Here is a 56,733-nt window from a genome sequence, read left to right as displayed (position 1 = left end):
CGGTGCAGTGCATGGTGCTGACGCAGTCATAGAAGTGCTCCGCACCGTGAACGCTGGCGGCTTTGCCCGTTCGGACCACCAGGCCAGGTGCAGTCGTACCCACCAATTCTTCTGAGAGGTTGACACCAAGGCGGTGAGCCACGGGCATGACATTCAGATGAGGCCAGATGTTTGGTGTGACACCAATCAGCACCCCCGACGCATCAGTCAAAATGGCCGAACAGTTTGTCGACCCCAAGGCTGAGCCAATGCCGGGTAGCTCGTTGAGCCAGGCCTCATGCAATTCCCTGTTCTTTTGCAGTGCCAGCTGACTGCGGCTAACCGAGACAGGCTGAAACTCAATCGAACTCTGCGGCTCATGGTGGGCGCGATGGCAACGGTTCCATGACTGAAAAACGACGTCGCTGACCACGCCTGTCGGCAAAACGCCTTCTTCAAAGTAACGTCGCCGTGCCGCCAGCACTCGATCTGCATGCGACAGGAAATTGGGGGAAGTCAATGGCATGGCCGTTTTTCAATCATCTCTGGCAAGTCAATTCAACTGCCATCACTTGGATTGATTCCAGTCGTTCGATGGGCAAGCGTTGGAGCTGTTGAGCCGCACCAAGTTAGGAGGCATGGGGCCTTGAACCGGCAAACGACCGCCTCCGTGACTGGTGCAAGCATCCGCTCAGGTTCATAAGGCCAGCCACTCAATGGCCTGGTGACAAGTCAATAGGCAAGGCCGCCGAGGGGTGATGACTCACTGCCTCTCGCTGAAGCAAAGGAAAGCACCCACAACTGCCCCGCTTACCCTTCGGAGCCAGAACACCATTCAGGCTGAGTACTACTACCAGCCCCTCAACCGCAAGCACTATTTTGAGCGCCCCTGCGGACCCAGTCTATGCAATGTGCCTGATAGGTCACATCACGCCGATGAATACGGGCTGCGGCACAGGTCACCAGGGATGGGCTATGCGGCATCACTCGGGTCCCGGCAACGCCCCGTGCAGCCAACCACTACCACCGGGGTTGGATGCCGTCGAACCACCAGGCTTGCCCCGCTCCCGGTCGATCTACAGACGCTTCAATGAAAACCACTGATCACACTGCCCTCGCCTCCAAACAACTCGAACACCATGCCGCGCAGCCACTGATTGACGGGTTCGCGATGAACTTTCGCGTGCCAGAACAGGCTGATTGGGGCCTCAGGTAACTTCACTGGATGGGTGCGTGACACCAAACCGAAGGGTTCGACCAACTTGAGGGCCAGACGCTCAGGCACAGTGGCGACCAAGGCCGTGCTTTGCAAAATGTGCCCCACGCTGACAAAGTGCGGCACGCTCAGGCGCACCATTCGATCGATGCCCGCCTTTTGTATCAGTTCATCCACTGTTCCATGCCCCGTGCCGGCGGACACGATCACCAGGTGTTCGGCCGCTTTGTAGTCTGAAAGCAGCAGTTTCGGCCGGTCCAGTGTGTGCCCTTGGCGAAACAGGCAAACATAGCGTTGACGAAACAGCCGCCGCTGGAAAAACCCGGCCTTCAACTGAGGCAGCAGACCAATGGCCAGGTCGACCTTGCCAGCCTCCATGTCTTCGCGCAGGTTGGTTGCGTTGTTGCGCACCGTGTTGAGCATCACGCCGGGGGCCTCCCGGCCCAAACGCTCCAGCAAGGCCGGCAAAAAAACAATCTCACCAATGTCAGTCATGCCGATGGTGAGGGTGCGTTTGAGCGTGGCTGGTGCGAACTGTGTCCGCTGGTTCAGGCCACTGTGAATCATGCCCAGCGCGTAGCCGACCGACTCGCTGAGTTGCTCGGCAAAGGGCGTGGGCACCATACCGCCGGAGGTGCGCAAGAACAACTCATCGTCAAAGAGACGGCGCAACTTGGCCAGCGCATTGCTGACGGCAGGCTGTGTGAGGCCCATGTTGTCAGCGACTTTGGAGACACGCCGCTCGACCATGAGTTGCTGAAAAAGAACCAGCAGGTTCAGATCGATATCCGATAGCTCCATCGCCACTCCATCAGCCCAGGTGATATTAATCGACTATGGTATTGCAGCTTGTGATTTCTGGGCACAATGACCCCCATGACGTTGATCGCAAGCTGCCATGGACATCCTTGTTCAGCCTCTTAACCGCGTGATCCGCGCGACACCAGGCGTGAATCTGCTTGAAGCCCTCCGCGCGGCGCAGGTTCCCATGTCCTACTCTTGCCTTTCCGGACGCTGTGGCATCTGCCGTTGCAGGGTCATTGATGGCGAAGTGCTTGACGGTGGACGGGAGCAACAACGCCCCTTGGATGGCGTGGATGGCGGCGTGCTCGCCTGCCAGACCTATGTGACTGAACCCTGCACGATCGAAGTGCCAGCGCCGGAGGAGGCAGTGGTGCACCAAGCCCGGGTGGCCAAGGGGGTCGTCACGGCCATTGAGCCGCTCGCTGCCGACATCCGACGCCTGTTGATCAAGGTCAGCAAACCGATTGCTTTCTCACCGGGGCAATACGTGCAGATCGCCTTCACCCCGGCCCACATTCGTCCCTATTCGATGGCGAACTTGCCAGGGCAACAGGTGCTGGAGTTCCACGTTCAGTTGATGCCCAAGGGGCGGGTCAGCCACTACATCGCCACACAGTTGAAAGTGGGCGACAGCGTCAAGATCAGCGGGCCGCTCGGCGCCGCCTACCTGCGCCATCAACCTGTCGGTCCCCTGCTGTGCGTCGCGGGTGGGACGGGGCTGGCATCCGTGCTCTCAGTGGTCCGGGGGGCCGTGGCCGCAGGCATGAGCAACCCCATTCACCTGTACCTGGGGGTGCGCTCACCCCGTGAGATGTACGGCCTGGCTTGGCTTGATCAGCTGCGCAGCACGCATCCGTCCTTGCAAGTACACGTCGTGATGGCTTCGGGAGCCGACGTCCACCAGCAACGGCGTGGGCTGGTCACCCAAGCCATTGAACAAGACCACCCCAGTCTGCAGGGCTGGCAAGCCTATGTCTGCGGATCCCCACCGATGGTGGAGAGCACCACCCTGCTGGCCCTCAGAAAGGGCATGGAGGCCGTCCACCTCCATGCCGAGGCTTTCTACATGCAAGCCGACTGACGCTCAGTGGGCGTCTGGCTGGGCACTGGGCGCCGCCCTGCGGAAAGCGTCCAGTTGAGCGCAGGCGGCGTCGATGGCCTGCACGCGCGGCCAGCGGGCCAAGTCGACCTTGAAACGGCGAGCGCTCTCGACCTGAGGAATCAAATACACATCCGCCAGTGTCGGGGCGTGACCAAAGCAGTAGTCACCACGCCGAGGCTCACTAGCCAGCAGCGACTCAATGGCATCAAAGCCGGCGCTGATCCAGGTGCCACACCAGTCGTTGATCGCGGCATCGTCGGCGCCGAATCGGTGGCGCAATGCCTCCAGAATGCGGCGGTTGTTGATGGGGTGCACATCGCAGCCCACAATCGCCGCCAGCGCTCGCACCTGTGCACGGTCTTGCGTGGCGGCCGGCAGCAGGGGGGGATGGGGATACCGTTCCTCCAGCCACTCTATGATCGCGGGCGACTGGATCATCCGATGCGAGTCGGCCTCCAGGACGGGCACGAACTGCTGCGGGTTGATCGCCTTGAACGCTGGGTCAAGGTGCTCCTCGCGCCGCAGATCGACAGCGACCTGCTCGCAGTCCAGGCCCTTCAGGTTCAAAGCAATGCGCAAGCGGTGCGAGGTTCCGCTGCGAAAAAAGGTGTAGAGCTTCATCATCAATCCAGGCTGATCTTGGCGCGCTTGACGACATCGCCGAAGGTACGGGAATCGCGCTCGATGGCCTTGGTGAGCTCACTGGGCGGTCCGATGTAGGGCTCGAAGCCAAAGGTGGCCAGACGCTCCTTGACCTCCGGGGTGGACAGCACTTTGCCAACATCGGCATTGATCTTGTCAATGGCGGCCTTCGGTGTACCGGTCGGCGCGAACATGCCGACCCAGGTCTTCACTTCGAAACCAGCCGGTCCACCCGCCTCGCCGACAGTCGGAACCTCCGTGAAGCCCGCCAGGCGTTTGGGGGCCGCCAGAGCCAAGAACTTCACCTTCTTGGCCTGGAACATGGGCCCTGCGGTCGCCGCCGTGCCAAAAGCCCACTTGATGTCGCCAGAGGCCACAGAGGTGTACACCTGACCCATGTCCTTGAAAGGAACGTGCATCATCCGCGTCTCCGTCGCCGCTTCCAACATCGCTGCGCCGACATGGGCAACGCTGCCGATGCCCCATGATCCGTAGGTGATTTCTCCAGGCGCCGCCTTGGCGGCCTTGACCAAGTCACTCACGTCCTTCCAGGGCGAGTTGGCGGCAACCACCACAAAGAAATGGGTCAAGTACACCGGCGCGACCGGCTCAAAGTCTTTGGCCGGATCGTAGGGCAGTTGCTTGAACACATGCGGCTGCAGGGCCATGTGGGTGTTGTCGACCTGCAGCACTGTGTAGCCGTCCGGTGCGGCGCGCTTTGCGTCACTGATCGCAATGAATCCATTGGCCCCCGGCTTGTTGTCAATGACGAGTTGCTGCCCCCAAGTGCGCGACAACCTGTCACTGAGGATGCGCATCACGGCATCAGGACCGCTGCCTGGTGAATACGGGGCCACAGACCGGACGGGTTTGGCGGGGTAGGTCTGAGCGTGAGCGCTGGAAAAAATCGCAGCGGTCAGCAGGGCCCAGGCGCCGAAGCGCAGGGCATTTGCAGGGTGCTTCGGACGGAAGGCTTTGAGCATGTTGTTGTCTCCTGGTCGTGGGGGCCGTTGACGGCCACTCTCGCAATGGCTGAATGGATGGGGATGGATGCAAGGCGCGGAGGCTGAGGCACACTGAATCAACCGGAGACTTGCGCCCGATGGGCGTGCAAAGACTCGAAGATCGGCGCGTCACTGAAGCGGAACAGGTCCAGCGCACCCGTGGTGGAGGCCTGGGCTGAGAAGGGCTGCCACGACGGGACGACGAACAAGTCCCCCCGGGCGACCTGCCAGGTGCGCTCACCCACGGTCACGCTGCCGCTGCCATCAAACACTTGGAACACCGATGAACCGACTTCACGGTGGACCCGCGTGGCACCGCCAGCGCGCACGCGATGCATCTCGGTGCGCATGGTGGGCAGAACATCGGCCCCGGTGGTCGGATTGGTGAATCGCACGGCGGCGTGCCCCGCACTCAAGGTGCCCGGCTGCCCCGCGTCTTCCAAGGCCAGTTGATCGGTCAGCGCCCGATCGGTGTCCACCCAGCGGTAGGCCAGCAGCGGGGTCGCGGGCTGCGGTGTCGTCATGGACACCGGGCGCAACCCGGGGTGGCCCCACAGTTTTTCGGAGTACGAACGCTCCGCCGTAGTGCGCTCTTCGGGCGATATCTTCTCGCGCCCGACCTCAAAGAACTGACTCTCGGTGTAATACGAGAACGGAATGTCGAGACCATCGATCCAGGCCATGGGCTCGGTGGCGGCGTTGTGGTGGGCGTGCCAGTGCCAGCCAGCCTGTGGGAGGAAATCGCCCCGCGACATGCGCACGGCATCACCGTTGACAACGGTCCAGACGCCCTCGCCCTCCACCACAAAGCGAAACGCATGCTGCGTGTGACGGTGCTCGGGGGCATCTTCGCCGGGCATCAGATACTGAATGGCGGCCCACAAGGTCGGAGTCGCAAACGGACGCCCCCCCAAGGCAGGGTTGGCCAACGCAATCGCACGCCGTTCGCCACCACGGCCCACGGGCACGATGGCGCCAGCCTGTGCGGCGAGCGCCTTCAAGCGGTCCCAGCGCCACAGGTGCGGTACCGCTTTGGACTGCGGTTGTCGGGGCATCAGGTCGCCGATCTCGGTCCAAAGCGGCACCAGCAACTCTTCTTCGAAGCCTCGGTAGAGTTGTTCCAGCTCGGGGGTTGGATCCGGTTGACCGCGCCCGGCAACAGCATGCAGGCGCACAGGGGAAGGGGTGGGCTGGGTCGTCATGTCGGTTTGTCTCCGTGGTTCAAATCGACCTCACTCAGCCGGGCCGACGTGGAGGGCAATGCTGCCCACGCCTTCGATCTGGCCGTCGATACGGTCGCCCGCCTGCACCGGCCCCACACCTTCAGGGGTGCCCGTGAAGATCAGGTCACCGGGCAGCAAGTGGTAGAACTTGGAGAGATCGGCGATCAACTCGGGGATGTTCCAGATCAACTTGGACAAATCAGAGTGCTGCCGCACGGTCCCGTTGACCGACATCGCCAAGGCGCCCTGCTGCAAGACCACCTGCGGCATGGGCACGATTTCCGAGACGACCGAAGACTGTTCGACGTCTTTGCCCAGGTCCCATGGGCGGCCTTTTTCACGCGCCACGAGTTGCAGGTCACGGCGCGTCATGTCCAAGCCGCAGGCGTAGCCGTAGATGAGGCCCGCCGCCTCCGACTCGCTGACCCGAAAACCGGGCGCGCCAATGGCCAACACCAATTCCATCTCATGGTGGTAGTCCTGCGTTCCAGGGGGGTAAGCCACCGTGGCGCCCGACTCGACCAGCGTCGACGGGGCCTTGGTGAAGTAGAACGGCACCTCAACGGACTTGTCGACGGGGCGCCCCATCTCGACCGCGTGGGCGTGGTAGTTGCGGCCGACAAAGAACAAGCGCTGGATGGGCAGGCGCTCGCTGCGCCCCCGCACGGGCAGCGAGTACACGGGCGGTGGGGTCCAGAGGTAGGTCGTGGAGGTCATGGGGTTTTCCTTTTCATGTGGGTAGGGTGTTGTGGCGAGGCTGGCCGTCGGCCCCCGATGAGCTGGCCGGAATGGCCGCTCAACGTGTCCAGCACGGGGTCACAGCTTGGACATCGGGACGCCCGGATCGGCGAGGCGTTCGGTGTCCACGGGCTTGCGTTGCTCGATCAAGCGCCGTGCAAAGCGCAGATCGCGGGCGGCGTTGGGTCCGATGGCGGCTTGAATCACGTCGCCGGCCAGGTAGAACAACATGAAACTGCCGCTGTCCTGGTCGCCCCGCCGCACCACGCGGTGCTCGGGCGTCGGCACGCCGTAGATTTGCAAGTTCATGTCGTACTGGTCGGACCAGAACCACGGCAAGGGCTGATAGTCAACGGCGAGGCCGAGCGCCGAGCGCGCTGCAGCGATGCCCTGCTCTTGGGCGTTCTGCCATGATTCGAGGCGCAAGCGGCGGCCGGCCCATGGGTTCGGCGTCACGGCCACGTCACCCGCCGCAAGGATGTCCGGATCGGAGGTGCGGCACTGGGCATCCACCAGGACCCCACCTTCGCAGGCCAGGCCTGACTCGCGTGCCAGTGCGTCGTTGGGCACCAGGCCAATGCCCAGCACGATGGTGTCGGCTGCGAGAACGCTGCCGTCGGTGAGCTTCACTTGCGAGCGGCCATCCGCCGCTCGGGCCAAGCCCTCGACGCCAAGCCCCAGCAACACCTGAGTGCCATGCGAGCGGTGCAGCGCCAGCAGGTAGTCAGAAATCTCCGGAGGCACGGTGCGTTCGCACAGGCGCGCCTGGGCTTCGACGACGACTACGTCCGCGCCTTGCTGTCGCGCCGTCGCCGCCACTTCCAGACCGATCCAGCCACCGCCAACGACCACCACGCGGCGCCCTGGCCGAAATTCAGGGGCGAGTGCTTGCGCGTCCTCCAGGGTGCGCAGCGTGTACAGCGGCACCTGGTCCGAGCCTGGCGCCACCAGTCGACGCGCCTGGCCTCCGGTGCACAAGATGACCTTGTCGTAGGGCAACACCGCGCCATCAGAAAGCAAGAGCTGCTTGGCGGCCCGATCCATGCGGCGCACCTGGATGCCTGGGCGCCATTCCACCGCCAAGGCGTCGAACGCTTCAGGCTTCATGAGCAGCGTCGTCTCCGGCCCGGCTGAGCCGGACAACACCGCCTTGGACAGGGGAGGCCGCTCATGCGGCGGATGGGGTTCGTCACCGACCAGCACCAGGCGGCCAGTGAAGCCCTCGCGGCGCAGGGTCTGGGCAGCCCAGCCGCCAGCCTGTCCGGCGCCAATGATCACCACGGTGGTGATCTGGGGGGCATCAGCAGCTTCATTCGGCAATGCAGCAGCTGCGACCTCAGGTCGCTCAGCATTCATGGGGGTCTCCTTGAGAGCGTTGCGGCGTTCAGTCGAGGGCCAGCCAGACGCGGCCACCCTCGATCTTCACGGGGTAGCTGCGCAGCGGCTCCGTCACCGGCGCGCAAGTGGGCTGACCGGATCGCACATCAAACTTGCCCTGGTGCAGGGGGCATTCGATCTCATGGCCTTCCAGAAAGCCGTCGCACAAGCGCGCATTGCCGTGGGTGCACAGGTTGTCGGTGGCAAAGACCTCGCCGGCCACGCCGTACAGCGCAATGTCACGCCCTGCGATGAGCAGGCCCACCACGTCGTCCTGAGGCACATCTTCATGCGCGGCGGCATCAATCCAGTTCGTTGTCATGGGGGTTCCTCAGATCGGGTAAATCAGCGAGTTGGGGATCATCTCGCTGTCATAGATGACCAGACGCGATGCGAATTTCAGGCCTTCGGGCGTGCGAACGACCTCGTCAATGGTGCGCCCGACGTTGAACACGGTCGACTCCTTCGACAAGCGGGTGCGCAGCACCGCGTAGTTGGCTTCGCTGTGGATGCGGCCCTCCGCGTCGACCTGATGAACCAGTGGCGCGCCCACCACGTGGCGTTGGTAGTACGGGTCGTGGAACAGCGTCTCGCGGATGCCGTAGACCCGGTCCTTCAACATGCCTTTGCTGTCAAACGCCAGGGTGGCGAGGGGAAAGCCACGTTCGTGGTTCTCCCGAGGCTGCAGCTTGTAGACGCAGTCATCGGTGAAGAACTCAGGCCAAGCCTCCCAATCGGCGGCGTCGAGGGCCCGTGCATACCGTGCATAGAGCTGCGTCAATTCGTAGTACGTCTGAAACTCCATGATCAAGCCTCCATCACCTTGCGCCAGTACTCATACATGCCACGGATCAGCGTCTCCGTGACCATGTGGTCGGTGTCACCGACGTCACGCCCTCCCAACTCCGCCAGCGTGCGGTGTGCCGGTTTGGTCTCGAAGCCTTCTTGCGACCATTCGATGACCTCACCGTCGTCGGCCGAGACAAAGCCGGCCGGGCCAAACAGGTTGGCCTGACGCAGGCGCCGCTGCGTCATCGCTTCACTGTCGTCTTCAAAGCCGAAGTGCGTCCAAACAAAATCGAAAGCGCCTTTTCCGTCAGGCTGGATGTGGCGCGTCGACACACTGTTGACCTGCTGCTGAAAGATGACGCTGGGGAACACCGTCATCATCACGGCCGTCGGTGTGCCCCACCAGGCCTCGTGCTCGATGTCGAGAAAGCGTGCATCGTTCAGGGCCATGCTGGCCTTGAAGCTGGAGACTTGGGTCACATCCGCCGCCTTGCCTGCAGCGCCACGGGTGGACACCATGGCGGCGTGGCGATGCTGCGCGTCCATCAAGAGCTGTGATTTGTTGTCCGCGCGCCAGAGCCCAAAGGTCACAAACCACGTGTGCAGAAGACCAGGGTGATACGGGTCCTTGATGTTCTCCTGCATCAGCTTCCAATTGCCGGGAATGCGCTGGCGGTTGTACCCCAGGATCTTCAGCTGCCGGCCGTTGAACAAGCGATCGAAGTAGCCCAGCATCTCCGGCCCCAGGAAGTCTTCCAGGGGCTCAACACCATGATCGAATGAAGCGAACACCACGCCGCCGCGGGTCGCCACCTTGAGCTTGGTCAAGCCATGGTCGGCCGGGTTGAAGTCCGAAGGCATGCCGCCATTGACCTTGCCATCTTGTTTGACACCGCGCCGGAACGGTACCCCCTGCAAGTCGCCCGAGAGGGTGTAGTTCCACTGGTGGTAGGGGCAGGTCAGGCTGTCGCGGTTGCCATGGCGTTCGCGGCAAAAGGCCATGCCGCGGTGCGCACAGACGTTCTCAACCACGTGGATCGAGGCGTCCTTGTCGCGCACCAACAGGACGGAACGCTCACCGATGACCGTGCGTTTGAAATCACCGGCGTTGGGGATCTCTGCTTCCAGTCCAACGTAGCACCAGTGACCGTTGTAGAACAGGCGATCCAGTTCTTTGCGGTACAGCGCTTCGTCGGTATAGGCCTGAAAAGGGATGCGACTGGTGCCGTCTGTTTCCCAGCTGATCTGCTTCGGAAAGACGGTGACGGGGCATTCATGCATGGGCGTCTCCTTGATTTTGAAAGCCGTTTGGCACCGGTGCGTGTACATCCGGCGCCATGGGGGAGATCATTCGCGCTGCAGCTATATCAGTCAATGGAACGGCTGTGATGTTTAATATCACTGGCTTGAATATCACTTGATTGGCAGCTGATGCGTGATGGGGTGACGGAGCCTCTCGGAACCCCACGCTCAAGCGGCTGCTGGAAGAAGCGCTACTGCGCACGCACGCGGCTCGCCGCGTCCAACGCGTGGCGCCCAGCCCCTGCTTGTCACGTTTGAAGCGGTGGGGCACATGGTGCGCAATCACCCTTGGTCCGGGGGGCCCGGAGGTCAGCGCCCCTCCAAGTCATCCGTCCAACTTGTCTACGCACCCTGAGGATCCAGCCCACCAATCACTCACTTGGGTGGACACATGGACTCTTCTGCAATCAAGCTCCCATCCCCCGGTCGGCGCTGTGGCCGCCACATCAACCTTTTCAAGGCCGAGAGCGGCCCCGCCGACGAGGCGTGCGTGAAGGCGTCACGACCACCGAGGCGCAGCGCTGGGGTTGCGCGGGGTTGCGGGGCTCCCAATTGGCGCCACTCAGGTCCAGCCAGGACGAACGAACAAACGCCTCCATTTGCCATCAGCATCACCGATGGCGTTCAAGACCGGGCGGGCGTTCTATTGGAATCTGACGGCGATAGCTGGTTTCAGGCGTTTGAGACGCTGGCGCGCTCCATGGAAGGCCATGGGTTTCAGGCTCTGGTCGGGGTGGGCGCTCCTGGTTGGCCCTGATGCCACCACAGCAGACCGACCGCCCCTAGAATGGCCGCCTGCAGCACGGCGCCCTGCCCTGCTCGGTTCGCTTCCAGCGCCCTCCCCCAAATCGTCCCGCCCCTCACCTGTCCATGCCCGCCACTGAACTCACCGTGACCCCTTCCGGCCAAGTGGCCGGCAAGCACCTGCTGATCCCGAGCGGCCCCGAAGGCACCTTCTACCCGCACATCCAAGATTGGGTCACTGCGCAACGCAAGGCAGGCAAGGCGGTGCGCGACGTGAGCTCAGGGGTGCTGGTTAAAGGCATCAAGCAGTGGGCCGCCTACGAGCACAAGGTTGGCGGGAAGACGGTGCGGACGGTGTTCAAGATCACTTGAGGGGACGCATGGATTGATGAGCTCGATCTGCTTTGCCTCTGCGATGACTAACACGGCGAGTCTCTGAACACCATGCATGAACTACCTCCAGGTCGTTCGATTTGGAGGATCCCCCAGGACACGCGCCTGTACCTTGACGCCGTCCATGGGAAAGTCACAAGCTGACGCCAAGCACGGCCTCGAAAAAAGTGACTCGGTGGCAACTTGGCTATCGCTCCATCGACAGGTCCATGAACTTTTGAAGAGGCACAGGCTGCCTGCCTGCACAAGACAGAGGACACCTGCTCTGAAAGTCGGCGAAACCTCGGATTCGTCAATGGCTGAGGTTGACCGTGCCGCTCTCTAAAGAGCGCAGATCGTCCTTTGAGATCAGCGGCGCTTCAAGACATGTTCGCCGCAATCTCCAACAATTGCTCGGCGTTCGGCTTGTCCCAACCGTCGCCAATCACCGCCAAGGCATAAAAGCGCACCATCTCATGGCGGACCATGGGATGCCGCCAGCCGCTCATCTGCAAACGCTTCTTCAAGGAAGGGTGGGCATTGCGCGCATCCATATCGGCCAGAAGAGCGGCCTCCATGTCGCCCTGCTCTTCTTCGGAGAGGGCTTCAAGCTGATCCAAAAGCGATTGCTTGCGCAGCCTCAGCCACTCTTCGGTCCAAGCCGCTTGTCTTTGCACGGGGGCCTCTTTGTGAGCGACCTCACTTGCTTGGGCTTCCGCCTTGTCCAATGGAAGCTTCTTGACGACCTTGGTCGCATCCGCGGGCATCAGCGACTTGAGGTAACGCGTCGGATCTCTCAAAGGTTCTGGATACGCCGTGGCAATTCGACGCTCGAGCGACGCCAGACCTTCCTTGAGTGCTTCAGGTCCATAGTCAATCAGCATCTGCTCTGCGCGGTCTTCATCGACCCCAAGCGCTGCCGCACTCACGATCAGTGACAGGTCAACCGGTTTGGGTGCCTTGGTGGGCGGCAGGTTGGCTTGCTTCTTCTTTTTGATAGAGAACTGCAAATCAGCCGTGTACCGCCCTTGTTTGAACTCCACCAGCTCGACTTCCAGGTCACTCATCGCGTTCAACTCAGCGATCGCTGGCTTGAGCACATCTCGCTTGAAGAACCGGTATTCCAGTTCTTTCTGCTTATCTGTCTCCGGCTTGCCAGACAGAACAGGCCGCCACCAACTCCAATGCTGCCGGGAGGTGCGTCCGATGTCTCTGTACCGTCCACAGATCTCGTACAGGGCAATCGCAGCATGACTGCGCAATTGAGAAATGATCTCAATCGAAAGTCTGGCGAAGACGCTCGGCTCCAAAAGCTCATGCTTGAGCTTGACGGAGTAAGACCATTCCAACCAAGTCTGGTTGCGCTCCGTTTTCAGTTCGGCATGTCCGATCAAGCCTGAGATGGCCCAGTTGGCGCCCTCCCCTGTCGTGGGCGACTGCCATTCGACAGCGGTTGTCGCCATGGCTCGAAAGTGTTTTTTGACCAAAGCAGTGTCATGCGAGTCAAAGTCCAAACCAGAGAGCACCTCGGACAAAGGCGCCCGATAGACATCTTTCTCGATGCCCTGCTCCTGAGCCAGAAAAAGCATGACGTTGTACGCCTTGCGGAAAAGCGGGGTGATCTTCTTGGACTGAGGCACGATGGCCAGGGTATTGACGGGTTTACGCAGCTCGTCCGATGCAAATGGCCCCTGAGGCGACGTGACCACGGGTTGAGCAACAAACGCACGGACTCGACGTGGGGAGCGCTTCTTTGCACTCCCCGCTTCAACGACCTGCTGATCTTCTTGCTCACTCATGGCTAGATCATACATCTGACGTGAAGCGGCGTTTCACATCAAATGCAGCCCCACAACACCAGCACACGCCCCCCGAAAACACGCACGTCAGGGGATTCGCCACGGGAAAACGTCTCCTGAAAACACTCACCTGAAAACACAACACCTCCGCAAAGGCACCGTGATGGTGCAAAAACAAGGCGCCCTGGTGGATTCGGAGCCTGGCCTTGCGGCGCTGTGAGCTGAGTGCCCGAAAACTCGCACGTCTAGGCTGGCAAAAACGGCCTTTAAGCGGAAAAAAAGGGCTGTGGATAACAGGAATGGCACTTCCTGATCTCCCTCACGGAGGAACCTGCAAAGTCTCCGGCCGACCCCGAGTCCGCTCCGTCATCCCCTGTTTTTCCTCCGAACACCCCCGGAAACCTTCACGTGGATTGATCTAAGTTGTTGATTTTAAACAAAAAAATCGCACCTAAAGGTATTAAAGTATTTAAAGAAATAGAACTTTCCTAAAGCTATTGCCAGCCAATCTTGTGTAAAACAGTTCCCAAAATGTCTGTTGAAGTAGACCTACAACAAGCACAAGCGAGTTCTCTTAACGAAATCCTGCGCCAGAAGCGAAAATCCGTTAAGTTGCAGATAGACTAATGAAATCCAGGAGCTACGAAGAAATGACCAAACCACTACTTGCATTGTCATCAACCATCTCACTCGGTCAAATCTCTGACCAAGCAACCAAGGCGGTTGAGATGATGGAGATGATCAGAACTGCCATGCTGGCACCCACAGCTAGAAAGGCAGCACCTAACTTCAATCTGTCGCAACTGACAACCCTGCTGGGGATTGAAAAGGGATCGTTTGCCCACCGTCTCAACAAAGGCGACCTGCCCACTGGAACCCTGAACGAATCTGGAAATCGGCGGGAGTTCACGCTTGCTGAATCAAGGACGTGGATCAAGGAGTATCACAAGGATCGGCTGCGACCAGAAGGCGCAGAAGCAGTCACGATCTCTGTTGGTAACTTCAAAGGTGGTGTGGGCAAGACAACAACGGCAATGACCTTGGCTCAAGGCTTGTCGTTGCGTGGTCACAGGGTACTCGTCATCGATACCGATCCACAAGGCTCGTTGACGACCTTGTTTGGGATCTTGCCAGACACCGAAGTGGAAGAGGAAGACACCATTCTTCCTCTTGCGATGGGATCTGAAACATCGATCCGATATGCGATCCGTCCCACTTATTGGGATGGCATCGACTTGGTAGCCGCTGCGCCTGTTCTGTTTGGCGCTGAGTTCGCATTGCCAGCCCGCCAAACAAGCGAAGACGGTTTCGAATTTTGGAACGTGCTTCACTATGGGATCGATGACGTACGAGCTGAATACGACGTCATCGTCATTGATACGCCCCCCTCGCTCTCGTACACCACCATCAATGCTTTCATGGCGTCGAATGGGATCGTGATGCCCTTGCCACCCAATGCGTTGGACTTTGCGTCAGCAGCGCAGTTTTGGTCATTGTTCTCCGATTTGAGCAACGAGCTCATCACAAAAAGAGGACTGACCAAAGAATTTGATTTCATCTCCATTCTCTTGTCGCGCGTCACAACCGATGCGAACTCAGCGATTGTTCGCCAATGGATCCAGTCCACCTATGCCGAAAAAGTGCTGCCTGTGGAAATCCCCAAAACCACGGTCGTGGACACAACAAGCATCGAGTTCGGGACTGTGTACGACGTCAATCGATACGACGGTGCTGCAAAAACCTTCAAACGTGCACGGGACGCCTATGACATGTTTGTGAGCTATGTTGAAGCTTCAATTCATTCCGTTTGGCGCAAACAAGTTGGAGAGGTCACCCCGAAGAAAACAAAGAAAGGCAGTAAGTAATGGGCAAGAAGCTTCTTCAGAAAGCGATCATGATTGGCATCCCCAAGGGACAGCCGCAACCCAGCGTGATCGTGGGCAGGGGGTTGGACAGTCCAACCCCCCTGCCCTCTAGCCTGGCAGACAACAACGCCCAGGCCAATGCCAACACCAGAACGAAAACCGCGCCGGGGCAAATGCTTGGTTTCATGCGCGAGCAATCCAGTGCGATCAAAGAAGTAGAAAGTCTGAAAGAGCGCCTGGCTGAATTCAAGGACGCGCAAGTTGCGAAACTCATCGATCCCAAGTTGATCGTGCCATCGGTGTGGGCCAACAGACATGAAAGCAACTTCGGTGGGCCTGAGTTCGCAGAACTGAAGGCTGAACTGCTCAGCGCTGGTGGCAACATTCAGCCGATCAAGGTTCGACCCTTGCACCAAGAAGCGGGGGTTGGACCGTCCAACCCCCCTGCCGATGGCTCGCCGATGTTCGAGATCATCTTTGGGCATCGCCGTCACCGCGCTTGCCTGGAGCTGGGGCTTCCTGTTTTGGCGATGATTGAGCCCATCGATGCACAAACCTTGTTTGTGCAGATGGAACGCGAAAACAGAAGCCGAAAAAACCTCTCTGCTTGGGAACAGGGAATGATGTATGCAAGAGCCCTTGATCAAGGGCTGTATGCCTCAAATCGACAATTGGCAGCGGCCATTGGTCGTGACCTTGGGGACGTGGGGAAAGCCCTGGCGCTTGCGCGACTGCCTGCAGCGGTTGTCAATGCGTTTGCCTCGCCACTGGATCTTCAATACCGTTGGGCCAAGCCATTGAGCGAAGCGCAGCAAAAAGATCCAGAAGGAGTGATCGCAAGGGCTGAGGCGCTTCGCGGAAAAGCTTCAATTCTGAGCGCCAAGGAGATCCTGGCAGGACTCATGGGAGACGGCCTGTCCACGCCGGCAACCAAGCCTGCCTGGACAGAGCGCGCTATTTTGGTGAATGAACAAACTGTTGGCTCGATGAGCGAAGGCCCGCGAGGAACAACAAACATTCGCCTGGACAAGGCCCTGAACGCCGCACGACAAGAGGAATTGCTGAAGCTGCTCCAAGAGTTTCTGGCTAAATAAGTACAAAGCCACCGAATGAAAAAGCCTCCGTGAAAACGGAGGCTTTTTTACTTCAGGAAGACGTGAGATTAAACTATCCAAAGGCCTTTGAAAGTTCGTCAGCACGCCGCCGCATTGGAGCCCGACCGTAAATGTTCGCGGTCGTCGTGATCGAAGCATGACCCAGTTGCGCTTGAATCACATCAAGAGGGACATTGCGAGCCACAGCCCGAGTACCAAAGGTGTGGCGCAACCAGTGAGTCGAGGCATTCGACAGATGCAGTTGCTCATGAGCGCTGAGTTGGGTTTGTGAAACAAACCGACTGACCCAAATTTTCACGGTTTCATACAGGGCTTGATACCCAATGGATTTCATAGGATCAATGGTGCTGGCCAACAAAGGAGCCTCCTCGAGATCAGCACCGAGACCAATGGCGCCCAGGCCGCGCTCCAACAAGTAGTTGTTCAAGCACTCAAACGCCTGCTTGGGAATGCCGACCAAACGATTCTTCAAACCTTTGCCATTGACTTGCAGGAACCAACCTTCATCAAGACATCTCAAGTCGCCTAATTTGGCACCCAAGAGTTCTGAAGATCGAAGACCCACGGACTCCACAAACAGCAGGATGAAGCGCATTCTTGAACGAGAAGGGGAGGGGGGCAATCTCTCGAGAAATGACAAAAAATCCCTCACGGCCTCCTCTGAAAAGGCCTTGCTGCTGGATGAGACCAAGTTCTCCGGGCGCGCTCTTTTCCTTCCCATCAAAGCCCATGGATTGCTGGGGAGGTAATGCCCATCGACCAACCAGGCAAACATGGAAGAGACAATGACCAGCGCCTGCTTTCGACTCGAATGTGAGAGTGGGCCGCGAAAAGGAGCCCAGCCAGGCATACCTGGCGACAAGTGACGCTTCGACATCCAATGAGCGGGGATGGACTCCAGGAACAACTGATATCTGCGGCAGTCTTCGATGCGCATCGAACCGAATGGAATGCCATCGGCTTCATACCGCAACCAAAGCAACAAACGATGAGCCTCTCTGCGATAGCACTTGGCGGTTTGGAGAGAATTGGCCCGCATGCCAATCCATGCCTCGATCGCCTCTAAGTCGGAGCTGGCTGTCATCAGAGCGCTCGGCACGGGAGAGGGCAGGGCGCTTTCGCTTTTCGGGTAGGCCGCCACGTCGACAACGGTAGGGCTTTGACTCGCGACGCCTTGATGGGCAGCAGATGCAGCAGGCACATTGAACAGCACCTGCGGAACAGGTTGAGCCTGCGGCAGGAGCATGGCCAGGTGGCTCGCGATCCGTTCTGCCTTGCCCGCCCCAATGGCAGAAATGACCGCGTACCACCGCCCCCCTGTCTGAATTCTTTGGTGCAAATCGGCAAGGCTCTGTATTCCTGCGCCTGCCAGCTTGGCGGCCGTCTTCTCATCAAACCAGGCAAAGACGGAATCCTCTGGCCTGGGTGTCTCTGCGCTGGAAGCTTCGATCTCAGTCAGTAAACGGTGTTGAAGATTGCGCAAGCGTTGATTTCGGAGACTTTTCCGATCGGCAGGAAAAGCCTGTTCGTACAACAGCAACGCTTCTTCTTCGCTCCAATCTTCAAGCGAGCTTTGCTCAATGAACTCCTGCAGGGTAGGGCGTTGATCCGTCCCATGGCTCCCAGCGCGAATCGTGAGACCAATGAGGCGCCATGTTTTCTTTGACTGCTTCCGCGCGATGGCCTGTACAGCATCCACCGCTTGCCTGTGGGCGGCCTGAGCTTGCTTGCCATGTTCGATCCCCAGATAGCGGAATGCACTCTCCAGGATGGGCACGCCTTCGGCAACACAACGCAAGTGGGCGAAGTGGTGGCGCCCCAACTGCCCAGCCAAACCGGGTCTGCTGTAAGTGCTTGTTTTATCAGTCATTTTTTTGTTCGCACTCTGAATGTCTGCTTTTGACAAGATTTTATTGACCTAAGATTATTAAGCATAATCTTAGGTTTTCATATGTCAAGAAGGCCGATGGGGTGGGCTGTAGACCAGGGAGGCTCAGCGAAACACCTGGGCCAGCAGGAGAAGCAGCGCGGGGCGACAAAGGCACCACCCCCGTGCCCCATGAGGGTGGGGCGGTCACCTCAACGGCTCACAGATGCACGGGTCCAGGCACTCAGGGCCTGGGGGCAGCCATTGAGTGGAAGAGGGAGCTTCCTGGGCGTCGCCACTGCGCTCCAGCTTGGGTATAGAAACTTTTGCTCGGGCTTAGTGAGGAAATCTTCGTTTCCAAGAGCGCATGAGAGAGGCAGCATCGCGCCCTTTGCCACGCCGTGACGGTAGATTTCAGATGAATTTCCAGCAACTGCGCTCGCTGCGCGAAACCGTGCGCTGCGGCTTTAACCTGACCGAAGTAGCGAACTCCTTGCACACATCCCAGCCGGGTGTGAGCCGCCAGATCCGCGAACTCGAGGACGAGTTGGGCATCGAGCTGTTTGTTCGGGTTGGCAAGCGCCTCACCGGCCTGACCGAGCCTGGACGCCACCTACTGCCCATCGTGGAGCGCATCCTGCTCGACAGCAGCAACCTGAGAAAAGCGGGTCAAGAATTCGTGGCCCAGCAAAATGGCCTGCTGTCGATCGCCGCCACCCACTCGCAGGCCCGTTATGCGCTGCCGGCAGCGGTGCAGGAGTTCCGAGCCCAGTTTCCCCATGTGAAGCTCAATCTGCACCAGGGCTCACCGCGCCAGGTGGCTGAGATGCTGCTGTCAGGCGAGGCCGATGTGGGCATTGCCACCGAGGCCCTGGCCCAGTACGACACCTTGCTCGCCTTGCCCTGCTACCGATGGACGCATGCGGTGGTCGTGCAGCCCGGCCACCCCCTGCTGGACGCTCCGCTGACGCTGGAGCGCCTCGCACAGTGGCCCTTGATCACGTACGACACGGGCTACACCGGTCGCAGCCACATTGACGAAGCCTTCGGCCAACGCCAGCTCAAACCCAATCTGGTACTGACCGCCATGGACGCGGACGTGATCAAGACCTATGTGGAGCTGGGCATGGGCGTGGGCATCGTGGCCTCCATCGCCTACGAAGCCGAGCGCGACACCGGCCTGCGCGCGATCGACGCAGGGCACATTTTTGGCATCAACCTGACCCGCTTGGCTGTGCGCTGGGGCAGTTATTTGCGCAGCTACGAGTACGCCTTCATCAGCTCGTTTGCACCCACCTTGTCGCGCGCCGTGGTGGGCCAGGCCTTGGCCAGCGAAACACCGAGCAGCGACTACGCGATTTGATTCCGGCGGGTGCCGGCTGGGCTTCGGCCAGCGCTGGCGCCCGCGCGTGCGCGCAGGACTCGGGCGCTTCGTGCTTGTTTATTTTTTGATCCAAGTCATACCGTTTTCTTCGTTCCCGTGGTGTGGGGGTGGCTTCCAGAATCGAGCCCATCTTTCACCATCATGAGATCGACATGGGCATTGCACGGCGCGAATTGTTGTCATGGGGCGCGGCCACTGCCGCGCTGGCTGCCACGGGGGCTCGCGCCCAGGGCACGCCATCGGTCATCCGCATCGGCGTGGCCCAGCCCGCCATTGGAAACCCCCCTGGTTTCTATGGAAGCTCGGTGTCGATTGCGCACGCCAAGGGCTGGATCGAAGAAGAATTCAAGAAGGACGGTTTGCGCGTCGAGTGGTTCTTCTTCAAGGGGGCGGGCCCGGCCGTCAACGAGGCCATCACCAACCGCCAACTGGACTTTGCATTCCAGGGCGACCTGCCCGCCATCGTGGCGCGTGCTGCGGGCCTCAAGACCCGGCTGATACTGGCCACTGGCGTGCGCAGCAACATCTATTTGGCGGTACCACCGGACTCGCCCATCCAGTCGGTGAAGGATTTGCGGGGCAAGCGTGTGGCCATCTTCAAGGGCACCAATGCGCAACTGCCCATCAACCGCCTGCTGGAGGCCAATGGCCTGACCGAAAAGGACTTGCGTGCGGTCAACCTGGACACTGCAACGGCCAAAGCGGCCCTGGCCACCAAGGACATTGACGCCGTGTTTGGTGGTCTGGACCTGATCCAGCTGCGCCTGAACAACACCGCACGCATCGTCTACACCAGCAAAGGCGACTCGCCCATCTTCACGCGCCAAGGCCATGTGCTGGTGACCGACGAGTTCGCCCAAGCCCATCCCGAGATCACCACCCGCGTGGTGCGCGCCATCGTTCGCACCGCACGTTGGGCCTCGGACGATGTGAACCGCGACGAGGTGTTCCGCCTCTGGGCGCGCACTGGATTCCCCTTCGAGGTGTGGAAAGAGGACTACGACGGCGAGCCCCTGCGCGTGCGTTTCAACCCTCAGTTCGACCCCCTCCTGACCGCCCGCTACCGCGATGCGGTGGAGCAGGCCTACAAGTTCAAGCTGACCCGGTCACGCTTCAACGTGGACCAGTGGATTGACCGCCGCTTCCTCAACGCCGCCTTAAAGGACTTGAAGCTCGAGACCTACTGGCCCGAGTACCAGGCCGACGGCCGTATCAACGGCGCGAGCTGATCCCCCCATTCCGCCCCTGAAGGCTGTCAAGGAGTCTTGCCATGAGTCACCCGCTGTACCTGGCCCTGGAGCAGGCCGAGATCGAGGCCGTTGCGCAACGCGGGGCCACGGCGCCCGCCACACCAGAAGCGGCCCCCGCGCCGCAGGCCGCCAAGGCGGAGTGTTCTGCCCAGCCCAAGGGGCCTGCGCCACGCTTGGGCAACTGGTGGCGCGACACCTTGCTGGCTTGGCCGGTGCCGTTGACGGTGCTGCTGCTGTGGGCCCTGGCGGCGAGATGGGAGTGGATAGCGCCTCAGGTGCTGCCAGCGCCCAGCGTGGTGGCTGACACCTTGTGGGACTTGATCAGCAGCGGCGAGATGGGCGACAACCTCTTGATCAGCGCGCAGCGCGTGCTGGCGGGCTTCGGCCTCGGGGCCGCGTTGGGCTTGCTGCTGGGCGTGGCCATGGGCTTGTCGCCCACCTTCAAAGACTATGTCTACCCCTTGTTCAAGGCCTTCAGCCAGGTGCCGGTGCTGGGCTGGATGCCTTTGCTGATGCTGTTGGTGGGCATTGACGAGGCTTTGAAGATCATTCTGATTTCCAAGGCGGCCATGGTGCCGATTGCCATCAATACCTACAAAGGCATTGGCAATGTGCCCAACCGCTACATCGAGGTGGCGCGGGTGTATGGCTTCAGCCGCTGGCAGTTGCTGAGCCGGGTGGTGTTTCCGGCCGCCGCCGCCCCCATCTGGAACGGTGTGCGCTATGGGCTGACCCACGCCTGGCTGGCCCTGGTGGTGGTGGAACTGCTGGCCTCGTCCGAGGGGCTGGGTTTCATGATCGTCTACGGCCGTCAGCTGTTCCAGCTTGACGTGGTCATGGCCGCTGTCGTGGTGGTGGGCGTGGTCGGTTTTGCGCTGGATAAGGTGCTGGCCAGTGTGGAGCTGTGGTTGCTGCGCTGGCGTCGCACGGGCTTCTGAGTACAGCGCACAGCCCTGAAATCTTCTTGCAACCCCTCACCGGTTCTGCCCCATGACCCAGGTCACCCCTTCTTCTTCCTCCAACGCTGCGACGTCTTCGCTGGCCAAGGCGAGCCCTCGGGCCTGGCCCTCGGTGCCCAAGGCTTTGCGCGGCTGGGTGCTGCCCGTGCTGATTTTGCTGCTGTGGTGGCTGGCTGTCCGCCTGGGCTGGTCCCAGTCGCCCTTGCTCGTACCCCTGGGCAAGGTGTGGGACACCGCCGTGCACCAGGCCCTCAGCGGCGAGCTGTGGCGGGCCCTGCGCGCCAGCCTGTGGCGTGACCTGGCGGGCTTCTCCATCGGGGCCAGTGCGGGCTTGGTGTTTGGTGCGGTCCTGGGCCTGTCTCGCCTGGGCGAGCACCTGCTGGGACCGAGCTTCCACACCCTCAAGCAGATTTCCTTGTTTGCCTGGATCCCCTTGATCTCAGTCTGGTTCGGCCTGGGCGATGCAGCCAAGGTGGCGTTTCTGTCACTGGCGGCCTTCTTTCCGGTGGTCCTCAACACCTTCGAGGGCATCCGCAGCGTGCCGCGCGAACTGATCGAGGTGGCGCGCGTGCTGGACTTTTCGCGTTGGCAAATGCTGCGCCGCGTGGTGCTGCCATCGGCCCTGCCTTCCGTGTTTGCCGGCATCCACCTGGGCCTGATCTACGCGTGGCTGGCCACCCTGGGCGCCGAGTATTTGCTGGTCTCGGGCGAGGGCATTGGCAACACCATGATCGATGGCCGCGAGCACTTCTGGATGGACCTGGTGCTGTTCGACGTGATCGTGGTTGGCCTCGTGGGCTTTGTCCTGAACTGGCTGGCCACCCAGCTGGAAAACCGGCTGCTGGCCTGGCGCGGGCGCTCGGTGGCGCAATTTCAATAACCTTTCACGGCGATCGAACTACCCATGGCACATGCAGCAACGCTGGCGATCCAACAGGTCAGCAAACAATACGAGGTCAAGGGCGAAAGCCTGCCAGTGCTGAGCGATATTTCGCTGAGCATCAAGCCCGGCGAATTCGTCAGCATCGTGGGCTCGAGTGGCTGCGGCAAGTCCACCTTGCTGCGCTTGATCATCGGCCTGGAGGAGGACTACCAGGGTGAGATCCTGCTCGATGGCCAACGCGTGCGTGGCACCAGCTTGCAGCGCGGCATCGTGTTTCAGGAGCACCGTTTGTTTCCCTGGCTCAATGTGCGTGACAACATTGGCCTGGGCCTGCTCAACGCCAAGCTGACCGAGGGCCAGAAGCGCCACACAGTGCGTGAGCACATCGAGCTGGTGGGCCTGACGGGCTTTGAGACCGCCTACCCGCATCAGCTCTCCGGCGGCATGTCACAGCGCGTGGCGATTGCACGCGCCCTGGTCAACCGGCCTGAGGTGCTGCTGCTCGACGAGCCCTTTGGCGCACTGGACGCCTTGACCCGCGCCCACCTGCAGCAGGAGTTGCGTCGCATTTGGCAGGCCGAAGGCATCACGATGATCTTGGTCACCCACGACGTGGAAGAGGCCGTCTACCTGGGCGACCGCGTGGTGGTCATGGAGCCGCGTCCAGGCCGCATCCGCCGCGTGCTGCCCGTGCCGCTGGCCCACCCGCGCGAGCGCACCAGTTTGGCCTTCACCCAAGTCAAAGAGGCGGTGCTGCGCGAGTTCGCTGGCCACCCCGAGGCCGAACTGATTGAGGCTCCGCTCAAGCCCGAGCGTGAGCTGGCAGAAGGGCCTTTGAACTGGCATTTTGCTGTTTGAGTCAGCCGCTTCCAGCCCGGCCTTGAACATCGCGCCCGACCCGGTTGCCGGGCTGGGCGCATCACTTTTGGATTCCCTGTTCCCGGTCCCTTGGACCTTTCACCATGAGCACCCCACCACCCTCCGCTCCGCCCGCGCGGCGTCAGTTCTTGCGCCGTGCCGCCGCCATTGGCGGTGCCACGCTGAGCGCGGCTGCGGCCTCGGCTGCCACCCCCAGCGCTGCCGCGCCCGAAGCCCCCTTGGCCATTCCACCCTGGACCCGCCAGCCCGGCGAGCCCGTGTTGTGGCACCCCTATGGTGAGCCCTCGCCATTTGAGCGCCACGTACAGCGCCGCAGTCGGGGCGGGGCGCCCTTACCGGGGGCGGCCTCGTCGATGACGCCCTTGCAAGACCTGTTCGGCATCATCACGCCCAGTGGTCTGGTGTTTGAGCGGCACCACGCGGGCATCCCTCAGATCGACCCACAACAGCACCGCCTGGTGATCCATGGTTTGGCCCAGCGCCCGCGCATCTTCACCATGGACGACCTCGTGCGCTTTCCCTCGGTGTCGCGCATTCACTTTCTGGAGTGCTCGGGCAACACCGGCACCGAATGGGCCAAGCCGACCTCGGCCAATGTGCAGCTCTCTCTCGGCCTCTTGTCCTGCTGTGAGTGGACGGGCGTGCCGCTGTCGGTGCTGCTCGACGAGGTCGGCGTGAAGCCCGAGGTAGCCTGGGTCTTGGCCGAGGGGGCGGACGGCGCGGCCATGTCGCGCAGCATTCCGATTCAGAAGGCTTTCGAGGACGCACTGGTGGTCTATGCGCAGAACGGCGAGCGCCTGCGCCCGGAGAGCGGCTACCCGCTGCGCCTGTTCCTGCCCGGCTTCGAAGGCAACATGAGCATCAAGTGGCTGCGCCGCCTCAAGCTGGGCACCGAGCCCTTCATGTCGCGCGAGGAAACCGCCAAGTACACCGATTCCCTGCCCGACGGCAACGCGCGTCAGTTCAGTTTCTTGATGGACGCCAAGTCCGTCATCACCCGGCCTTCGCCGGGCCACCTGCTGCAAGGCGCGGGCTTTTACGACATCAGCGGCCTGGCCTGGAGTGGTCGAGGGCGGGTGCACCGCGTGGAAGTGTCGGTTGACGGGGGCCGCCAGTGGCGCGAGGCGCGCCTGGAGGGACCGGTGCTGAACCGAGCCCTGACAAGGTTCAGCCTGCCCTGGCAGTGGGACGGTGCGCCCACCGTGCTGCAAAGCCGCGTCACCGACGAGAGCGGCCAGGTGCAGCCCACACGCAACCAACTGGTGCAGGCCCGGGGCCTGAATTCGATCTACCACTACAACGCCATCCAAAGCTGGCGTGTGGCCGCCGACGGGAGTTTGAGCAATGTCCACGCCTGAGTTGAAGGCCACTTCGGCCCACCTCACCCGCCGGGGCCTGCGCCTGCGCGTGCCGATGGCTTGCCTGGCGGCGCTGCTGCCCACGCTGTTGGTGGCCCAGCCCCTGGGCCTGGGTCGGCCGGCCACCGACGCCGCCATCGCCGCCTGGAACATCGACATCGACGCCCAGGGCCAGGGCCTGCCCCCAGGTCGGGGCAGCGTGGCCGAGGGCGCACGCGTTTACGCCGAGAAATGTGCAGCCTGCCACGGCGCTCAGGGCGAGGGCAAGCCGGCTGACCGCTTGGTGGGTGGCCATGGCAGCCTGAACAGCCCTCGGCCCATCAAGACCGTGGGCAGCTTCTGGCCCTATGCCACCACGGTGTATGACTTCATCTACCGTGCCATGCCTTACAACGCGCCGCAAAGCCTGGCGCCCAACGAGGTGTATGCCGTGACGGCCTGGTTGTTGCACGCCAACGGCATCGTGCCCGCCGACGCGGTGCTGGATGCGCGCAGCCTGCCCGCCGTCAAGATGCCCAACCGCGCGGGCTTTGTGCCCGACGCCCGCCCCGACGTCGACAACCCCGCCTGTCGCCACTGCCGCTGAGACGCGGTGCAGGGGAGGGCGCCCGGGCCCGCTGCGCTGCGCCGTGCCGCCTTGGAATCCCCGCATATACAAATCCGTTTTGCTGCGTTCCCGGCGGCCCGAGCCTCCCCTAAGGTGGGGCCCAAGCCGCCCGTGGGGGCGGCATTCGCAGGATGATTGGCATGAACCTGAAAGCACTCCACCGCCGCCATGCGCTGCAGGCCCTGAGCCTGGCCGCCGCGGCCGCAGTGGCCCCCAGCTGGGCCCAGGGCACCCGACCCGACGTGATCCGCATTGGCGTGGCCAATGGCGGTGTGGGCCAGCCACCGCGCACGGGCGGCTCCACCGTGGGCCTGGTCAACGCCCAAGGGCTGCTTGAAAAAGAGTTTGAAAAAGACGGCATCAAGGTCGACTGGATCTTCTTCAAGGGTGCAGGCCCGGCCGTCAACGAGGCCCTGGTGAACCGCCAGCTCGACCTGGCCTGGCAGGGCGACCTGCCCTCCATCGTGCACCGTGCCAATGGCGTCAAGACCCGCATCATCCTGGGATCGGGCGTGCGCAACGGCCTGTACCTGGGCGTGCCACCAGATTCGCCCATCACCCGCCTGGAGGACCTGCGTGGCAAGCGCGTGGCGGTATGGAAGGGCACCAACCTGCACCTGTCGGCCGTGCGCGCCTTGGCCGCCAAGGGCTTGCGTGAGAGCGACCTGAAGCTGATCAACCTCGACCCGGCCGGCGCCCAGGCCGCCCTGACCACGCGCGACATCGATGCTGCCTTCGGCTATGTCGACTTGTTTGCCCTGCGCGACAAGGGGGTGGCCAAAGTGGTGTGGTCGGCCGCCCAGGACTCGTACCGCTACACGCGCCAGACGGTGTTGCTGGCCACCGAAGAATTCGCCACCCAGCAACCGGCCTTGGTGCAGCGGGTGGTCAATGTGGTGGTGCGCACGGCGCGCGCCTATTCGGAGGAGGCCCAGCGCGCCGACCTGTTTGCCCAATGGGGCAAGGCCGAACTGCCCGAGAAGTACTGGCGCGAGGACTTCATTGGCCAGCCGCTGCGGGTGCGCGTGTCGCCCCTGCTCGACCCCTTCCTGGTGGCCCGCTACAAGGACGCCAGCGAAGAGTCTTTCAAGCTCAAGCTGATCCGCAAGCAGCCCGATATCGACACCTGGTTTGACCGGCGTTTCCTGGACGCCGCCCTCAAGGCCCAGAAGCTCGAAGGCTACTGGCCGGAGTACGCCGCCAATGGCGAATTGAGTGGCAGCCAGGCTCTGGCCGCTGCCCGCTGATGAGTCCAACACCCCAAGGAGACCGCGCATGAGCGCCACTGAACCCACCTCGACCCCTACCTCGACCCCCGCCCCGCGCCAGCTGCGCCTGGGCGCTTTCATCATGGCCACCGGCCACCACATTGCAGCCTGGCGCCACCCTGACGCCCAGGCCGATGCTGGCGTCAACATCGACCACTACATCGAGCTGGCCCAGACCGCTGAGCGTGGCCTGTTCGACCAAGTGTTTGTGGCCGACAGCCCGGGCGTCTGGCACCGGGGCGATGCTGAGTCGCTGAGCCGCCAGGGGCGCATGTCGTACTTTGAGCCCGTCACGCTGTGGGCGGCACTGTCGGCGGTGACGCGCCACATCGGCTTTGTGGCCACCGCCTCGACCACCTACGAAGACCCCTTTTTGCTGGCGCGCAAGTTTGCCTCGCTGGACCACATCAGCAAGGGCCGCGCGGCCTGGAATGTGGTCACCACCAGTGCCGACAATGTGCACGGCAATTTCGGCTTGGCCGCCCACCCGGACCCGGCCCAGCGCTATGAACGCGCGCACGAGTTTGTCGACGTGGTCAAAGGCCTGTGGGACAGCTTTGAGGACGACGCCTTCCAGCGCGACAAGGCCAGTGGCGTCTACTTTGACCCCGACAAGCTGCACACCCTCAACCACGTCGGCAGGTACTTCAAGGTCAAGGGGCCGCTGAACCTGGAGCGCCCGCCGCAAGGGCACCCGGTGATCGTGCAGGCGGGCTCATCCGAAGATGGCAAAGAGCTGGCCGCCGCCAGTGCCGAGGCTATCTTCACCGCCTGGACCAGCTTGGCCGAAGCGCAAGCCTTCTACCGCGACGTCAAGGGCCGCCTGGCCAAGTACGGGCGTCGCCCAGAACAGTTGCTGGTGCTGCCCGGCATCTCACCAGTGATCGGCCGCACCGAAGAAGAAGCGCAGGCCAAGTGGGCCGAGCTGCAGGCCTTGATCCACCCCTCGGTGGGCCTGGCCACGCTGTTGCCGTTCTGGCCCAACGAGGACTTGAGCCGCTGGGACCTGGAGGCCCCGCCGCCGTATTACCCCGAGCTGCCGCCCGGCATCAACAGCCGCGCCCATGTGGTGATCGAGCTGGCTCGGCGCGAGGGCTTCACCGTGCGCGAGCTGTACCAGTACCTGGCCGGTGCGCGTGGCCACTGGGTGGTGGTGGGCACACCCCAAACCATTGCCGACCGCATGCAGGAGTGGTTCGAGAACGGCGCGGCCGACGGCTTCAACATCATGCCGCCGGTGTTGCCGCAGTCGCTCAACGAGTTTGTCGATCTGGTGGTTCCTGAGCTGCAAAAGCGCGGCCTGTTCCGCACCGCTTACGAGGGCCGCACCCTGCGCGAAAACCTGGGCTTGGCCCGACCAGAGAGCCGTTACGCGGCCCAGGCCCAGGCGGCCTGAGGCCACGAGAGAAGAGGAGGAGGGGAGGGCGACCGGCATGCCCGGCCGCCCTGTGGCTGAGCTCGTGTGCGGTGGAGCGCGCAGGGCTGTGCCCGTTGCTTGGTGAGCCGAACGCGGCCCCAGCAGGATGCCGCCAGGCCTCAGGCGGCGCATATCGATGGACTGATTTCTTCGTTCGCACCAAGACCTCAGCCCCCTACGGTAGAGCCCTGATCACCGTTGTCCACCTTATCAAGGAGTGTCCCATGAGTGCTGTTCTGTCCGAACCTGTTTCATCTGAAGTCGTGAGCCTGGAGACCGTGCCGCTGGCCGGTAAGCTGGGGGCTGAGGTGCGTGGCCTGCGCCTGTCTGGCCAATTGGCGCCGTCCACTTTTGCCGCACTGAAGCGGGCACTGCTGCGCCACAAGGTGCTCTTTTTCAAAGGCCAGCAACACCTGGACGACGCTGAGCACCAGGCTTTTGCCCGCTTGTTTGGCGAGCTGGTGCCCCACCCGACCGTGCCCTCGCGCGACGGCACTCAAATTTTGGAGCTGGACTCGCAGCATGGCGGTCGGGCCGACTCCTGGCACACCGACGTCACCTTTGAGGCGGCCTACCCGCAGGTCGCGGTGCTGCGTGCCGTGACCTTGCCCAGCCATGGGGGTGATACGGTTTGGGCCAACACGGCAGCGGCCTACGATGAACTGCCTCCCGCGCTCAAGGCGTTGGCCGACCAGCTGTGGGCCCTGCACGGCAATGACTACGACTACGCCGCCACGCGGGCTGAACCCGGTGCACATGGCGGCAAGAAGTACCGTGAGATCTTCACCTCGCGCCTGATCGAAGCGGAGCACCCCTTGGTGCGCGTGCACCCCGAAACCGGTGAACGCACCTTGGTGGCGGGCCACTTCATCAAGCGCTTCCTGGGCTACAACGGCCATGACAGTCAGCATCTGCTGGCCATCTTCCAGGCCCACATCACGCGCTTGGAGAACACGGTGCGTTGGCGCTGGAGCCCGGGCGATGTGGCGATCTGGGACAACCGCGCCACCCAGCACTACGCGATCAACGATTACGGCGATGCCCATCGCGTGGTGCGCCGCGTGACCGTGGCGGGCGATGTGCCGGTGTCGGTGGACGGCCAACGCAGCCGTGTTCGTGTGGCGGGGGTATGAACGTGCTCATTTCGGGATGTGCCGTTGCGGCAGTGCTTACGCAAGCCGCATTGAACGGGAGTCGGCATGGGTGCTGATCAGCCCTTGGTGGTCTTGAACCAGTTGGGCGAGGTCACGGGCCGCGCCATCGAGGCTCTGGGGCCAGGCCTTCGCGTGATCAACGACGAGCACACGCCCGCCTGGGAGCGGGCCCATGAGGCGGACGTGTTGTTGACCGCCCCGCGCAATGGCTGGCGCCAGGCGCCAAAGGCCCCGCCTGCGGGTTGGCCAGGGCGCTTGCGCTGGGTGCAGACGGCGTCGGTGGGCATCGACTTTTTTCCGCCCTGGATCTTTGACGTTGCCCAGGTCAGTTGCGCGCGCGGCGTGGCCGCCCTGCCCATTGCCGAATACGTCTTCGCCGCCCTGCTGGCCCATAACAAGGCCTTGGACACGCGCTGGGTACAGAGTAGCGAGGCCTGGCGGCGCGAGTTTCAGCGTGCCGAGCAACAGCCTCTGGGCCTGCTGCACGGCCAACACCTGGGCTTGTTGGGCTTTGGCGCCATTGGGCGTCAGGTGGCCCAATTGGCGCTGGCGTTTGGCATGACGGTGTCGGCGCTGCGCCGCTCGGACGCGGGGGAGTTTTTACCCGGTGTGCGCCGTGCCGAGTCGCTGGCCGCCTTGCTGGCCGAGTCCGACCACCTGGTGCTGGCCCTGCCCATCACGGCAGAGACGGAAGGCTTGCTCAACGCCCAGACCCTGGCGCATGCGCGCCCTGGCCTGCACTTGGTGAACATCGCACGCGGTCGCCTGATCGATCAGGAGGCTTTGCTGGCCGCGCTGGACAGTGGTCGCATCGGCGCGGCCACGCTGGACGCTGTTTACCCTGAGCCTTTGCCTGACGGTCACCGGCTCTACACGCACCCCGCTGTGCGCTTGAGCCCCCATTTGTCATGGTCTGCAGGCGAGGTGCAGCAAGTGACCAGTGCCAAGGTGTTGGACAACCTGCGCCGCTGGCTGGCCGGCCAGCCTTTGCTGGACGTGGTGGATCCTGCCGTGGGCTACTGAAGGCACGCTGCGCCTGAAGGGCTGGCCCAGCGTGCAGCGTGGGGAAGAAGTGACAAATTATTCATAGAAGTTTGATAAATCGACTTTTAAGACCATCAATGAATTTTTGATTGAAGTGTGCTTGCGCTTCATGGCTTGAGTGCCTGCGCGCTGACCTGCCTTTCACAGGGGCAGGGCGCTTCATTTAATATTCATAAAGTTTTATTTATTCGATCTTTGATAACATCTATGGATGCCAAGGCAAAACACCAAGCCCGAAGACTATCCCCAAGCGGTCGTCAAGCAGATTGAGCTTTTGGGGCAGTACATCGTCATCGCGCGAAAGCGGCGGCGAGAAACACAAGCCCAGTGGGCTGAGAGGCTGGGTGTGTCGCAGCCCACCATGGCGCGGATCGAGCGTGGCGACCCCTCCGTTGCCATGGCCACTTACGTGATGTGCATCTGGTTGATCAACCCCCGTGCAGGCTTGGCGGATTTGATTGCGCCGTTGAACGATCACGCCGCCCTTGAGGGCGAGGTGACGCGAATCCGCCCCCGCAGGGGCGGGGTGAAAGCCTCGAAATCTCAAGAGCCTGCGGTTGACCCCGCCAAGACGAACACTGCCTCGGTCCTGGCAGCCGCCTCCCGGGGAATGGCGGATCTGCTGGGGATGCGCTCTGAGGCCGAGGTCGCCGCCTTGATCCAGCCAAGTCTTGCGGTGAAGGCAGAAGCTGCGCTTGACCCTCATGGGTCGCCCGCGCTGGCAGGGCCAAACCACGGCTGCACAGCCGTGGCAAGCACAGACCCACGGCACCCAGCCGCTGGCACACCGCCATCGCCAACCGGGCGGAGGTTTCCATGAGTGGCGTCGGCATCGCCCCTGAAACTTACACGCCACAGGACACCCTGTACCTCTGGATCCTGGTGGACCCTGCCAACCCGAGGCTGGTGGGTGAGTTGAAGTTGTCGCACCTGGTCAGCGACTGCGCCACGTTGTCTTACGCACCGACTTGGTGGAACTTCGCCTTGAGCGAGGACTTGCCGATCATCGCGGGCCAGACATTCAGTGCCGGCCTGCGAGGCAGTGCGCCCGGCGCGGTCGACGACGCCAGACCCGATCGCTGGGGCGAGCGCATCATTCGGCACCTGGATCGGCCCTCGAGGTTGTCGATCTTGGAGATGCTGCTGTTTGCCGGCGACGACCGTTTTGGGGCCCTCGGTGTGTCTGTCTCGGCGGAGCACTACCTTCCCAGAACCCATGGGCCGTATGCCCAGCTGGCTGACTTGGGGCGCCTGGCCCAAGCCATCGAAGATGTGCAGTCGCACGCCGTCATCACGCCCGAGATTCAACGCCTGGTGCGCCCGGGCGCCACGCTGGGAGGCGCCCGACCCAAGGCGCTTTTGCAAACGGACGATGGCCCGTGCGTGATCAAGTTCAGCGAGATCGTCGATCCGGTCGACACCCCACTGATTGAGCACGCCTCGATGACCTTGGCGGCCCGGGCGGGCATCAACGTCGCCAGCACCGCTGTGCTGCCGCTGCCACGCCTGCAAGGCAAAAAGCGGCATGCCTTGACGATTCAGCGCTTTGATCGGTTCGGTGGCTTTCGCATCCATTGCCTCTCGGCCAAAACCGTTCTGACCGCGGCGGGCTTGAGTGAAAGCTACGGCGCCTTGGCGACGGTCTTGCTGCGTTTAGCGAACCCCGATCAGCAAGTGGCCATGAGGGAGGAGCTGTTCAAGCGCATGGTCTTCAACATCCTCATGGACAACACCGATGACCATGAGCGTAACCATTGCGTGCGCTTGGGGTTTGATGGCTACTACGGGCTCTCGCCCGCTTTTGATGTGGTCCCGACGATGCAAAACCTGGGCTACCAAGCCATGTCCGTGGGGGCAGGGGGCGCGGAGTCCACACTGGAGAACGCACTCTCCGAGCTGAGCGAGTACGGGATCAAGCGTCCTCGTGCCTTGGCGCTGGTTCAACAGGTGGCGCGCACGGTGGATGGGTGGGCCCAGCACTTTGAGCAACAAGGCGTTGATCAGGCTGATTTGGAGCAACTGACAGCGAGCATTGATCGGGAGTGGCTGAGGTTGCAGAGGCGAGAGTTTTGCTGAGCTGATTTAGTGGGGGCTGTTCGTGGATCACGAACAGCCAGGCAATTGGCCTGAGTGGGATGTTCGAGTTCAGCTGATGTCAATTGGTGGCCGATGATGTCGGCTATGCAGCGGAAGCGGTTAGTTGCCCATGATGGACGAACATGCGCAAATCGTCACCAAGCTGACGTTCAGTCCAAGCACCAGTGCAATTTCGAACAGCCGCTACCTTAAGTGAACCGGTCCGACGATTTCAGATGGCAAGCCTGCTCTGTAGTTAAACGTGTCCGCAGCGCTCCCGGTCTACCCTCTACGCGGGCGCCCTTGCTCGCGTAAGCGCCGGAAACGCGGCTCGTTTATGAGAAGTGGGTCGCAGTCTGTAATCTCGTCTAAGCAGAGGTCAATCTCATCCCAACCCCACGGCTGATCCTGCATGATGGCCGCAAGGAGCTTGAGTGAAGCTCCGCCAAACCGTCGGCAGTGCCCGGCCCTCTTGAGAAGGCCTACGACGTAGGCTGGATGTTCGATGGGCATTAGCCAGGGCTTAATTGCAGTAAGAGCCGCCGGAAACTCGTCGCCTGCGGCTATGGCAAGCCGGGCGAGATGCTTTGCGATACTTGGATAGACAAGATTCTGTGATTTCGGCCAGATAGCCTGCCATAGTGGCTTGACCCTGTTCTTCCAGAATTCCTCCCGTTGCTCCCCAGCCCCTTCCAATGCTTGCGACAGCGCTTGTGCGGCTTCACGAAGCCCTTCGACCGGAAGAACTTCGAACGCGGCTTGGAAATCCGAGGCACTGTAGCCATCGAGTGGCTCAAGGGCTGCGTAAGTCATGAATGCAGCAAAATGGCGCCCGTGTTCCCCTAGTTGGGTGTAGTGAGTAGCTGTTTGGAGGAACGCCGGCTTGAACGCGGTAAGCAGGGGCAGGTAAAGCCGTGGAGACCACAGGAACCCCTCCCAAGCTGCTCTCGCTTCCGACGCGCTGCGAGCCCATTCGAAGAGGGGTAGAAGGTACAGTTTCGTCCAAGCGGGATCAACACGAAAGAGCGATATGACGTGAGCACAGAGGAGCACTCGACCATGCCTGTATCGCGGCACTTGGGTATCGCAGAGTGCAGTGAAAGTAGCTCTCAGATCGTCGCGTAGTCTATCTCCGTCATTCAGTTCAGCCTTGAGCCAAATATTGAGCAGGGCCTGGGTGGCGTGTCCGATTGGATGGTTGATCGCCTCCGTCACAGGCTCGTCGATCGGCTGCCCGTTTCGCTGAATGCCGGAGCCAGGCTCGATATCCAGACCAAGTATTCGGCGACACAACCGGATCAACAGATCCGAGTCTGCGATGGAGGTGTTTGAAACCTCCTTCAGCCACCAGCTTATCTGGTGAGCCAACGCGAGCTGCGCGCTGTCCGGCATCGCCTGGACAAGCGGCGCCGCGTGCCGCCAGGATCGCTTGGCTCGCTTCGCGTCGCTCCACACCTGAAGGGCTTCTCGCCAGCGGTGCTCTGGCCACACGCCTTCCGTCGCCAGTTGCTGCAACGCGCACAGGCTGTTTAAGAGGTGCTGGCGACAGGTGTCTCGCCAGGTGTCCTCGTGGAAGAAGGGCCTCTCTAGTGGCGGCTTCTTGAGCCACAGCACCAACTCCCTCGCCTTGACAGGAGCTCGATCAGGAGTCGTCTCACGCTTGAAATCGGGATCACCGCTGCCTGTCATCCAATGCGAGAACTCGTCTCTTTCGTCAGGCGCCACTTGCCAGACCGGATACCGAGCTGAGAGTGCCTCGAGCCTCGAGCCAGCTTCGTTACCCAGTTCCACGCCAACGGACCGGAGTTTCGCCAGTCGCAGCCATATGCACCATTCGCAGAGTTCTTGCCAGTCCTCTGGCTTCATCTCGTCCGTGTATTTCTCTCTGGGTGGACCCTTTAGGATAGCTTCCTCTAAGCTCGTCAGACCGTCCTTGCTAAGCCTCGGCCCCTGTAGGCGAAGCAACGCTATTGCCTCCCGCTTGGTTTCAATTGACCACAGCCACCACGCGTTGTGTCCTGTCAGCCACCCTACCCAGACACTTGGCTCTACGCTTCTGTCGTGACTAGCTGCGAAAAGCGCGAGTCTTTTGAACGTCGGGTATGGTTGAGCGAACCAAGCGCGCGCCAGTTCGCCAGCGTATGCGGCGTCGATGGCCCTCGTCTCAAGCCAGGCGTCGCGGAGCAACTCGATCAAGGCGACCCAGTCGCGGAAGCCCTTGTTCTGCCCATGATCGGAAATCGAAGGCATATCCCAGTACGACCGATCTGACTCGTCGTTGGCTTCGCCTAGTTCCCAGAGTAGGTCCAACGCATCTCTCAGCAGGCCCTGCAAGTCACCGAGAAGCTTGGGCAATGCCGCGCGCCAGGTATCAGAAGACAGGTCACGAAGAGCGGAGTGCACATGATCTGCAGCTAGGACAAGCTCCCAGTCAACCAACTGCCTGATTCGGATCGGCGCCGCTGAAGGATCAGCCTCCTGTTCCCAGCGCATGGGCTCTTGCAGCGTAATGTACGGCGACAGGAGATCTCTTAATTCGAGGCGCAAAGTTGTGCTGAAGCCGTCGCGTTCCAACTTTCGCCGCCAGGTGTAGAGGTCGGCATCGCTCCGGTTGGGCTTAACTCTGCCGGCAAGCAGCATGCGCCACAGCTGGCACATTAGTGGACTGGGAATTGCATTCGGCGCATTGATCCGTATTGCCGCCAACTCGGCAACCTTCCCATCCCGTTCGAGCCCGTTCAGTTCGTCCAGCTTGCGCTCGATCAGCCACGACCATCTGTCTTCGAGCTGCCCCCCCCCTTTTTGCAAGCCAAAGCACGAGAGCGGGGTCATTCAGGTGTCTCGTTAGCCATCTAGCAATGTGGAACATGACATCGTCCCATCTAAAGTTGGGCTCACCGCCCGAGACAAGTGACATTCGGGGCGCAAGCTGGTACGGCGCTGGTCTCCAGACTAAGCTAAAGCTCAGCATGGCATCCTCTTCAGAGCGAGGTGACACGTTGAAGCGCGGCAGATCGGCATGTCGAAACCGATCGTCGGCGAAAGCAATCAGCAACCAGTCCAACGATGGGACAGGATTTAAGTCGGCAAATCTCTCTGCCGGGGTGCCCGACTTATCCGAGAGCGCCCAAAGCAACCGGCCCACGAAGTCATCCTGCTTCGTGCTGGCGGCAGGCCGGGCCAGTGCATGGCGAGCGACGATGCCCGACTTGCCGTTGACGCCGTCCCGGTAGGTCTCGGCCCATGCCTTCAGGGTTCTGTGTAGAGCGGAGTGACTCTTGTCGCCAGCAGCCACCTCGTACAGGATGGGATTGACCCCTTTAGCTTTCCACTCGATGGTCTTAGTGACTTCTTCGCCGGGCTTCACGTCGCCAAGTGCCCATGCCTGCGGAGTGACCTCCCCGAGCATCCGGTCGGCGGCCAACGCGTCCATCATGTACCGCATTACTGGGTCGTTGATGCTGTAGCCGACAAAGCAAACGACATAGTTTCGGAATAACTCGCTCACGAAGCGGGCAGCCCAGCGCTCCGTGAGGTACGCCAGCCCGAAGTCGCCACTGGTCACCACCAAGCGGTTCAGGGCGTTCTCATCGGGTTTGATGGGCAGCAGCCCGTGGAGGTAGACAAGCCCATCCCAGCGGCTGTTCTTCGGTACCGGAAGCATGGGAGCGACGTGTGGCGTGAAGGGGATGGATGCGCGCTTACCTACACGCTCGAAAACGCGATCGAAGTTCGTCGTCACCAATCGCAACTTGCCCTCGCGATTCCTTGCAAGCTGAAGCAGCGCTGCATGGGTTTCCGTCGCCCCCTTCCTTCTCAGCTTCGGGTTCAGCGAGTCGGACAGAGCCCGGCGCATCTGTAGCCCCTTCCGCTGACCCGGCAGGCGGTCTTCGAGGAGGTTCAGTGTGGCGTCATACTGATAGTTATTGAAGGCCTGCATCTCGATAGGTGTGCGTGTCGTGCCCACCTTTCTATAGATGCTTTCCACCAAGCCGCCGAAGCCGGGAAGGCCTGCTGGATAGGAGATACCTGCGCCGCAGAAGAAGACAACGCGACCCTCCTCATGTGCTTGCAACAGGGCATCTGGGATGTCCGGCCCGTTGGCAACAAACTGCATTTATTTACCCCCCACTCCCAAATATCCGATCTGCCTGTAATGCGTCGGCGAACTCAAGTACGTCGACTTCTGCTAGTCATGGTGCTGCCCCTCGCTCGATTCCTAATTGACGCACGCTCGCCTCTCATTCGCCACCATTTAGCCACAAGTTGGAATGGCCAAGGGGAGGGTACGCTACCACAGAGGCTCTGGTCGCATCGGGTCGATTCTTCATGACTGTCCTTGCACGATACGCTTAAAACGACGCGAATATTGATCGCATAAATGCAGTCAAACCCGTGAGGGGTAAGCAACTCTTCGTCTGTTCTTCTGCACAGCATTTTTTCGCCTGCTAAGAACGCCAACTCACTGATTCTGCTGCAGTCGTGCTACCGGAATCGAGGGTAAAGTCGTCGCTTGTTCCTATCGGCGTTGAATGGTCGGTGTTCGTGATTGCTGCAATTCAAGCTAGGCGGCAGGAATGTCTCAGTTCAGCATGAACCGGCTATTCACCCCTCTTCACACCTTCGCGACCCGAAAACAATGGTGCTTTAACTACTGCATTTCGAAATCATGTATTGACCCAGCAGTTTCTGCACAGGTGGGGGTGCGGACGAAAACTTGGACTACCAGGAGGTAGTTCATGTATTCCTACGAAGACAGAATCTGAGCAGTTGAGCTCTTCATAAAGCTGGGCATGCGAGTCAGGCCCACCATCAGGGAGTTGGGTACACGCAAGAATGGGACGTTGTGGGATTCAGAGACACCACTTGAACCGACTTCCAGGCTAAGTCCTCGATTGATAAGGAATTCTGAGCTGAATTCTGATCTTCTGAGAAAGAAAGGTGGTGGCCAGGGACGGGCGGACGGTTCGCCACTCAGGTGCTTGATCCGTACCTGGTGGACAGCCTGGTCTCAACGGCGCGTGGCTTGAAACTCAAAGCACAGTCGCGCGCTCAAGCAGACACACCTCTCGCGCCGATCAGCGGGTCCTGCCCTCGGATATCGCGCTGCGTCGCTCCCCCGCAGCCCCTAAAAAAGCACCTTCTGCGCACTCGTCAGTTCCACAAAGCTCTCCCCCAGGGGCGCCAGAATCGCATCGGCGATGGGTTGAAGTTGCTTGACCAGGTAGTGCTCATAGTCAATGCGCGAATGCAGGGCCTCCAGAGGTTCGGGGCCGCTCGGCGTCATCACGTACTGGATCCAGCCACCACGCTGGTACTGCTGGGGGCGTTTCAGCCGTGCGTTGTGTGCGTCGGCGAGGCGCGCCGCGCGCACCTGGGGCGGTACGTTGACTTGGTAGGCATCAAGCCGGTGCCGCAGGCGTTTGCGGTAGACGAGCAGGGCATCCATTTTTCCCTCCAACATCGAACGCGCATAGTCGGCCACAAAGGCCCGGTAGGGCTCGCCATGAAAAATGCGTGACAGCAGTCCCTCCTGAAACTGGCGTGCCAACGGGGTCCAGTCGCTGCGGGCCATCTCTAGCCCGCGGTAAACCATCTCTTCGTGCCCCTTCTCATCGACGCTTAGGCCGGCATAGCGTTTTTTGCTGCCGACGTCCGATCCCCGGATGGTGGGCATGAAGAACTTGGCATAGTGGGTGTCGAACTCGATTTCGAGGAAGTTCTCCAGTTGCTGCTCCTCGCGCAGCTTGTGGGTCCACCAGGCGTTGATCTGCTGCACAAGGCTGGCCGCAATGGCGTGCGCCTCGGCGTTGGGGTAGGGGCGTTTGAGCCAGATGAAGATCGAGTCGGTGTCGCCGTAGATGACCTGGTACCCGTGTTGTCCCACAAACGCCCGGGTGAGCTTCATCACCTCATGGCCGCGCAGGGTGACGGCCGACACCAGCTTCGGATTGAAGAAGCGGCATTCCGATGCCCCCAGCACACCAGCAAACGAGTTCATGAGCAGCTTCAAGGCCTGCGACAGCGGCTGGTTGTGCGCCTGTTTGGCTTCGTCCCGGGCGATGGACAGGGCGGTCACGATGTCGGGCAGGCAGTGCTTATCGCGCGAGAACAGCGTGTCTTGCGGCCCCCGCACCAGCCCGGTCTTGGTCTCGGCGTGCGCCCCCTCGGCCAGGCCCACAGGGTCGACCAGAAAAGTCCGGATGATGGAGGGGTACAGGCTCTTGTAGTCCAGCACCACGACGGAGTCGTAAAAGCCCGGCGTCGAGTCCATCACATAGCCGCCTGGGAAAGCCTTGGCCGCGATGTCTCCCACGTTCGGCGCCACATAGCCCAGCCGGTGCATCCGCGGCAGGTAGTGGTGGCTGAACGCGGCGATGGAGCCACCAAAATGGTCGATCTGCAAACCCGTCGTCTGCGCCCGCTCGAGCACGAAGGGCAGCAGTTCCAGTTTGTCGAAGATGCGCAGAACGAGCGCGCAGTCGCGGATGTTGTAGCTGGCCAGCGCGGGCTTGTCGTGCTGGTAGCGTCGCTCGATTTCGGCCATCTTGTCGTAGGCATCGCCGATCTCCTTGCCCTCGCCGAGCAGTTTCTGCGAGACCGCTTCGAGGCTGAACGACGCAAAGCTCCACATGCCCGCCTTCAACGCTTCGATGCCATCGACCACCACGCGCCCGGGCATGGGCGCGAACAGGTAGCCCTGGCGGCCTGGGTGGGTGCGCCACGCGATGGGCCGGCGTTCGCGCCCCAACAGCAGCGGGACAGCGTTGGCATCGGCCGCCTTCTGCAGCACCCGCAGGTCGAACTGGATCACGTTCCAACCGATGATGACGTCGGGGTCATGGGCCGCAAACCAAGCGTTGAGCTGTTCGATCATGGCCTGGCGAGTTGGGCAGTCAACAAGCCTGAAATCCATCGTTGGCGCTGCAGGCTCTGCAGCCTGCCCCAGCATGAACACCACCCTGTCACCCGCACTGTCCAGTGCGATGGAGTAGAGCTCTTCGGTCGCACTCGTTTCAATGTCCAGTGACACGACCTTCAACGCTGGGCGCCAACCGGGCGCAGGCTTTAGCCTGCCGTTGAGGATGGTTGCCCCGTCGCGAAGCCCGCCTTCGACCAGAACACCGGCGGTGATGAACCGCTCCATCAGGTATCGGTCGTGCGGGCGCACATCGGCTTCATAAAGTGGGATCTGCAGCGGCTGGAGTGCGCGAGCCAGCTTGTCGAGATCGCGGAATCTGCGGGCATAAACACCGAGGACAGGCTCTTGCTCGAAAGTCTTCAAGCCGAGCTCTTTCACCTCCAGGCCCTGCAGGTTCGCCAGCAGGGGCTGCACCACAGCCCGGTGGCGCGCCGGCAGAAAAGCGACCGAGGTCTGCTGGGTCAGAAGCACCTTTTTCGGCCCCTGATCGGTGGCCAGCCAGTACTCGATCTCGGTGCCCTCTGCGAGATCGCGCCAGTGGCGCGTGAGGATGAAGCCCGGGAGCTCGGTGGGCGCGAGGGCTGGAGACATCAGTTAAAAGGAAAGGCGCTGGCGCGTGCCCATTCTGACAACGGGGGGGAATTGGTTGAGGGGGCAGGGAGCTTTGAGACCCTTGCTCATGATACTGATTTTTTGTACAGTGGTGGCAAAACTCTCTCAGCCCAAGTCATGAACAAAGCCTGCCGTTACGTGTTCCAACCTGCCCGCGCTTCTCGACCGGCTCCTGCGTTGCTGCGGCGCATTTGGGCATGGTTCTGAGACTGCGTCTTGAATGAAAGGGCATGGTCGATCGCTGACCGTTCATGCCCCACTTCACCCCAGACCCGCCGAACCGGTTCTATCGCATCGGAGCGGGCTGCGGTGAATGCAGCGAAGCGGCTCAACGCATTGCCCGGCGTTGCAAGCTCAGCGCTGGCCCAGCGGCCGTACCCGTTGGGTGAATTCGCTGGCGCTCAATCTGGAGTTCTGCGAGCTCAGTCCAACGTGATGCCCAGCGCCTTGATCAGCGGTTGCCATTTCTTGCGCTCGCTGTCGATCAGGCGGCTCATGTCGGCCGCGTCGGCGGGTCGCGGCTCCCAGCCCGTGTCGAACAGCTTCTGGCGCACGCTGCCAGCAGCGTCAACATTGCCTCGGTGGCGGCCTTCAATGCGGGGCCCGATGCCGCGTTCGTCACTGGGGTGGCGCTGGTGGCGGATGGGGGGAGTCGGATGGCGGCGGGGGCTCGGGCGGTTTGAGGGGGAGGGTGCGGGGCTGGTGCGTAGGCCGGTTGAGGCTGGCAATGGGCTTTGAATTGACCACCCTTGGCAGGCAGTTTTGACCCCAAGCGGTCCATTGCCGTGCCATCGGGATCGACCACTGGCGGTCGTTCAGTTAAAGTCCGCGCCCGCTGGGTGATTTTTGCCCGCACGATCAACCCGCATCCCAAGGGCCACTCGGCTCCCCGTTGACATCTCTTGAAAACAAAATCTGCTGTCTGCGATGTGTCGGCTGATGCGGTCACGCAACCCGCAGCTTTCGGAGCTGGAAAAACAACATGCTGTTAACCGATATCGCTGTCGAGCACATTCGGGTGTCCAAAAAGGATGGCGTTCGTCAGACTTTCTTGCTGCATCCGTTCACCGATACCCAGCGCGATTCACACGGAAAATTCGAACTGGTTCGCGACGTCTGCCAACCAGGACGCAAAGACGTGAAACGCTCAACCTACGTGACGTTTCAACAATTGGCGGAGTTGTATGCGAAAGGCGTGCTCGAAGAATTCGGGTTTTCCGTTCGCATGTGTCCACGTCAAGGTACGTACCCATCCAAGCTTCCAGCCAAAAAGATACTGCCTACCAGCATCAAGCCAGGCTCTTCTTTCGACCTGGCGGTTCAAAAGGTGGATGTTCATAAAGAAGCCACGCGCGATTTGAGAACCGCCTTGCTTCGCGCCAGCGTCAAAATTTAAGAATGACGGCGTCGATTGATCGGGGAGTTGCTGTGAATCCATCCGTTGCCCACGCTGAACTCATCGCCACGTTCAAGCGGGCCGAGGCGGAGGCCACTCACAAGTTCGGGCTGATCCAGGCGGCTGCCCATAAAGGGCCCAAGGCCATACAAGCCGCCTCCGAGACAGCGGCCAAGGCAGCCAAACGCAGGGACTCGTACGCGAAAAAGCTGGAAGATTTGGGCGTGAACCCCAAGGACTTCGCCACCCAGCCTACGGCGTAACACCCGCCCTTGGCGCCTGCGCACAACGGGTCCTGATCGCCCAAATGATCCCACAGCCTTAAAACAGAATCGGTCGTGGGGCTTGCACCGGTTTGCATGCTTTCGAAGTGCAGTAGTTAAAGCATCGTTGTTTTCGGGGCGCGAAGGTGTGGAGAGAGGTGAATAGCCGTTTCACGGACGTGTACGCCTTGCTGAAGGTCGGGGTTTACATCTGGGCCATGGGCAAGCGGCAGGCGTAAAAAAGCCCGCGCTTGGCCCCCGTTCCGCGTCATCAAGCGCCAGTTCGGCTATGTGAAGGTGCGCTACCGCGGCCTGGCCAAGAACACGGCGCAGTTGCACACGCTGTTTGCTCTGTCCAATCTGTGGATGGCGCGCAAGCGTTTGACGGGGAGCTTGGCATGAGTGCTTCCAGCGCATGGGAAATGGGCGCGAAACGCGCGCAAAACACCAGCCAGAGGTGCGCCCAGCCGCCATTGCGGTCACGTCAGCGCACCTAACCATGGTCAGCGCTCATTTGTGCAGACCATCCCTAACCCCTCAAGGAGGGCAAATTCTTTCGCTTTCTGGCATCTGATAGATAAATACCGACAAGAACTAAGATATCGTTAAGTACGTATCAAGTTGTATCAGGGAGCGTTCCATGCACAAAGTTCTTATCCTGCCGGCAGTCTTGGCTCTGGCATCTCTAACCGGCTGCGCTACGTGGTCGACAAGCTCTGTTGAAGGTGGCGACAAGGGTGCCATCGCCACTCAGGTTGCGAAAAAGAACCCCTCCGAAGTCCGAATCACCGATACAGATTTGCCTGACCAGAAGTATTCGGAACTGGGCGACATCACGGTGACAGTGAACAAGACCACGATTTTTCATCCTGATCCAACCAGGGAGTTGGTCAATGAGAAGTTGAAGGAGAAAGGCGCTGAGCTAGGTGCAGACGCGGTGATTCACGTCCGATATGGCAGTGGAGGCATCTCGTTGATGAGCTGGGGAAGTCTGGAGGGCAAGGGCCGTGCCGTTCGCTTCACAAAGTAAAGCACTATCGGTCCTGCTTGCGGTGGGTTATTTGACCGGATGTGCGGCACCTGCACCAGATCTGCCGCGTACCGTCTCTAGGACCTACGAGGTTGGCTACATCGCTACGAGCAGCGCGCCACAGCCTGTATCCGTATCACCGGTGCAGAAAACCATCACGGTCACCAGACCGGCTTGGACTGCCTTGACACAGCAAGAACGAGAAAAGCTCTCATCTCGAGCGATCGTTTCAATTCTGGAGCCTACTCAGTACGGGACCGTACTTGATGTGCAGGGTGCAGATCAATCGACAGCGGCAACAAATGGCGGGGCCATTGCTGGCGGCGCCGTAGCAAATGCGGCTTACGTAGATCGCGCTCTGAGAGGAGGCAACTACTCTGTGATGAACCAGCTCGCGATCGGTGTGGTCGGAGCGGCGATTGGCTCAAGCATCGACAAACAGGCGGTAAGCAAATTTCAGTTTCGCTACACCGTTCGGCAAGGTGATGGAGAGATCCAATACTTTGACGAGGTCAAGAGCACCTCGTTTCGCCACTCCGTCGGCGTGTGCCTAACACTGCCAACGCTCGAACTGGTGAGTCAACGCGTCTGCAATCAGACATCTGAGATGCTGCGCAGCCAACTGACCGACTGAGTCCGCAAGGGCAAGCCGGGTCAGTTCAACAACAATGGTTCCGGTGACAGAGCGCGGGTTGGTCGCTACAGTGCCCTGATGAAGCGCGACGACGATTACCTTGTCCCCACGATCACCATCGAAGACCAGTGGCTTCTCATCAATGACGAGGAGCCCTCAAGGTTTATCCAAGAGGTAACAGGAAAGATCGCCTTTGAAGACGATGACGGCGTTCGTCTTCACGCCGGCGAGATCCACCTGTTTGTAGTCGACGTCGAAGGTGCTGCATCTGAACGAGAAGACGCTTTCGCCGTTTTCGATACACACAGAGACACGATGAGGTGCTTTGAGGCACTTTATGAAACGGATGACTGCGGCAGCGTCCAACTGAAAGGCTCCGTCGATAAGCTCTTGGTCATGGAAGGGCTGTGGCGCCCAAATGTCCTGCTGCTGGATCGCCTGACGATCCTGCCCAAGTTCCGCAACCAGGGCCTGGGCCTCGAGGTGCTACGTCGAGCAATCCTGCGCTATCGGATCGGCACCGGTATCGTGGCGCTGTACCCTTTCCCCCTGCAGTTTGAAGGTCGGGCCGACAGTGAGGACAACGCAACCCTGGGCCTGCAGGAGTTCAGTTGCTCCTTGGACTACGCCAGGCGCAAGCTTCGGCGCCATTACGGCAATCTAGGATTCAAGCTGCACAGGCCCTCGGGGTACATGGTGATGAATTCGGAGATGCCGATCGAAGGTCGGGGGATTTGAACCCCCGTCCGCTAGCTTGACTGGCCCACCGCGAGAGCTAGCGTTCATGCGGGTTCTGGCCCGATTTCAGCTGCCTTCTGGCCCACGGTACCAGCGCTATAGCCCACCACAGTGAAACCCGCATGGATGCTGGGTTTCGGGTCAATCTAGGGTCGTTTAGACCCGCTTCACCACCACGGTCACCACCGCAGCGGCCGCACCACCCTATCCCTGCGAATCTGGCCGGCCATCGGGACCCATTGCAGCCCCAAAAATCGCAACTATGCTAGCATGATCGGCTGCTGCCGATCACCGGGGGATTGATGAGGTCAGGGACAAGAAGATGAGGGCGCCGATTCCCCAAGAAAAGCAATCTGTACTTTGGCTCGAGATGATCGCCTTCCTCGAGGCGCAAACACGTACAGACATTGCTACAAGTCTTCCATGGAAGGCATTTTGGAAGGCTTGCGACGACCTAGCAAAGGATGATGCGCTGACAGCAAGCCTCTTCAAAGCGGTTCTTGCCAGCAGTGCAGGCAGCCTGGACGATTCGGAGTACTGGCTGCGGAATGTTGAGAAACTTGGCGGTACTTCAGAAGCAAACGCCTGGAGGATGTGTCTCCGAGGCACTCAAGGGTACGCCAGTGCAGCCCTGGACGCCGCTCCAAAGGCACTCGCGAGTCCTGGTCCCATCTCATTCGTGGAAGTTGCCACTGCGGCCTGTTGGATTGGTGCCTTTACGACTGTCCTTCAAGCTGTCAACATTGCATCACAACAAAACAAGGTTCTGGTCGACGTGGCCCATGTAGTTGAAATTGCGCGCAATGCAGATCATGTCCTGAATCAGTTGGGCGTGACTGAGGCTGAGTACGCTGCCATTCTGGACGTGGCCGGCGAGATGATGCGCGAACGCAAGCTGGCCTGGACTGACACCTCTGCCTACCACGTCATAGACGAAGGACCTGACCATTTGGGACTTCTGATGGTCTACCGAATTCATGTTACGCCAGAAGAGGCGAGCGACATGAACTTCGAATTGGTCAGCAGCCTTGTCGACCGCGATCTCGACAAGCCTGGTCTTTCCGTCACCTTCCAAGGGATGAAGGCTCACTGACCATGGCAATCCAAGTCGAAGAATTGCTCTTGCTCGCAGAGAAATTGGCGACCCAAGAAGGCGAAGTCGCTCATCGTTCAGCCGTGAGCAGAGCCTACTATTACGCATACCATGTCAGCAAAACATGGCATGCCCAATTGCCAGCACCTGGTTCAAATGCCGGTCCCGCTGGTGGTGTGCATCAGCAAGTGATCAATCAACTCCGTAACCCAGCACCAGAGTTGAGTCAGGAACAGAAGAAAGCATCCCGCGTCGCTGCCGGTGTGCTCGAAGTGATGCGAGGCCAGCGCCATCTTGCGGACTACAACCTTGCTGGCCCTTTGAGCGCCAACGATGCGGCACAAGCCTGTGCGAACGCAAAAAAGTTCTCGCAACTGCAGTAGATCCACGCAATTTTGCCCTGCCCTGCCCTGCCCTGCCCGCCCCGGTAGCTTGCGAGCCATTGATGGTCGTTTGGATGGTCGAAATCGAGCGGAAAGAAAAAAACCCCTGTCATCCAACAGGGGCTTTTCGTTTGTATCTGGCGGAAGCGGTGAGATTCGAACTCACGGACCCTTTCGAGCCGCCGGTTTTCAAGACCGGTGCAATCGACCACTCTGCCACGCTTCCAGCGCCGCACATTGTACCTGCGCGCCAGGCTGCTTTTGGGGCTCGGCGCCCAAGCCAGCAGGCCGTTTGGGTCACACCGAAGCCCTGCCACCCGCACCACTGGAAGGGTGGCTCAAAATCAGGACAGCATCAACAGCCAACAGCCAACAGCCAACAGCCAACCGCACCGGTCAGCGACCAGCCGCCATCAGCCACCAGCCCTCAATCTTTCAAGGCCTGAAAACCTCAAAACCGCAAACCCTCACCCCGCCGCCAACATCCCCTTGCGCTCAATGAACGCAATCACCTCGTCCACGCCGCTCAGGGTCTTCAGGTTGGTCATCACAAACGGCTTTTGCTGGCGCATGCGGCGGGTGTCGGCCTCCATCACGCCCAGGTCGGCGCCCACATACGGCGCCAGGTCGGTCTTGTTGATCACAAAAAGGTCGCTCTTTGTGATGCCCGGGCCGCCCTTGCGCGGGATCTTTTCGCCGGCGGCGACGTCGATCACGTAGATCGTCAAATCACTCAGCTCGGGGCTGAAGGTGGCGGCCAGGTTGTCGCCGCCCGACTCGATGAAGACCACATCGGCATCCGGAAACTGCTCCAGCATGCGGTCGATGGCTTCGAGGTTGATCGACGCGTCTTCGCGGATGGCGGTGTGCGGGCAGCCACCGGTTTCCACACCCAGGATGCGCTCGGCGGGCAGGGCGCCGCTGACGGTCAGCAGGCGCTGGTCTTCCTTGGTGTAGATGTCGTTGGTGATGGCCACCAGGTCGTAGCGCTGGCTCATGGCCTTGCACAGCATCTCCAGCAAGGTGGTCTTGCCCGACCCAACAGGGCCGCCAATGCCAACGCGCAGCGGGGGCAGTTTTTTGCTTCGGCCAGGGATGTGGTGCAGGGCAGAGGTGCTCATGGGGTTCGGGTCCAGTGAAGGGAAGAGAAGGCTCAGCTTCTGAAAAGTCGGGAGTATTGGGTCTCGTGCCGGGCCGACAACACGGCCAAGCGCGGGGTGTAGGCCTGGCGCTGGTCGTCGCCCAGCGACATGGCCGTGGCGACGGCCGCCGGGATCTCTTGCGCCAGCCGCGCCAGGATGCGCTGGCCCGCGCTTTGGCCCAGGGGCACGGCCTTGATGGCGGTCTGGCTCATGGTCTCGCACCAGGCAAAGGCATAGGCAAAGCAGATGTCGGCCGCGCTGGCGGGGCTGGCAGCCGCGGCGCAGGCAAAGGCCACGGGGTAGGTGGCAATCAATCCATCCAGCTGGGCCGCCGTGTCGGGCTGCAGGTTGCGCAGCCACTCCACCAGGGAGCGGCCCATTTGCTGGCTTTGCAGGCGCAGCTCGGCGGTCTCGCGGCTTTGCTGCACCCATTCATTGAGGCGCGTCAGGCGCGGCCAGTCTGATGAGCGCAGGGCTTGCACGGCGGCGCTGACCACGGCCAGGTCGCTGCGCGCCAGGCTCAGGTGCAGTTGGTCCGACAGCCACTCGGCGGCCTGGGCTTCGTCGTTGACGCCAGCCCATTCCACGGCGGCTTCCAGCCCTTCGGAATACGAAAACCCGCCCACCGGCAGCGCGGGCGAAGCCAGCCAGATCAGCTGCAGCAGGCCGGCACTGGGCAGGGCGGCGGCAGCGGGTGCGGTGGCGGCCGGGCTGGCGCTGGCGTCCGGGGGGCTGGCCAACTCAGTGTTGGTGACCATGGTCGTGGCCGTGGTGGTCGTGTCCATGCCCGTGGTCATGGTCATGACCGCAGCCAGGCCCGTGCACATGGGCCGGGGCGCTGGCCTGGATGGGGATGGTCTTGCGGGCCGGGGTCACGGCAGCAGCAGCGGCGGCGGGGCTGCCGTGTTCGTGCGCGGCCTCGTGGCCATGCTCGTGGGCGGCCTCATGGGCGTGCTCGTGCGAATGGCCGTGGTCGTGCTTCGCGTGTGCGTGCCCATGGTCATGGCCGTGATCATGGTCATGCGAGTGCCCGTGGCCCTTGTGGCTGTGCTGGCCATGCTGGCCGTAGGCGCCGGCTTCGGGCTCAAAGGATTCGTCCACCGCGTTCACGATCAGGTGCATGCTGCGCAGCATGTCGGCCAGCACATGGTCGGGCTCGATCTTCAGGTGGTCGGGTTGCAGCTCGATGGGCACATGGCGGTTGCCCAGGTGGTAGGCGGCGCGGGTCAGGTCAAAGGGGCTGCCGTGGGCGGTGCAGGCGGTGATGCGCAGCACGGCTTGCGGGGCGGCCACGACGCGGATCAGCGACCCGTCTTCGGCCACCAGCACGTCGCCACCGCGCACCACGGTGCCGCGTGGCAAGAACACGCCCAGGTGGCGTTCGCTGGAGTCGGTGGCGTCAAAGCGGCTTTTTTGGCGCACATCCCAGTCCAGCTCGACCGAGCTGGCGCGTTTGATGAGCACCGGGGCCAGGCCTTGGCCGCCGGGAATGAGTTTGGAGATTTGCAGCATGGTCGTCGTTCCAGTGGCGGGTGCTTGGGGCTAGGCCCCAGACTGTAGCGCCTGGCAGGCGGCGCGGCGCGGGGCCCGCAGGCACCCCCGGCCAGGCCAGGGGCAAGCCGGGGCCGCCCGCGCGGGCTCAGAACAAAAAGTAGCGCTGCGCCATCGGCAGGCTGGTGGCGGGCTCGCAGGTCAGCAACTGGCCGTCGGCGCGCACCTGGTAGGTTTGCGCGTCCACTTCCATGCGCGGCGCGTAGTCGTTCAGCAGCATGTGGCGCTTGCCCACGGTGCGGATGTTCTTCACCGCCGACAGCGTCTTGTTCAGCCCAAACTTCTGGCCAATGCCTTGGGCCAGGCCGGCTTGCGAGACAAAGGTCAGCGAGGTCTTGGCGATCGCGCCGCCATAGGCGCCAAACATCGGGCGGTAATGCACCGGCTGCGGCGTCGGGATGCTGGCGTTCGGGTCGCCCATGGCGGCCATGGCGATGAAGCCGCCCTTCAAGATCAGCGCCGGTTTGACGCCAAAGAAGGCCGGCTTCCAGATCACCAGGTCGGCCCACTTGCCGGGCTCGATGCTGCCCACTTCGTGGCTGATGCCGTGCGCAATCGCGGGGTTGATGGTGTATTTGGCGATGTAGCGGCGGGCGCGGAAGTTGTCGTTGCGCGCCGTGTCGTCGGGCAGCTTGCCGCGCTGCAGCTTCATCTTGTGCGCGGTCTGCCAGCAGCGCAGGATCACCTCGCCCACCCGGCCCATGGCCTGGCTGTCCGAGCTGAACATGCTGATGGCGCCCAGGTCGTGCAGGATGTCTTCGGCGGCAATGGTTTCCTTGCGGATGCGGCTTTCGGCAAAGGCCAGGTCCTCGGCAATCGCCGGGTCCAGGTGGTGGCAGACCATCAGCATGTCGACGTGCTCGTCCAGCGTGTTGATGGTGTAGGGCCGGGTCGGGTTGGTCGAGCTGGGCAGCACATTGGCTTCGCCCACCACCTTCAGGATGTCGGGCGCGTGGCCGCCGCCCGCGCCTTCGGTGTGGAAGGTGTGGATGGTGCGGCCTTTGAAGGCCGCCACGGTGTCTTCCACAAAGCCCGACTCGTTGAGCGTGTCGGTGTGGATGGCCACCTGGGTGTCGGTTTCTTCGGCCACGGTCAGGCAGTTGTCGATGGCCGCCGGGGTGGTGCCCCAGTCCTCGTGCAGCTTCAGGCCAATGGCGCCGGCGTTGATCTGCTCGTGCAGCGCGCCCGGCAGGCTGGCGTTGCCCTTGCCCAAAAAGCCCAGGTTCATCGGGAAGGCATCGGCCGCTTGCAGCATGCGCTCCAGGTTCCAGGCGCCGGGCGTGCAAGTGGTGGCAAAGGTGCCCGTGGCCGGGCCGGTGCCGCCACCGATCATGGTGGTCACGCCGCTGCACAAGGCCTCTTCGATCTGCTGTGGCGCAATGAAGTGGATGTGGGTGTCGATGCCGCCGGCGGTGACGATGTTGCCTTCGCAGCTGATGACTTCGGTGCCCGGGCCAATGATGATGTCCACGCCGGGCTGGGTGTCGGGGTTGCCGGCCTTGCCGATCTTCACGATGCGGCCGCCCTTGAGGCCGATGTCGGCCTTCACCACGCCCCAGTGGTCCAGGATCAGGGCGTTGGTCAGCACGGTGTCGACCGCGCCTTCGTCGCGCGTGCGCTGGCCTTGGGCCATGCCGTCGCGGATGGTCTTGCCGCCGCCAAATTTGACCTCTTCGCCGTAGCTGCCGGCGGCCAGGGTGTAGTCTTTTTCGACCTCGATGATCAGGTCGGTGTCGGCCAGTCGGATGCGGTCACCCGTGGTGGGGCCAAACATCTCGGCGTAGGCACGGCGCGATACGGTGCTCATGGCAAATCCTTGTGTGTGTGCGGTCGCGGGCGGGCTTACAGCGCGCCTTGGACCAGGCCGCGAAAGCCGTAAATGCGGCGTTCGCCGCCAATGGCCACCAGTTGCACGGTGCGTTCCTGGCCGGGCTCAAAGCGCACGGCGGTGCCCGAGGCGATGTTCAGCCGCATGCCGCGCGCCGCCTCGCGGTCAAAGCCCAGCGCGGCGTTGGTCTCTGCAAAGTGGTAGTGCGAGCCCACCTGGATGGGGCGGTCGCCCGTGTTGCACACCAGCAGGGTCAGCGTGGCGCGGCCGGTGTTCAGGGCGTGTTCGCCCTCGTCAGTGATCAGTTCGCCGGGAATCATGGCAGTCTCCTCAAGGCCCGCGGTGGGGCTGGCTCAGACGATGGGCTGGTGCACGGTCACCAGCTTGGTGCCGTCGGGGAAGGTGGCTTCGACCTGGATGTCCGGAATCATCTCGGCAATGCCATCCATGACGTCGGCGCGGGTCAGCACATTGCGGCCTTCGCTCATCAGTTGCGCCACGGTCTTGCCGTCGCGCGCGCCTTCCATCACGGCCGCGCTGATGAAGGCCACGGCTTCAGGGTAGTTGAGCTTCAGGCCCCGGGCCTTGCGGCGCTCGGCCAGCAGGGCGGCGGTGAAGATCAACAGCTTGTCTTTTTCCCGGGGGGTCAGTTCCATGGTCGGGCTCTCGGTCTTGTTCTGGGTGTTGCAAATAGTAAAGCAGGAAGCTTGCCTGCTTGCGCACTTCTCTGGTGCGCGCCGGCCCAGTGCGGTGCAGTCGCTCCCCCTGTCATGCCCCTGCCACACCCGCGCTTTACCGTTCTTTGCTTTTGAGGACGGAGTCAGACCATGAAAACACAACATCACTCCCTGGCCTGGATGGCAGGCTTGTCAGCCCTGGGCGCCGCCCTGGTGCTGCCTGCTTGCACGGGCGACAGCGCACCCGACGCCGCCAGTGCCGACAGCAACATCCAGGCTGCCTGGGTGCAGATGGGCGACAGCAACCAGGCCATCGCCCGGGTGGTCACCCGCTACACCGCACCCACCGGTGGCACCGACCCGAATGCGGCCTGTCCCCTGTTGACGGTGGACGGCATGGCCACCCGCATGAGCTTGCGCGTGGGCCCGGGCACCGCCGCCCTGCGCACCACCGCCAGCGACCCGGCCGACTCCAAGCCCACGGCCTTTCCGGTCTCGGTGTGCGAGACCACCTTGTCCAGCAGCGCGCAAAAAGTGGCGGTGGCCAACCGCGTGCTGCCCGTGCCCAAGGCCACCCCCCAGCGCGTGCTGGTGCTGGCCGACACCGGCTGCCGCATGAAGAAGGCCGGCGCCGCCTGGCAGGCCTGCAACGACAACACCGCCTGGCCGTTTGCCAACCTGGCGGCCGTGGCCGCGTCCTTCACGCCGGACCTGGTGCTGCACATCGGCGACTACCACTACCGCGAAAACGCCTGCCCCTCCGACGTGGCGGGTTGCCAAGGCAGCCCCTGGGGCTATGGCTGGGACACCTGGCTGGCCGACCTGTTTCAACCCGCTGCGCCGTTGCTCAGCGCCGCCCCCTGGGTGATGGTGCGTGGCAACCACGAAGAGTGCGCGCGCGCCGGCCAAGGCTGGTTCCGCCTGCTGGACCCGCGCGCCTACAGCGCGGTGCGCAGCTGTGACAACCCCGTCAACGACAGCAACGCCAACTACAGCGAGCCCTACGCCGTGGCCCTGGGCAGCAACTCGCAAATCGTGGTCTTTGACTCGGCCAAGACGGGCTCGGCCGCGCTCAAGCCCACCGACGCGCAGTTCGCCGTCTACCAAAAGCAGTTCCAGACCGTAGGCGCCCTGGCCGCCAAAACGGGCGTGGTCAACACCATCTTCACCAACCACCACCCCATCCTGGCCTTCGCGCCGGTGGCGGGCAGCACGCCGGCGCCAGGCAACCTGGCCCTGCAATCGGCCATGAGCAGCCTGAACGCCCAGGCCTATTACCCGCCGGGCGTCAACGTGGCCCTGCACGGCCACGTGCATGACTTCCAGGCCATCAACTTCGCCTCGGGCCACCCGGCCACCCTGGTGACGGGCAATGGCGGCGACTCGCTGGACGTGGCCTTGCCCGACCCGCTGCCCGCCGGCCTGACCCCGGCTGCCGGTGCCACCATCGACCGCATCACCCACAGCGCCACCTTCGGCTTCATGGTGATGGACCGCAACCCCGCCCCGGCCACGGGTTGGACCTTCAAGGCCTACAGCGCCGCAGGCAAGCTGATGGCCAGCTGCGTGCAGTCGGGCAAGGCCCTGAGCTGCGACAAGACCGGCTTCCTCACGCCGTGATGCGCGCTGCCCTGACCGCTGGCGCCCGCCAGCGGGCGCGGTGGTTCCTGGCTTACACCTGGGCCCTGGCCTGCGGGTTGTGTCAGCCCGCCGCCGTGCAGGCTGCGCCCGACAGCGTGGTGCTGGTGGCGGGGGGCGGCGCCCAAAAGGTGCTGTCCACCCTCGGCGCCAGCCCTCTGTTGGCCGCCAAGTACGACGCCACCAGCGCCCGTTTTGCGCCCGACCCGGCCCTGGTGGCCCTGGGGCGACGCTTGTTTGTGGAGCCCCGCCTGTCCAACCCGGTGGGCGCCTCCTGCGCCAGCTGCCACGACCCGGCACGCGCCTTCCTGCCCAGTGCCCAGGCCCTGGCCGGTGGGCCCGGCACGCCACGCGGCAGCCGCCCGGGCGAATTCAGCCTGCGCAACGCGCCCTCGCTGCTGTACGTGCGCTACGTGCCGCGCCGCCACTTCTACCAAGACGACGACGCGCCATACCCCTCGCCCTTTGGCGGCTTGATGGCCGATGGCCGCGCCGACACCCTGGCCGAGCAAGCGCGCGGCCCGCTGTTCGACCGCCATGAAATGAACAACGGCAACCCGCGCCAGTTGCTGCAGCGCTTGCAGCGCAATGGCCTGGCGCGTGAGCTGGCCGACAGCGGCGTGCCCCCCTTCGGCCCGGCCGTGCTGCGCGAGCCCGAGGCCCTGGTGCGCGCCCTGGGCGCGGCCTTCGAGGCCTATCTGCAAAGCGATGAGATGGCGCCCTTCAGCTCGCGCTTTGACGCCTACCTGCGCACGCGCCAGCCCTTGGCGCCCGCCGAGATGCGCGGTCTGGCCCTGTTCAAGAACCCTGACAAGGGCAATTGCGCGTCCTGCCACGCGCTGTCAGACACCGCTTCGCGGCCTGAGCGCTCGCTGTTCACCGACTTTGGTTACGACGCCATCGCCGTGCCGCGCAACCGCGCCCTGGCCGCCAACCGCCAGCCCGGCCACTTTGACCACGGCCTGTGCGCCACCGCCCAGGCCTTGCGCTGGCCCGAGCCTGAGCAGTGGTGCGCCTACCTGCGCACCCCCGGCTTGCGCAACGTGGCCCTGCGCCAGAGCTTCATGCACAACGGCGTGCTGCACTCGCTGCGCGACGCCGTGGCCTTCTACAACACGCGCTCCATCCAGCCCGCCAAGTGGTACGGACCGGGCGGCCTGTTCGATGACGTGGCGCCCGCGCGGCGTGGCAATGTCAACGTCAACTCGCCCCCGATGAACCGCCGCCCCGACCAGCCCCCGGCCCTGAGCGAGCAAGACATCGACGACCTGGTGGCCTTTTTGCGCAGCCTCACCGATGCGGCTTACGTGGCGGCACTGCCGCCGCGTTGAGTCCAAAGTCAAGCCCAAAAAAAGGGGCCCGAAGGCCCCAAAGTGGTGGTCACTCGGGCCTGTCTCAGGCCCAGGGTTGCCCTTCAAATGGGGCTGTGGTCGCGGATGCGGTGTGTGCTTTCCAGGTCCACCACCCAGACCAGGCCGTCGCCGATCTGGCCGGTGTGGCAGGCGCTGATGATGGCGTCGCGGATGGTGTCCACCATGGCGACGTCGCACAGCACACACACCATCAGCTTGGGCGTGAAGTCGGTCAGCTCTTCCTTCACCGTGCGCTTCTCCACCGCCGCCGGGGCGGTGAAGCCCTCGGCCTTGAAGATGGTCACGCCCGGGAAGTTCGGGATGGCGCGCAACGCGTCGCGCAGCTTGTTCAGGCGGCTGGGCCGCACGATGGCTCGGATTTCTCTCATGGGGTTCTCCTAGTCTTCAAGCCTCACTGGGCTTTTCATCGAACCAGCGGTACAGCGTGGGCAGCACCACCAGGGTCAGCAGGGTGGACGAGATCAGGCCACCGATCACCACGATGGCCAGCGGGCGTTGCACCTCCGAGCCGGGGCCGGTGGCGAACAGGAAGGGCACCAGGCCCAGCAAGGCCACGGTGGCGGTCATCATCACCGGGCGGAAGCGCTGCACGCAGCCTTCACGCACGGCGGCGGCGACCTCCATGCCGTCGTTGCGCAGGCGGCGGATGCTGGTCACCAACACCACGCCGTTGAGCACCGCAATGCCCCACAGCGCAATGAAGCCCACCGAGGCCGGCACGCTCAGGTACTCGCCCGTGACGAACAGACCGACCAGGCCGCCCACCGACGCGAAGGGCAGCACCAGGATGATCAAGCTGGCCAGGCGCACCGAGTTGAACAGCAGGAACAGCAGGAAGAAGATGGCCACGATGGTCAGGGGCACGATCACCGACAGCGTGCCCATGGCGCGCTCCATGTTCTCGAACTGGCCGCCGTACTTGAAGTAATAGCCTTCAGGCAACTGCACTTCGCGCTCGATGCGCTGCTGCACCTCGGTCACAAAGCCGGCCAAGTCACGGCCTTCCACGTTGGCCCCCACCACCACGCGGCGCTTGCCGCTTTCACGGCTGATCTGCGCGGGGCCGTCCACCAGCTCGATGCGGGCCAGGGTGTACAGCGGCACCTGGGCGCCGTCGGGCGTGGTCAGCAAGGTGTTGCCAATGGCCTCGGCCGATTGGCGCACATGGGCCGGGAAGCGCACCACCACGCTGTAGCGGCGCTCGCCCTCGTAGAGCGTGGTCACGTCCTGGCCGCCGATGGCGGTCTCGATCAGGCCTTGCACGTCGGCCACGTTCAGGCCGTGGCGTGCAATCGCCTTGCGGTCGATGTCCACCGTCAGGGCCTGCTGGCCGGACAGTCGCTCGATGCGGATGTCGCGGCTGCCGTTGACGCTCTTCAAGATGCGCGCCACCTGCTCGGACACGCGCTTGAGTTCGCCCAACTCATCGCCAAACACCTTGATCGCCAGCTGCGAACGCACGCCGGTCACCATTTCGTCAACCCGCTCGGAGATGGGTTGCGACAGCACGATCTGCACGCCAGGGATGGTGGACAGGCGCTGGCGGATGTCCTCGTCGATCTCGTCCTGGCTGCGCTCGGACTTGGGGTCCAGCAGCACGATGGGGTCGGACTCGTTGGGGCCGGCGGGGTCGGCGGGCGACTCGCCCCGGCCCAGCTTGGACACCACCATGCGCACGCCCGGCACCTCGGAGATGGTCTTCATGGCCGCCATTTCCATGCGGATCGACTCGTCCAGCGAGATGCTGGGCACGCGGTTGATCTGCGGCGTCAGCGCGCCTTCCTTCATGGTGGGCATGAAGGACTTGCCCAGCAGCGGGAACAGCGCGATCGAGCCCAGCAGCAGGCCGACCGACACGCCCAGCGTCAGCTTGTGGCGCAGCGTGGCGCCGTCCAGCAGGCGCAGGTAGTGGCGCTTCAGGAAGGCGATCAAACGCGTGTCATGGTCCGAGCCGCCCTTGAGGAAGTAGGCGCACAGCACCGGCGACAGGATCAGCGACACCGCCAGCGACACGGCCAGGGCCATGACAATGGTCAGGGCCAGCGGCGCGAACATCTTGCCCTCGATGCCTTGCAGCGTCATCAGCGGCAGGAACACCAAGATGATGATGGCGATGCCAAACACCGTGGGCGTGGCCACCTCGGCCGTGGCGTCCAGGATGGTGCGCACCCGCGCGCCCATGCTGGGGCCGGCCTGGCCGAGCTTGTGGTACACGTTCTCCACCACCACCACGGTGGCGTCCACCATCAGGCCGATGGCAATCGCCAGCCCGCCCAAGGACATCAGGTTGGCCGAGATGCCGTAGCGGTTCATCAGGATAAAGGTGGTCAGCGGCGCGATCACCAGCGTGGCCACCACGATCAAACTGGATCGCACGTCCCCCAGGAAGACGAACAGCACCACCACCACCAGGAAGATGCCTTCAATCAGCACCTTGCCCACGGTCCACAGGGCCGAGTCCACCAGGTCGGTGCGGTCGTAGTAGGGCACGATCTGCAGGCCGTCGGGCAGCATGCCCTTGCGGTTGATCTCGTCCACACGCTCCTTCACGCGCGTCACCACCTGCTTGGCGTTGCCGCCGCGCGTCATCAGCACAATGCCCGACACACCTTCGGTGTAGCCGCCCTTGATGATGGCGCCTTGACGCACTTCGCTGCCCAGTTGGACCTTGGCCACGTCGCGCACATAGACCGGCACGCCGGCTTGTTCCTTGACCACGATGTTGCCTATGTCCTCCAGCGTGCGGATCAGGCCCACGCCACGGATCAGGTACTGCTCGGTCACCTGCGGCAAGATGCCGCCGCTGGCGTTGGCGTTGTTGCTGGCAATCGCGTGCACCACCTGCTGCACCGACAGCTTGTAGTGGCGCAGCCGGCCCGGATCGACCAGGGCCTGGTACTGCTTCACATAGCCGCCTTGCGAGTTGATTTCAGCCACGCCGGGGATGGAGCGCAGCAGCGGGCGCACCACCCAGTCCTGCACGCTGCGGCGCTCGGACAGTTCTTCGGGCGTGAGGGCGCGCTGGCCGTCGTCGGGCCGCTCCAGCGTGTACTGGTAAACCTCGCCCAGGCCGGTGGACACCGGCCCCAACACCGGCACGATGCCCGCCGGCATGCGCGGCGTGACCTCGATCAGGCGCTCCGTCACCAATTGGCGTGCAAAGTACACGTCGGTGGTGTCGGTGAAGACCAGGGTGATGATGGACAGGCCGCTCTTGTTGAGCGAGCGCATCTCGA

At 62.2% G+C, this 56,733-nt stretch carries 48 protein-coding genes, 2 tRNA genes and 1 pseudogene (2 of these 51 running past the window's edge); 26 read left to right on the top strand and 25 right to left on the bottom strand.

Translation table 11 applies throughout. The annotated features are described in order from the left end of the window. Positions 1 to 505: the 5' portion of a GAF domain-containing protein gene (locus PSQ39_RS00960; protein ID WP_273924721.1), read on the bottom strand. The gene continues 695 nt to the left of window position 1, outside the view; 505 of the gene's 1,200 nt are visible here — the first part of the coding sequence; the start codon lies at positions 503 to 505; the stop codon falls past the left edge of the window. 561 nt (positions 506 to 1,066) lie between these two features. Then, positions 1,067 to 1,996, bottom strand: a complete 930-nt coding sequence (locus PSQ39_RS00955) for a LysR family transcriptional regulator (RefSeq protein ID WP_273924720.1) — start codon at positions 1,994 to 1,996, stop codon at positions 1,067 to 1,069. Between the two features lie 97 nt (positions 1,997 to 2,093). Between PSQ39_RS00955 and PSQ39_RS00950 the strand changes: the two genes are divergently transcribed. Further along, entirely contained in the window at positions 2,094 to 3,080 is a 987-nt protein-coding gene (locus PSQ39_RS00950) for a 2Fe-2S iron-sulfur cluster-binding protein (protein ID WP_273924719.1), read from the top strand. Between the two features lie 3 nt (positions 3,081 to 3,083). On the opposite strand, the gene maiA is transcribed toward PSQ39_RS00950, so the two are convergent. The 8 genes from maiA to PSQ39_RS00910 all read right to left on the bottom strand — a co-directional run bounded on the left by maiA (position 3,084) and on the right by PSQ39_RS00910 (position 10,155). Further along, positions 3,084 to 3,722, bottom strand: a complete 639-nt coding sequence (gene maiA, locus PSQ39_RS00945) for a maleylacetoacetate isomerase (RefSeq protein ID WP_273924718.1) — start codon at positions 3,720 to 3,722, stop codon at positions 3,084 to 3,086. Between the two features lie 2 nt (positions 3,723 to 3,724). Then, a complete protein-coding gene (locus PSQ39_RS00940) occupies positions 3,725 to 4,726 on the bottom strand; it encodes a Bug family tripartite tricarboxylate transporter substrate binding protein (RefSeq protein WP_273924717.1) in 1,002 nt (333 codons plus the stop codon). A 98-nt stretch (positions 4,727 to 4,824) separates the two neighbouring features. Next, positions 4,825 to 5,949 (bottom strand): cupin domain-containing protein, encoded by a 1,125-nt coding sequence (locus PSQ39_RS00935; protein ID WP_273924716.1) that lies wholly within the window; start codon positions 5,947 to 5,949, stop codon positions 4,825 to 4,827. Positions 5,950 to 5,979: 30 nt separating this feature from the next. Next, on the bottom strand, positions 5,980 to 6,687 hold the full coding sequence (locus PSQ39_RS00930; protein ID WP_273924715.1) for a fumarylacetoacetate hydrolase family protein: 708 nt from the start codon (positions 6,685 to 6,687) through the stop codon (positions 5,980 to 5,982). Positions 6,688 to 6,786: 99 nt separating this feature from the next. Beyond that, positions 6,787 to 8,064, bottom strand: coding sequence for an NAD(P)/FAD-dependent oxidoreductase (locus tag PSQ39_RS00925; protein WP_273924714.1), 1,278 nt, complete (start codon positions 8,062 to 8,064; stop codon positions 6,787 to 6,789). A gap of 28 nt (positions 8,065 to 8,092) precedes the next feature. Next, complete coding sequence (locus tag PSQ39_RS00920; RefSeq protein ID WP_273924713.1) at positions 8,093 to 8,407, bottom strand: non-heme iron oxygenase ferredoxin subunit; 315 nt, start codon at positions 8,405 to 8,407, stop codon at positions 8,093 to 8,095. Positions 8,408 to 8,416: 9 nt separating this feature from the next. Further along, the gene (locus tag PSQ39_RS00915) at positions 8,417 to 8,890 is read right to left on the bottom strand and encodes an aromatic-ring-hydroxylating dioxygenase subunit beta (protein WP_273924712.1); all 474 of its coding nucleotides are present in this window, start codon (positions 8,888 to 8,890) and stop codon (positions 8,417 to 8,419) included. A 2-nt stretch (positions 8,891 to 8,892) separates the two neighbouring features. Next, positions 8,893 to 10,155, bottom strand: a complete 1,263-nt coding sequence (locus PSQ39_RS00910) for an aromatic ring-hydroxylating dioxygenase subunit alpha (protein ID WP_273924711.1) — start codon at positions 10,153 to 10,155, stop codon at positions 8,893 to 8,895. A gap of 891 nt (positions 10,156 to 11,046) precedes the next feature. Here PSQ39_RS00910 and PSQ39_RS00905 point away from each other — a divergent pair. Next, positions 11,047 to 11,292, top strand: a complete 246-nt coding sequence (locus tag PSQ39_RS00905; RefSeq protein WP_273924710.1) for a hypothetical protein — start codon at positions 11,047 to 11,049, stop codon at positions 11,290 to 11,292. A gap of 380 nt (positions 11,293 to 11,672) precedes the next feature. Here the strand turns inward: PSQ39_RS00905 and PSQ39_RS00900 are convergent, their stop codons facing one another. Continuing rightward, complete coding sequence (locus PSQ39_RS00900; RefSeq protein ID WP_273924709.1) at positions 11,673 to 13,091, bottom strand: replication initiation protein; 1,419 nt, start codon at positions 13,089 to 13,091, stop codon at positions 11,673 to 11,675. 650 nt (positions 13,092 to 13,741) lie between these two features. Here PSQ39_RS00900 and PSQ39_RS00895 point away from each other — a divergent pair. After that, positions 13,742 to 14,956: an AAA family ATPase gene (locus tag PSQ39_RS00895; RefSeq protein WP_273924708.1), complete on the top strand. Its 1,215-nt coding sequence runs from the start codon at positions 13,742 to 13,744 to the stop codon at positions 14,954 to 14,956. Continuing rightward, positions 14,956 to 16,050, top strand: a complete 1,095-nt coding sequence (locus PSQ39_RS00890) for a ParB/RepB/Spo0J family partition protein (protein ID WP_273924707.1) — start codon at positions 14,956 to 14,958, stop codon at positions 16,048 to 16,050. The genes PSQ39_RS00895 and PSQ39_RS00890 overlap by 1 nt, the downstream gene beginning before the upstream one ends. Before the next feature lie 73 nt (positions 16,051 to 16,123). On the opposite strand, the gene PSQ39_RS00885 is transcribed toward PSQ39_RS00890, so the two are convergent. After that, positions 16,124 to 17,977, bottom strand: a complete 1,854-nt coding sequence (locus PSQ39_RS00885; protein ID WP_273924706.1) for a tyrosine-type recombinase/integrase — start codon at positions 17,975 to 17,977, stop codon at positions 16,124 to 16,126. A 379-nt stretch (positions 17,978 to 18,356) separates the two neighbouring features. Between PSQ39_RS00885 and PSQ39_RS00880 the strand changes: the two genes are divergently transcribed. The 12 genes from PSQ39_RS00880 (at position 18,357) to PSQ39_RS00825 (ending at position 32,217) form a co-directional block, all read left to right on the top strand. Beyond that, positions 18,357 to 19,301, top strand: a complete 945-nt coding sequence (locus PSQ39_RS00880; protein WP_273924705.1) for a CysB family HTH-type transcriptional regulator — start codon at positions 18,357 to 18,359, stop codon at positions 19,299 to 19,301. A 173-nt stretch (positions 19,302 to 19,474) separates the two neighbouring features. Next, positions 19,475 to 20,551, top strand: a complete 1,077-nt coding sequence (locus PSQ39_RS00875) for an ABC transporter substrate-binding protein (RefSeq protein ID WP_273924704.1) — start codon at positions 19,475 to 19,477, stop codon at positions 20,549 to 20,551. 41 nt (positions 20,552 to 20,592) lie between these two features. After that, positions 20,593 to 21,510, top strand: coding sequence for an ABC transporter permease (locus PSQ39_RS00870; protein ID WP_273924703.1), 918 nt, complete (start codon positions 20,593 to 20,595; stop codon positions 21,508 to 21,510). 52 nt (positions 21,511 to 21,562) lie between these two features. Next, the gene (locus PSQ39_RS00865; protein WP_273924702.1) at positions 21,563 to 22,411 is read left to right on the top strand and encodes an ABC transporter permease; all 849 of its coding nucleotides are present in this window, start codon (positions 21,563 to 21,565) and stop codon (positions 22,409 to 22,411) included. Positions 22,412 to 22,435: 24 nt separating this feature from the next. Beyond that, positions 22,436 to 23,272, top strand: a complete 837-nt coding sequence (locus tag PSQ39_RS00860) for an ABC transporter ATP-binding protein (RefSeq protein ID WP_273924701.1) — start codon at positions 22,436 to 22,438, stop codon at positions 23,270 to 23,272. Positions 23,273 to 23,376: 104 nt separating this feature from the next. Then, positions 23,377 to 24,651, top strand: coding sequence for a sulfite dehydrogenase (gene soxC / locus PSQ39_RS00855; RefSeq protein WP_273924700.1), 1,275 nt, complete (start codon positions 23,377 to 23,379; stop codon positions 24,649 to 24,651). Positions 24,652 to 24,706: 55 nt separating this feature from the next. Then, positions 24,707 to 25,237 carry a c-type cytochrome gene (locus tag PSQ39_RS00850; RefSeq protein ID WP_273925594.1) on the top strand — a complete coding sequence of 177 codons (531 nt, stop codon included), beginning with the start codon at positions 24,707 to 24,709 and terminating at the stop codon, positions 25,235 to 25,237. Between the two features lie 161 nt (positions 25,238 to 25,398). After that, on the top strand, positions 25,399 to 26,505 hold the full coding sequence (locus PSQ39_RS00845; RefSeq protein WP_273924699.1) for an ABC transporter substrate-binding protein: 1,107 nt from the start codon (positions 25,399 to 25,401) through the stop codon (positions 26,503 to 26,505). A 28-nt stretch (positions 26,506 to 26,533) separates the two neighbouring features. Next, on the top strand, positions 26,534 to 27,922 hold the full coding sequence (locus tag PSQ39_RS00840) for an LLM class flavin-dependent oxidoreductase (RefSeq protein WP_273924698.1): 1,389 nt from the start codon (positions 26,534 to 26,536) through the stop codon (positions 27,920 to 27,922). A gap of 245 nt (positions 27,923 to 28,167) precedes the next feature. Then, a complete protein-coding gene (locus PSQ39_RS00835; RefSeq protein WP_273924697.1) occupies positions 28,168 to 29,076 on the top strand; it encodes a TauD/TfdA dioxygenase family protein in 909 nt (302 codons plus the stop codon). Positions 29,077 to 29,142: 66 nt separating this feature from the next. Next, positions 29,143 to 30,120, top strand: a complete 978-nt coding sequence (locus PSQ39_RS00830) for an NAD(P)-dependent oxidoreductase (RefSeq protein WP_273924696.1) — start codon at positions 29,143 to 29,145, stop codon at positions 30,118 to 30,120. 837 nt (positions 30,121 to 30,957) lie between these two features. Further along, on the top strand, positions 30,958 to 32,217 hold the full coding sequence (locus tag PSQ39_RS00825) for a type II toxin-antitoxin system HipA family toxin (protein WP_273924695.1): 1,260 nt from the start codon (positions 30,958 to 30,960) through the stop codon (positions 32,215 to 32,217). Positions 32,218 to 34,834: 2,617 nt separating this feature from the next. On the opposite strand, the gene PSQ39_RS00820 is transcribed toward PSQ39_RS00825, so the two are convergent. The 3 genes from PSQ39_RS00820 to PSQ39_RS00810 form a co-directional block, all read right to left on the bottom strand. Next, positions 34,835 to 36,334 (bottom strand): SIR2 family protein, encoded by a 1,500-nt coding sequence (locus PSQ39_RS00820; RefSeq protein WP_273924694.1) that lies wholly within the window; start codon positions 36,332 to 36,334, stop codon positions 34,835 to 34,837. 1,011 nt (positions 36,335 to 37,345) lie between these two features. Next, entirely contained in the window at positions 37,346 to 39,730 is a 2,385-nt protein-coding gene (locus PSQ39_RS00815) for a DNA polymerase II (RefSeq protein WP_273924693.1), read from the bottom strand. A gap of 443 nt (positions 39,731 to 40,173) precedes the next feature. Continuing rightward, positions 40,174 to 40,305, bottom strand: coding sequence for a hypothetical protein (locus tag PSQ39_RS00810; RefSeq protein WP_273924692.1), 132 nt, complete (start codon positions 40,303 to 40,305; stop codon positions 40,174 to 40,176). A gap of 428 nt (positions 40,306 to 40,733) precedes the next feature. On the opposite strand from PSQ39_RS00810, the gene PSQ39_RS00805 reads away from it, so the two are divergent. The 6 genes and pseudogenes from PSQ39_RS00805 (at position 40,734) to PSQ39_RS00780 (ending at position 43,812) form a co-directional block, all read left to right on the top strand. Beyond that, positions 40,734 to 41,147 (top strand): hypothetical protein, encoded by a 414-nt coding sequence (locus PSQ39_RS00805; protein WP_273924691.1) that lies wholly within the window; start codon positions 40,734 to 40,736, stop codon positions 41,145 to 41,147. 2 nt (positions 41,148 to 41,149) lie between these two features. Then, the gene (locus tag PSQ39_RS00800) at positions 41,150 to 41,410 is read left to right on the top strand and encodes a hypothetical protein (RefSeq protein ID WP_337961919.1); all 261 of its coding nucleotides are present in this window, start codon (positions 41,150 to 41,152) and stop codon (positions 41,408 to 41,410) included. A gap of 252 nt (positions 41,411 to 41,662) precedes the next feature. Beyond that, positions 41,663 to 41,812: pseudogene (locus PSQ39_RS00795) on the top strand (transposase); the annotation flags it as partial. Between the two features lie 238 nt (positions 41,813 to 42,050). After that, positions 42,051 to 42,440, top strand: a complete 390-nt coding sequence (locus PSQ39_RS00790) for a hypothetical protein (protein ID WP_273924690.1) — start codon at positions 42,051 to 42,053, stop codon at positions 42,438 to 42,440. 184 nt (positions 42,441 to 42,624) lie between these two features. Continuing rightward, positions 42,625 to 43,074: a hypothetical protein gene (locus PSQ39_RS00785; RefSeq protein ID WP_273924689.1), complete on the top strand. Its 450-nt coding sequence runs from the start codon at positions 42,625 to 42,627 to the stop codon at positions 43,072 to 43,074. A gap of 78 nt (positions 43,075 to 43,152) precedes the next feature. Then, on the top strand, positions 43,153 to 43,812 hold the full coding sequence (locus tag PSQ39_RS00780; RefSeq protein WP_273924688.1) for a hypothetical protein: 660 nt from the start codon (positions 43,153 to 43,155) through the stop codon (positions 43,810 to 43,812). Here the strand turns inward: PSQ39_RS00780 and PSQ39_RS00775 are convergent. Next, positions 43,794 to 43,890, bottom strand: a tRNA-Leu gene (locus tag PSQ39_RS00775). The two genes, PSQ39_RS00780 and PSQ39_RS00775, sit on opposite strands and share 19 nt — an antisense overlap. 292 nt (positions 43,891 to 44,182) lie before the next feature. Between PSQ39_RS00775 and PSQ39_RS00770 the strand changes: the two genes are divergently transcribed. Both PSQ39_RS00770 and PSQ39_RS00765 read left to right on the top strand, forming a co-directional pair. Then, on the top strand, positions 44,183 to 44,905 hold the full coding sequence (locus PSQ39_RS00770) for a hypothetical protein (RefSeq protein ID WP_273924687.1): 723 nt from the start codon (positions 44,183 to 44,185) through the stop codon (positions 44,903 to 44,905). A 2-nt stretch (positions 44,906 to 44,907) separates the two neighbouring features. Then, on the top strand, positions 44,908 to 45,288 hold the full coding sequence (locus PSQ39_RS00765; RefSeq protein ID WP_273924686.1) for a hypothetical protein: 381 nt from the start codon (positions 44,908 to 44,910) through the stop codon (positions 45,286 to 45,288). 138 nt (positions 45,289 to 45,426) lie between these two features. On the opposite strand, the gene PSQ39_RS00760 is transcribed toward PSQ39_RS00765, so the two are convergent. The 7 genes from PSQ39_RS00760 to PSQ39_RS00730 all read right to left on the bottom strand — a co-directional run bounded on the left by PSQ39_RS00760 (position 45,427) and on the right by PSQ39_RS00730 (position 50,465). Then, a tRNA-Ser gene (locus PSQ39_RS00760) sits at positions 45,427 to 45,514 on the bottom strand. Positions 45,515 to 45,755: 241 nt separating this feature from the next. Continuing rightward, positions 45,756 to 46,409 carry an urease accessory protein UreG gene (gene ureG / locus PSQ39_RS00755; protein WP_273924685.1) on the bottom strand — a complete coding sequence of 218 codons (654 nt, stop codon included), beginning with the start codon at positions 46,407 to 46,409 and terminating at the stop codon, positions 45,756 to 45,758. A gap of 32 nt (positions 46,410 to 46,441) precedes the next feature. Then, a complete protein-coding gene (locus PSQ39_RS00750; protein ID WP_273924684.1) occupies positions 46,442 to 47,215 on the bottom strand; it encodes an urease accessory protein UreF in 774 nt (257 codons plus the stop codon). Next, entirely contained in the window at positions 47,172 to 47,942 is a 771-nt protein-coding gene (ureE, locus tag PSQ39_RS00745; protein ID WP_273924683.1) for an urease accessory protein UreE, read from the bottom strand. Before ureE ends, PSQ39_RS00750 begins: the two co-directional genes overlap by 44 nt. 127 nt (positions 47,943 to 48,069) lie before the next feature. Further along, on the bottom strand, positions 48,070 to 49,788 hold the full coding sequence (gene ureC, locus PSQ39_RS00740; RefSeq protein ID WP_273924682.1) for an urease subunit alpha: 1,719 nt from the start codon (positions 49,786 to 49,788) through the stop codon (positions 48,070 to 48,072). A gap of 35 nt (positions 49,789 to 49,823) precedes the next feature. Further along, entirely contained in the window at positions 49,824 to 50,129 is a 306-nt protein-coding gene (locus tag PSQ39_RS00735) for an urease subunit beta (protein ID WP_273924681.1), read from the bottom strand. Positions 50,130 to 50,162: 33 nt separating this feature from the next. After that, entirely contained in the window at positions 50,163 to 50,465 is a 303-nt protein-coding gene (locus tag PSQ39_RS00730) for an urease subunit gamma (RefSeq protein WP_273924680.1), read from the bottom strand. A gap of 171 nt (positions 50,466 to 50,636) precedes the next feature. On the opposite strand from PSQ39_RS00730, the gene PSQ39_RS00725 reads away from it, so the two are divergent. Together PSQ39_RS00725 and PSQ39_RS00720 are read left to right on the top strand one after the other, a co-directional pair. Beyond that, on the top strand, positions 50,637 to 52,106 hold the full coding sequence (locus PSQ39_RS00725; protein ID WP_409241967.1) for a metallophosphoesterase family protein: 1,470 nt from the start codon (positions 50,637 to 50,639) through the stop codon (positions 52,104 to 52,106). After that, a complete protein-coding gene (locus tag PSQ39_RS00720) occupies positions 52,106 to 53,455 on the top strand; it encodes a cytochrome-c peroxidase (RefSeq protein ID WP_273924679.1) in 1,350 nt (449 codons plus the stop codon). Before PSQ39_RS00725 ends, PSQ39_RS00720 begins: the two co-directional genes overlap by 1 nt. An 83-nt stretch (positions 53,456 to 53,538) precedes the next feature. On the opposite strand, the gene PSQ39_RS00715 is transcribed toward PSQ39_RS00720, so the two are convergent. Both PSQ39_RS00715 and PSQ39_RS00710 read right to left on the bottom strand, forming a co-directional pair. Beyond that, a complete protein-coding gene (locus PSQ39_RS00715; RefSeq protein WP_273924678.1) occupies positions 53,539 to 53,865 on the bottom strand; it encodes a P-II family nitrogen regulator in 327 nt (108 codons plus the stop codon). Positions 53,866 to 53,881: 16 nt separating this feature from the next. After that, positions 53,882 to 56,733, bottom strand: the 3' portion of a protein-coding gene (locus PSQ39_RS00710; protein WP_273924677.1) for an efflux RND transporter permease subunit. It continues 238 nt past the right edge of the window; 2,852 of the gene's 3,090 nt are visible here — the last part of the coding sequence; the start codon falls outside the window, past its right edge — the gene reads right to left on this strand; the stop codon is at positions 53,882 to 53,884.

Source organism: Curvibacter microcysteis, assembly GCF_028649455.1.
Taxonomy (GTDB): Bacteria; Pseudomonadota; Gammaproteobacteria; order Burkholderiales; family Burkholderiaceae_C; genus Curvibacter; species Curvibacter microcysteis.
Note: the sequence above shows the minus strand (reverse complement) of the source record. Positions and strands in the feature narration are given on the sequence as shown.

What these genes read in the sequence shown, in the direction of transcription:
- PSQ39_RS00880 (WP_273924705.1), top strand. Translation starts at nt 18,357, where the DNA reads ATGAATTTCCAGCAACTGCGCTCGCTGCGCGAAACCGTGCGCTGCGGC.
- PSQ39_RS00845 (WP_273924699.1), top strand. Translation starts at nt 25,399, where the DNA reads ATGAACCTGAAAGCACTCCACCGCCGCCATGCGCTGCAGGCCCTGAGC.
- PSQ39_RS00780 (WP_273924688.1), top strand. Translation starts at nt 43,153, where the DNA reads ATGAAGCGCGACGACGATTACCTTGTCCCCACGATCACCATCGAAGAC.
- ureE (WP_273924683.1), bottom strand. Translation starts at nt 47,942, where the DNA reads ATGCTGCAAATCTCCAAACTCATTCCCGGCGGCCAAGGCCTGGCCCCG.
- PSQ39_RS00940 (WP_273924717.1), bottom strand. Translation starts at nt 4,726, where the DNA reads ATGCTCAAAGCCTTCCGTCCGAAGCACCCTGCAAATGCCCTGCGCTTC.
- PSQ39_RS00890 (WP_273924707.1), top strand. Translation starts at nt 14,956, where the DNA reads ATGGGCAAGAAGCTTCTTCAGAAAGCGATCATGATTGGCATCCCCAAG.
- PSQ39_RS00835 (WP_273924697.1), top strand. Translation starts at nt 28,168, where the DNA reads ATGAGTGCTGTTCTGTCCGAACCTGTTTCATCTGAAGTCGTGAGCCTG.
- PSQ39_RS00870 (WP_273924703.1), top strand. Translation starts at nt 20,593, where the DNA reads ATGAGTCACCCGCTGTACCTGGCCCTGGAGCAGGCCGAGATCGAGGCC.
- PSQ39_RS00770 (WP_273924687.1), top strand. Translation starts at nt 44,183, where the DNA reads ATGATCGCCTTCCTCGAGGCGCAAACACGTACAGACATTGCTACAAGT.
- PSQ39_RS00875 (WP_273924704.1), top strand. Translation starts at nt 19,475, where the DNA reads ATGGGCATTGCACGGCGCGAATTGTTGTCATGGGGCGCGGCCACTGCC.
- PSQ39_RS00735 (WP_273924681.1), bottom strand. Translation starts at nt 50,129, where the DNA reads ATGATTCCCGGCGAACTGATCACTGACGAGGGCGAACACGCCCTGAAC.
- PSQ39_RS00905 (WP_273924710.1), top strand. Translation starts at nt 11,047, where the DNA reads ATGCCCGCCACTGAACTCACCGTGACCCCTTCCGGCCAAGTGGCCGGC.
- ureC (WP_273924682.1), bottom strand. Translation starts at nt 49,788, where the DNA reads ATGAGCACCGTATCGCGCCGTGCCTACGCCGAGATGTTTGGCCCCACC.
- PSQ39_RS00825 (WP_273924695.1), top strand. Translation starts at nt 30,958, where the DNA reads ATGAGTGGCGTCGGCATCGCCCCTGAAACTTACACGCCACAGGACACC.
- soxC (WP_273924700.1), top strand. Translation starts at nt 23,377, where the DNA reads ATGAGCACCCCACCACCCTCCGCTCCGCCCGCGCGGCGTCAGTTCTTG.
- PSQ39_RS00830 (WP_273924696.1), top strand. Translation starts at nt 29,143, where the DNA reads ATGGGTGCTGATCAGCCCTTGGTGGTCTTGAACCAGTTGGGCGAGGTC.
- PSQ39_RS00820 (WP_273924694.1), bottom strand. Translation starts at nt 36,334, where the DNA reads ATGCAGTTTGTTGCCAACGGGCCGGACATCCCAGATGCCCTGTTGCAA.
- PSQ39_RS00895 (WP_273924708.1), top strand. Translation starts at nt 13,742, where the DNA reads ATGACCAAACCACTACTTGCATTGTCATCAACCATCTCACTCGGTCAA.
- PSQ39_RS00920 (WP_273924713.1), bottom strand. Translation starts at nt 8,407, where the DNA reads ATGACAACGAACTGGATTGATGCCGCCGCGCATGAAGATGTGCCTCAG.
- PSQ39_RS00955 (WP_273924720.1), bottom strand. Translation starts at nt 1,996, where the DNA reads ATGGAGCTATCGGATATCGATCTGAACCTGCTGGTTCTTTTTCAGCAA.
- PSQ39_RS00915 (WP_273924712.1), bottom strand. Translation starts at nt 8,890, where the DNA reads ATGGAGTTTCAGACGTACTACGAATTGACGCAGCTCTATGCACGGTAT.
- PSQ39_RS00850 (WP_273925594.1), top strand. Translation starts at nt 24,707, where the DNA reads ATGGCTTGCCTGGCGGCGCTGCTGCCCACGCTGTTGGTGGCCCAGCCC.
- PSQ39_RS00765 (WP_273924686.1), top strand. Translation starts at nt 44,908, where the DNA reads ATGGCAATCCAAGTCGAAGAATTGCTCTTGCTCGCAGAGAAATTGGCG.
- PSQ39_RS00860 (WP_273924701.1), top strand. Translation starts at nt 22,436, where the DNA reads ATGGCACATGCAGCAACGCTGGCGATCCAACAGGTCAGCAAACAATAC.
- PSQ39_RS00730 (WP_273924680.1), bottom strand. Translation starts at nt 50,465, where the DNA reads ATGGAACTGACCCCCCGGGAAAAAGACAAGCTGTTGATCTTCACCGCC.
- maiA (WP_273924718.1), bottom strand. Translation starts at nt 3,722, where the DNA reads ATGAAGCTCTACACCTTTTTTCGCAGCGGAACCTCGCACCGCTTGCGC.
- PSQ39_RS00720 (WP_273924679.1), top strand. Translation starts at nt 52,106, where the DNA reads ATGCGCGCTGCCCTGACCGCTGGCGCCCGCCAGCGGGCGCGGTGGTTC.
- PSQ39_RS00715 (WP_273924678.1), bottom strand. Translation starts at nt 53,865, where the DNA reads ATGAGAGAAATCCGAGCCATCGTGCGGCCCAGCCGCCTGAACAAGCTG.
- PSQ39_RS00815 (WP_273924693.1), bottom strand. Translation starts at nt 39,730, where the DNA reads ATGTCTCCAGCCCTCGCGCCCACCGAGCTCCCGGGCTTCATCCTCACG.
- PSQ39_RS00910 (WP_273924711.1), bottom strand. Translation starts at nt 10,155, where the DNA reads ATGCATGAATGCCCCGTCACCGTCTTTCCGAAGCAGATCAGCTGGGAA.
- PSQ39_RS00800 (WP_337961919.1), top strand. Translation starts at nt 41,150, where the DNA reads ATGACGGCGTCGATTGATCGGGGAGTTGCTGTGAATCCATCCGTTGCC.
- PSQ39_RS00930 (WP_273924715.1), bottom strand. Translation starts at nt 6,687, where the DNA reads ATGACCTCCACGACCTACCTCTGGACCCCACCGCCCGTGTACTCGCTG.
- PSQ39_RS00805 (WP_273924691.1), top strand. Translation starts at nt 40,734, where the DNA reads ATGCTGTTAACCGATATCGCTGTCGAGCACATTCGGGTGTCCAAAAAG.
- PSQ39_RS00900 (WP_273924709.1), bottom strand. Translation starts at nt 13,091, where the DNA reads ATGAGTGAGCAAGAAGATCAGCAGGTCGTTGAAGCGGGGAGTGCAAAG.
- PSQ39_RS00725 (WP_409241967.1), top strand. Translation starts at nt 50,637, where the DNA reads ATGAAAACACAACATCACTCCCTGGCCTGGATGGCAGGCTTGTCAGCC.
- PSQ39_RS00790 (WP_273924690.1), top strand. Translation starts at nt 42,051, where the DNA reads ATGCACAAAGTTCTTATCCTGCCGGCAGTCTTGGCTCTGGCATCTCTA.
- PSQ39_RS00865 (WP_273924702.1), top strand. Translation starts at nt 21,563, where the DNA reads ATGACCCAGGTCACCCCTTCTTCTTCCTCCAACGCTGCGACGTCTTCG.
- PSQ39_RS00840 (WP_273924698.1), top strand. Translation starts at nt 26,534, where the DNA reads ATGAGCGCCACTGAACCCACCTCGACCCCTACCTCGACCCCCGCCCCG.
- ureG (WP_273924685.1), bottom strand. Translation starts at nt 46,409, where the DNA reads ATGAGCACCTCTGCCCTGCACCACATCCCTGGCCGAAGCAAAAAACTG.
- PSQ39_RS00750 (WP_273924684.1), bottom strand. Translation starts at nt 47,215, where the DNA reads ATGGACACGACCACCACGGCCACGACCATGGTCACCAACACTGAGTTG.
- PSQ39_RS00925 (WP_273924714.1), bottom strand. Translation starts at nt 8,064, where the DNA reads ATGAATGCTGAGCGACCTGAGGTCGCAGCTGCTGCATTGCCGAATGAA.
- PSQ39_RS00950 (WP_273924719.1), top strand. Translation starts at nt 2,094, where the DNA reads ATGGACATCCTTGTTCAGCCTCTTAACCGCGTGATCCGCGCGACACCA.
- PSQ39_RS00935 (WP_273924716.1), bottom strand. Translation starts at nt 5,949, where the DNA reads ATGACGACCCAGCCCACCCCTTCCCCTGTGCGCCTGCATGCTGTTGCC.